Below are 46,403 nucleotides of genomic sequence, written 5' to 3'. Positions count from 1 at the left end.
GTTTTCTAATCTTTAATCAAACCACAACGGTTCATAATTTGGATGGTCTTTGTCTAGTAATATCGTGTTTTCTAATCTTTAATCAAACCACAACGGAAAATCTGTTCATAAAAAATCATAAGATTTTCCGTTGTGGTTTGAGATGTTTAAGACTTTGAAAATCTTATGTCAATGAACTTTTAAACAAAACTACACAAAACCTAATCTCTTTTTAAATTCTAACAATATTTCCTCTCTAGTTTGCTTTTTAGCATAACCACTTTTTGAAGCCCTATCTAATTTTGCTTGATTTTTTTCTATTTGATCTTTTGTTAATTTTGATTGATTCATAATTTATTTAATCTTTTATCTAATTTGAACATTTATTAATGGCTTCGAGAAGTTAAAAAATCTTTACTATAGTTGATGTCTAATTTACCTAACGCATTTAATTTAGCAGGAATTATTCTTAAAGTTGACGGACTTCTTCTTAAAACTACTTGCGAAATGTCAGTCAAATCGTTTTCTGATTTAATTGGTGAAGCATAGCCAACATTTCCTCCAGCAAAATTATGTCTTACTAAAACAATAATTCCGTTTTCATCGAACTTTACTATTTTAAACAATCTATTTTGTAAATCTTGAATATTTTTCCAATCAATTTCATCATTTGGATTAATATTAAAAACTAAAAACATATCGTCTTGGTGTAATTGTAAAATTGAACTGCTTTCCTCTTTTTCAAAAATATTCTTAACAATATTATGATGATTAATAACTTTATATTCTCTGTTTATAAACTTCCCTTTTTCATTTGGTATTAAATCTCCATAGATTCTTGCTTCATAATTAGTGTATGAATCCTTATTAAAATAAAAGTCAAATTTATGACCAAATTTCAACTTACCATCTTTATCTTTAGCCTGATTTCTGTCCAATTTTCTAATCTCTTTATAATCTTTAAGGTTCGATTTTGACGATTTTAATCTCAATCTTTTAATTATCATTTCACTAATATCTTTACCTTTTTCATCATCATAATATTTTGGAAGAATCATATAACCCGTTTTATTACTTTCTTTAACAAATGCTTCTAAACCAACTTCTTTTGCAAAATTTAAAATACGCTTTTTGATGCCTTCATCAATTATATTTTCTTCAACGTCTTTAACTGTTAAATTTGCTATCTTTTCTCTTTGTGCAAAAATCAACTCACCATCTTTCTTAATATGTGCATAAGGATTTTGGCTATTGAGTCTTCCTCTTAAGTTTAATTTTTTAGCATTTTCTTTTTGAGCTTTTATTAATAATGGTTTTATTCTATCAGTTTGTTTATGGAAAACCAAAACTTCTTTGTGCAAATTTTTCATTCGCACTACAAAGTTTTCCATCGGTTCTTTTGCACTAATTCTTGGGTTAGAATTACCTCTGAAATAATCATTTTCATATTTGTGATATAACTCAGAACCCCTATTTGCTGTTCCTTTTTCTACACAAGCAACAACAATTGCATCAATGCAATGATGGATATGATTACTTCTATCTTTTACATCTTCATCTCCTTGCAAACCCCAAATTTTTCGTAAAGTATCTGTTATCTTTCCATTAACAACATTCACCTTGTTGAAGTATGAATTCAAATAAGCTCGTGCATATTTTGTAATTATTCGAGTGTCAACTAGATTGGCATTTGTAAATTGATTATTTATTTCTTCTATTTCAAAATTTCTATATTTTTCACGCAAATAATCTAATTTCATTTTTGTGTAATGAGCTTTTGTCATCACTTCGTCATGAGCCGTTGCATCTGTAATTGCTTTTGCTGCATTTTTGAATTTTTTGTATTCAAATTTTAAATCACTCAATGAAACATTCCACACAATATTCATATTAGGTTTTTTACCTACAAATGAATACGATTTTAAATGCTTATCTCTATTAAGTAAAATAATTTCTTTGTTAATCTGATTTCCATTGAAATTTACATTTAGTAAACCGGGCAGAATAGCTTTTTTATAATTTCTATTAAAATCATAACTAGCTAATGTTTTATTTTTTAAAGAATTGTCATTGTTTTTACTTCTGGGAATTGTATGCTCAATATCATAGATGGTTTGTTTGTTCAAGAAATTTCTTGGAGTTATTGTTTCAGAGGTATATAAACATCTTCCGTTTTGTTCACTATATAAAATAAACTTTGAAATTTCCGTTTCGGTAGGTATTTTATTATCGCTAAATTCTTTTGTGTAACAATCAATAATTTTTTCTTTTGCCCAAGTTCTTATTTCTTCTTGCTCTTTTTGCCATTGAGATAATGCTCTTCTATAACTTGCACTATTGATTTCTCCTGCTACTTCAAGATTAACTTCAGTTTCTTTATCAACCAATCCTTTTCTGATTAATTCATTACACAATCTTTTTACTTGGTGCATTGCTCTATCAAAAACAGGATTTTTTATTGATGTAATTTCTGGATTACCAAGGTTTTTATCCGCTTTAGGGTATGCCTCAATTGCTGAAGGATGATATAATTTTGAAACGTCAATTTTGTCATCAGGAAAAAATATATGTAATCCTTCGTAAATGAATTCAGGAATCGTTTTAGTTGATTGATAGTTTACATCTTTTGGTAATCTATCACACGCAACTTCATAAAACAATTCCCAACAAGTTTCAGTAATTTCTAAAACTTCTTCTTTTTTCATCGCTGCCAATTGAATTTCGCCAATCCAATTAGCAATTTCATAATCTAACTCTTTTTTATGTACTTCAATACTAAATTGATTATTACCCAAAGAATTCTCTTTGTCTGATTTAAATTTACTGATATAATTATTTACAATTCCTTTATTTTGTTTTTCTAACCTAAAATTCTCTAATGCAACTTTAATTATTTCTCCTATTTGCTTTTGTTCGTTATCTGAAATTTTACGCCCTAAAACTTCAGTAACATTAGCCAGGAAAACTGCATTTGTATAAATTTCTCCTTTTTCTAAAAACGGAATTATTTTTTTGATGGCTGATTTACTTAAACTGCCATATCCTTTTACTAACTTTAATTTTACAAAGTTTTCAATTCCTTTTTCATCAAGTAGTAAATGCTTTTTTGCAAATTCTTGTCTAACAGTTTTCTTGTCTTTTGAACCAAAAGAATCTAACTGTAAACAATGCCAAACATCTTCAATACTTAACTGTTTCTTTCCTTTTTCATCTTTATAACCAGAATTTAAAAGTTGCATAGCATTGTAATTCTCATTACCAATTATTTTCTTCAAAGATGAAGTTGTTGGACAAGCAGAAAACTTCTTATCCATTGGAAAATTGAAACTAATAACTGCTTTTGTTTCAAACTCTTTATCGAACTTTCCCTTAATATAAACTTCTTCTGGTCGCTTGATATAATTATACGGAAGGCCATTACTTAATTTATTTGCGATTTTATTAAACTCAAAATCAGTAATCTGTAAAAACTCGTTTTTGATAAGTTCTTTCTCTCCATAATTTAAAAAATCTAATCTATCTTCAAATTCTCTTTTTATTTTAATCCTATTTATAGATTCCCACATTCTGAATTCCTCAAATAATGGATGAGATAATGCAATTCTTTTTCGTTTAGGTTCTAGTGTACATTTTGCAACTAATCCTTTTTGACTTTTTAATGGTCGTTGATAAAAAATGGCATTATGCAATTTATCTTTCAACTCACCTGCAATATTTTGAATTTTACAGATATAATTAAATTCAGCTTCGTAATGTTCTTCTCTATGTGTATATCTACCTCTTATCCTATTGATCAATCCCGAATTTTTATTTACAGTATTATAAATTGAATAAAAATAACATCCCATCGTTGGAAAACCTTTCATTTCCTTAGAAAGTTCTCCAATCCCAGCCATTACTTTTCCTAAATTTTCTGGTTTATCAAACTCAGTTTTAATAAAAGATTTTATGTTTTCTATTAGTTGCTCAATTTTTAATACTTTCGCTATTTTTGAATTCAGTCTTTTAACTTTATCATCTGATTTATATAAATTAAAAATAACTTCATACGGCTCTTTAAAATCACCAGAACCACTACAATTTTCAAGTAGTTTTTTTACATCTGTTTTAAACAAATCAATTTTATCATCTGATTGTTCTTCTTCTGAATTAGATAAATAACCTCTTCTTTGAGATAAATGATAAAAAGCTCTTCCAAGTTGTAATCTGCCTTCTACTGTTTCCATCATTCCAGATGTTGTAGCTGCTAAATACCTCAAATAATAAGGTTGCTTTAATTTCTCTGTTTGACTATTACCATTCTTTTTTCCTGTTCGTTGCCAATCAATAAAATCAACATTTTCGCATGGATAAATTTTCTTATTTTTCCATCGATTTAATTCACCAACTTCAAATTTTGGACACAAACTGAACTCCTCAAGTACTTTCAAGGTTGCAATTTTTCTTAATCTAATTCTATCAATTCTACGTCTTGCACCTCTAAAACCTCTTCGTTCAGAAGCTTTTGAATTTTCATTAGCATCAACACTTTTAGAAAAAATGTAACTCCCTTTTGACGGAATTAAATCTCCTTTTTCATCTTCAATCTTTAAAAAATCATAAACTCCATTTGTCTTTTCTAAAACAGTCCAACCAATGCTATTCGTACCTAAATCTAAACCAAGTTTTATTTTACTCATTTTTATTTTTTTTTCAATTAATTGATTACATTTGCCCTAATCAAATCACAATAAGGTCCTTGTTTTTCAAGTGAACCGTGGGATTGAACCGAAAGGTGACCTAATTAGAGCCTCCAATTTATTTGGAGGTTCGTTGTTTATAAATAAAAAACCTAGGTCATAAAACTACTGAAAAAGTATTTTATTTCATATTTTTTTTACAAAAAATCTTTAATCTTATCACAATAAGGCTATATGCCGTAGATGAAAATCTTTAGTCCCGCTTCGGTGGGACTTTTTCTTTCTCTTCCATTTTCTACCTCAAATATTTTACAAAAATTACTGTATATTTACTATCAACCAAACCGTTGATTATGAATAAACCACTTTTTTGCAGTCTGTTTTTATTAATTGCCTTTTTTTTAAATGCACAAACAAAATCGTCCTATCAATCTTTAGATCCAAAAAATCCAATTACTTTTACAGGGAAAACCATCAGTTATCAGGGAAAAACCATCACATTAGGACCAAAAGCCTTTTTTATAGATGCTCAATTCAGTAAAGAACAACTTGCTAAATATCCTTATGTATTTAACTCTATCAATGATGCGGTAAAACAACTTAGCAACGGAACGGAAACAGCACCTATGAGTTTGTACATTGCTCCAAATGTCTATTGGATTGACAATCCTGATGACCCCGAAATTAGAAAACCGGAAGGAAATGGAACTGTACCTTATGCCTTAAATATTAAATGCGATTGGTTGCGCTTTTTTGGTTTAACCAACAATCCCGAAAACGTAGTCATTGCGGCTAATCGCGGGCAAACTATAGGCGCTGTGGGTAATTTTACGCTTTTTAAAATATCTGGCGAAGGAACTAATGCCGAAAATATCACTTTTGGAAATTATTGTAATGTAGATTTAAACTTTCCTTTAAAACCTGAACTTAACAGAGTAAAAAGAGCAACGGCAATTGTACAGGCACAGCTCATCCATTGCGATGGCGACAAAATTCTGGCCAGGAACTGCCGATTTATCAGCCGGCTGAATCTTTGTCCTTTTACGGGAGGCAAAAGGGTTCTTTTTGACCGCTGCCACTTTGAATCAACTGATGATGCGCTTTGCGGAACAGCTGTTTATCTCAATTCTACCTTAGACTTTTACAATTCCAAACCATTTTATTGGACAAAAGGTACTGGTGCTGCTTTTTTAAATTGTAAAATACATTCCTTTACCAAAGGGAATCAATTTTTCACTAAAGCAAATGGACAACTGGCAGTTATAGATACAAAATTCACTGGCGAAAATCCGATTTATTTGGGCTGGAATGATAATCTACCACTCACAACCCGCAATTATCAATATTGGGTTAGTTTAAATAACAATCCTGTGTTAATTGAAAACAAAAATCCCGAATCGACTATCGATATGAGCAATTTGGAAGTTTTAAATGCTTATCGGTTCAATTTTAAAGGAAAAACTATTTACAACACCTACAATCTTTTAGCCGGAAATGACGATTGGGATCCGATGAATATCAAAAATATCGTTTTAGCCGCTGAAAAAGAACAACAGCAAAAATTCCGTTTTTTACCCACACAATTATTAATTGAAACCTCTCTAAAAACTTTAGAAACCCAAAAAGACAAAGCTTTGTTAAAAGCCTCAGCCTTTCGTTTTGGAAATTATGAAGTACAACCCGAAAAAATAAACTGGTCAGTAGCCGCTCAGGACAAAGCTATTATTGAATTAAAACCTTCTGCAAACAGCAATGAGTGCGAAATCATTCCGAATCTTTTAAACGGAGACTCCAGAAATGTTATCATTACAGCCAAAACCGCATCAGGCTTAGAAGCGGCTGTAGTAATTAAAATTAGTCCGCCAAAATTAGAAAGTCCGGTTTTTACAGAAGCTCCTCATTTTGCAAAAATCAACAACGGAATTCTTAACGTTCAGTATAAAATAAATACCGATTTCAAAGACCAAACAATCATAAACTACTACCGATGCACCGATAACAAAGGCGGAAATCCGATTGAAATTGCGGTTTCAAGAGATAATATCCCTTTAACAGAATATCCCTTAACCATCGCCGATTCGTCTTATTACATTATGGCGACGCTTGCCCCAAAAAACAATCGTAGTGATGCCGGAAAAACTATAAAAATAGTGACTCAAAAAGCTATTTCAGCCAAAGAAATTACAGCAAACAAAAATACCCTGATAACTAATTTCAAAAACAGTTCAACCAAAGATCAATTGGAAATTATTCCCGGATTCTGGACTTTTTCTCCTTTTGACAAAGAAGATATCAATAATTCAAACCTAAAAGACGCCTGGTATTTTGGCGAAGGATTTGATGGTGCTGCCAACCAGTTTGGCCTTTTACCTACAGGCCGAAGTGCCCGCCTGCTCTACACTCCCGTAAAAGGAAATTACACCGACATAACATTTAATCTTCAGCTAACTCCATTTAAAACTGCCGGTCAGGGATTTAGTGTTGCACATATGTACATGGACATCCTCATTAAATGGGATGCCAAAACTAATTCAGGCTATGCTTTACGCCTTATCCGAACCACTAAACACCATGATGCTGTAGATTGTATTTTATTGGAATACCAAAACGGAATTTCAAGCGAAATCAGCAATGCCGTAACTACCCACGCTTTTAACGGTCGCTGCAATATCAGTCTGGAAGTAAAAAACAATCATTTGACAGCAGCTTTGAGCAACAAACCGACAGATTCACTTACTGCAAACAATCAACAGGAAACAATTCTTAGTGCTCTTATCAAACCTTCAATTTGGGGCGGTTTTGGAATTTTTTATAATGGAGGTTCGCAAACTATGCTAAACGAAATTCAAACGAGTTGGAAATAAAAAACAGAATTATAAAGCACAAAAAAAGCCTCTTCTTTCGAAGAGGCTTTTGATTTTTGGGTGGATGATGGGGTTCGAACCCACGACCCTCGGCACCACAAACCGATGCTCTAACCAGCTGAGCTACAACCACCATTTATTGTTTGCTTGTTTGCGGTGGCAAAGATACAACAGAAATCGAGTTCTCCAAACATTTTTTTAATAAAAATTAAAAAAAATTATCGCAAATCTGCTAAACTATTGACCGCCAATAATCTTTCAACGGTAAATCCTTCCGCAAATTCCAAACCTACCAAGCGCCCAAGGTCTCTGGAACGATAATTTAAGCTCTCAAAAAAGTTTTTGGAGGTAATTGGCGACTCCGGTTCATTAGAATTCGGGTCATAAAATTGTGAACGATAAGCCAAAATAGCTTCTATTTTTTTTTCGGTGAATCCGGTGATGTCCACTACAAAATCAGGTTCGATATTTTTCCACTGAATATAATGGTACACCACTTTGGGACGCCAGGCTTTTTGAGACTCCCCTCCTGACTCCGTTTCTATTTTCATCAATCCGGATAAAAAACAGGCATCGGAAACTAACTTGCTTCCTTTTCCGTGATCAATGTGACGATCGTCAATAGCGTTGCACAACACAATTTCAGGCTGATATTTACGAATCATTTTGATGATTTCCAGTTGGTGTTTTTCATCATTCATAAAAAAACCATCCCGCATATTCAAATTTTCCCTTACCGAAACGCCTAATATTTTAGCCGCTGCGGCTGCTTCCTCATCTCTGATTTCAGCTGATCCGCGGGTTCCTAATTCGCCACGGGTCAAATCAATAATTCCAACTTTTTTCCCTAAAGAAACTTCTTTTAAAATAGTCCCCGCACATCCTAATTCTACATCATCCGGATGCGCTCCAAACGCTAATATATCTAATTTCATTATTTTGTTTCTCTTTTCTCTTTTTTCTGCTTTCTGTTTTCTGTCTTCTAACTTCAAAGCACACTTTTCATCGTCATCGATTTATTCACACTTTCACTCCATTCTTTCTCCGGAATACTTTCTTTGGTAATTCCGCATCCGATGTACAAATGTGCCTGCCTGGACTTAATTTGCATACAACGCAAATTCACATACAAGTCGGATTTTTGTTTTTTCTCGGCAAAATCTTTTTTATTCAATTCGCCTAAAAATCCCGTATAATATTCCCGATTGTAATCTTCATTTTCCAAAATAAATGCCTTTGCCGCTTCTTTCGGTAAACCACAAATGGCAGGTGTAGGATGCAAAACCGAAACCACCTGATTTAACCTGGATTCTTTATTAATAACCCCTTCAATATCGGTTTTAATATGCAACACATTTCCCGCCTGCACAGTGTACGGACTGGAAATTGCCACCTCAGAAGTTAAGCCCTTGAGATTTTCCAAAATATAATCGGTGACATATTGTTGTTCTTCGACTTCTTTTTGTTCCCAAATCACATCGGTTTTTCCTTCAAAATTTTGTGTTCCGGCTAAGGCCATCGTACAAAACTTTTTCTTACTCGCTTTTAACAAACGCTCCGGCGTGGCTCCCATCCACAAACCTATTTTTGGATGGTACCAGCAATAGCAAAATGCCGTTGGAAAACGTTGAATTAATTTGGTAAAAACAGTAACCAAGTCAAAATCCGGAACCTCCAGAATTTCTTTTCGGGAAAGCACCACCTTAGTCAATTCGCCATTTTTAATCGTTGTAATTGCTTTTTGAATCAAATTTTCAAAATGAGATTTCTCCTCAATATATTCCTCTGAAACGTAAATATGCGAATGATTTTCATCAAATGTAACAATATCTGATTCCCAAATTACCGACTGATTTTTTGGAATCAATATCATCTGATTGCCATCAAAAGGAGCAAAGACAAAACCGGTTTCATCTAAGGTTTCGGCAAAATACAAATGATCATTTTTTTGAAAAAAACCTCTCACTTCTGTTTTGTAAGGTTTACTGTAAATCACAAAAGGAAGTTTTTGGGCTTCCTGCTGCTTCACTTTTATAAAAAAATCAATCATATATTGTTTTATTAAAAGTTAGTTGTATAGTGTTTAGTGTGTTTTCTTTCTTTTAGGCAAAACCATATTGGTGAGTTTGCACAAGGAAACCAAATTATTCCTTTCATCCACAACCTTTATTTCCCACAAATGAATGCTGGCACCCTGATGAATAATTTTAGCCGTGGCCGTAACCATTCCTTCTCTTTTGGATTTTAAATGATTGGCCGAAATTTCTATTCCGCGCACTTCGCTTACTTCTGGATTAATAAAAATAAAAGAGGCTGCGCTTCCTACACTCTCGGCTAAAGCTACTGTAGCACCTCCGTGCAACAGCCCCATCGGTTGATGAACACTCGGATTAACAGGCATTGTAGCAGTTAAAAAACCTTCACCTGCATCTACATATTGAATATTTAAGGTTTCCATTAAGGTATTTTTTGAAATACGATTACAGTATTCCAGAATTTTTTCTTTATCGAATGTCATGCTTTTAATTTAATTGCTTGTAAAAATAAAGAAAAGAATAAATATTCCGCTCGAAAATAGCTGCTATATTCACTTCAAACCGATTAAATAAAGTGTCAACGAATGAGTTTTTTTCTATTTTTACAAAAAAACAAAACACATGCGTCCTTTTTCGCTACTTTTTATTTTCGGAATTCTCCTTACTATTTGTTCCTGCCGAACAGATTTTTCGACTGTTCCCAGCAACGGGAAATTAGTTTTTTCGAGAGATACCGTTTTTTTAGACACTGTTTTTTCAACAATTAGTTCGAGTACTTATCTTTTAAAAGTGTACAACCACAGCAAGAAAGATATTAGTATTCCAACCATAAAATTAGGCAAAGGACTTGCTTCGAAATACCGCATAACCGTTGATGGCATGCAGGGACAAAACAACAAAATTTTCTCAGACGTCGTTTTATTAGCCAAAGACAGTCTTTATATTTTTATCGAAACTACGCCGACCATCGCTGATGCCAATCCGGATGATTTTTTATATACCGACGAAATTGAATTTGACAACGGTAATAATTTGCAAAAAGTAAAACTGCTCACATTAGTCAAAGATGCTGTATTTTTATACCCAAAAAGAGTAAACAATAACACTACCGAAACCGTCACTTTTGACGATACCGAATTTAATGGTTTTTATTTAGATGAAAATGACCCGACTAATGGAAACGAATTACATTTTACCAATCAAAAAGCTTATGTAATTTACGGTTACGCCACCGTTCCCGAAGGAAAAACAGTCGTTTTTGACGCCGGAGCACGGGTTTATTTTCATACTAATTCCGGTTTAATTGTACCGCAATCGGCTTCTTTGCAATGTAACGGAACGGTTTCTGAAACGAGCCAATCAGAAAACGAAATCATTTTTGAAAGCGACCGCCTGGAAGCTGATTACTCCAATATTCCCGGACAATGGGCAACGGTTTGGCTTCGTGACGGAAGCACTAATCACAACATCAATCATCTTACGATAAAAAATGCAACAATTGGTTTACGAATTGACAGTCAGGACAACACCACAATTAGTATTAAAAACAGCCAAATTTACAATTCGTCCAACTATGGAATTTTAGCTCAAAACGCCAAAATTACCGGCGAAAATCTGGTCATTAATACTGCCGGAATAGCCACTTTAGGCTGCATCTATGGCGGAAATTATCAATTTACGCATTGCACCATTAACAACTATTGGAACGGTTCGCAACAAAAGGCTTTACTTTTAAACAATTACAAAACAAACAAAACGCCAACAGCTAAAGATTTAACCCAGGCCACTTTTAACAATTGCATTATTTACGGAGCCTATGCTGACGAATTGTTTTTGGATAAAAATGAGGCTGCTCTTTTTGAATTCCAATTCAACAATTGCTTATTAAAATCCGAATCCAACAATTCCAGTTCTTTATACAATTTCAAAGACAACAGTCATTACAACAATGTTATTTTGAATCAAAATCCGCGATTTTTAGACATTGCCAATAACAAACTCAACATCAACAATACTTCTGCCGCTTTCGCAAAAGGAAATCCTGCTTATTTAATTCCACTGGACATTAACGGAAAAAGCCGAACTTTACCGCCCGATTTAGGTGCTTACCAAAGCGTTCCTTTTGCAAACTAAAAAAACAGTTTTCGACTAAAAAAACAACCCTGATGATTTCATACAACCCAAAAGACTGGCTTACTTTTATTTTTCGTTTTCACAAAGCCGACACTTTCCGACAATTATTTCCTTTAATCATCTTAATTGGAATTTACTCCACAGCAGTTGCTTATTTAGAACTGGAATATTGGGATTTGCCGGATGAGAGCCATGTAAAAAACATTTCGATGATGCATGGAATGCTGGGATTTGTGATTTCGCTTTTGCTTGTTTTCAGAACCAACACCGCTTATGATCGCTGGTGGGAAGGTCGAAAAATGTGGGGTGCATTGGTAAACAACAGCCGAAATCTGGCCATTAAACTAAACGCTATCATTGAAGACGAAAAAGACCGGGCATTTTTTAGAAAAATTATTCCCGTTTACGCTTCTATCCTGAATAAACATCTCAAAGACGAAGAAACAGCCAAACAACTCGCTGAAGATATTATATTGTACGACCACCATTCACATCGCCCGAATCAGGTAGCTAAAATGTTATTTCTGAAGGTAAATGAGCTGTACAAAAGTCAAAAAATCACAGGAGACCAACTGATTATTTTAAATAGTGAAATCCAGTCTTTAACCGATATTTGTGGCGCCTGCGAACGTATTAAAAATACTCCTATCCCCTATTCTTATAGTGCTTTTTTGAAAAAATTCATCTTCTTCTATGTCATGACACTTCCTTTTGGTTATGTTTTTAACCTCGGTTATTTTGTAATTCCTGTGGTTATTTTTATTTTCTATGTCTTGGCAAGTTTAGAATTAATTGCTGAAGAAATTGAAGAACCTTTTGGACATGACGACAACGATTTACCAACTTCAAAAATTGCCGAAAACATCAAAAAACACATTGAAGAAATCATCTGACTTTTGTTTCGAAACATTAATTATACTTCAGCAAAAAATATTATTAATAATAAACAGAAAACAAAGTTTAATCCCTTTGAAGCTCGGTTGACAATCCTTATATTTGCAACCTTATTAAAATATTCAAATGAAAATATCTTACAACTGGTTAAAACAATTCATTAAAACCGATTGGAATTCAGAACAAACAGCAGCTTTACTGACTGATTTAGGACTTGAAGTAGAGGTTGTTGAAAAATATCAATCTGTGAAAGGAGGATTAGAAGGTATTGTAGTTGGCCATGTACTTACATGTGAAAAACATCCCGATGCCGACAAATTAAAAGTAACTACCGTTGATTTAGGAAATGGAGCACCAATACAAGTTGTTTGTGGTGCAAGCAATGTTGCCGCAGGACAAAAAGTACCTGTAGCGACTATTGGAACCGTTTTATACGATAAAGAAGGAAATTCATTTACCATAAAAAAAGGAAAAATCCGCGGACAGGAAAGTCACGGAATGATTTGCGCCGAAGACGAATTAGGTCTTGGAGAAAGTCATGACGGAATTATGGTCCTGGATAACGATTTAGCTCCTGGAACTCCAGCTGCTAAAGTTTTCAAAATAGAAAATGACGAAGTTTTCGAAATTGGCTTAACGCCAAACCGTGCCGATGCAATGAGTCACTTGGGGACTGCCCGTGATTTAAGAGCTGGTTTACTTCAAAACGGAGTTAGCGTTGAATTGATTACGCCATCTGTGAGTAATTTCAGAGTGGATATGCGCACTTTAAAAATTGATGTCAATGTCGAAGCACCACTTTTGGCTCCACGTTATTGCGGAGTTACTATTTCGGGAGTTACTGTAAAACCATCTCCGGCCTGGTTACAAGACCGTTTGAAAGCTATTGGAATCAATCCTAAAAACAATATTGTGGATGTAACGAATTATGTTTTACATGATTTAGGACAACCATTACATGCTTTTGATGCTGCTAAAATCAACGGTAAAATCCATGTAAAAACAGTGGAAGCCGGAACTAAATTTACTACTCTGGACGAAGTAGAAAGAACTTTACACGAAGAAGACTTAATGATTTGTGATGAAAAAGGATCTTTGTGTATTGCCGGAGTTTTAGGCGGACAACATTCCGGAGTAAGCAATCACACTACTGCTATTTTCTTAGAAAGCGCTTATTTTAATCCGGTTAGCGTTAGAAAAACAGCTAAAAGACATCAAATCAGTACCGATGCTTCTTTTAGATTTGAAAGAGGAATTGACCCATCCATTACAGCTTATGCTTTAAAACGTGCCGCTTTATTAATTCAGGAAGTAGCCGGCGGAAATATCACTTCGGAAATTGTTGACATCAACACCAAGAAAATCGAAGATTTCTCAGTGTTTTTGAATTTTGATAAGGTAACTAAAATCATTGGACAAAAAATCCCAAAAGATACTATCAAACAAATTTTAGTTTCTTTAGACATCAAAGTAAACAGTGTTTCAGAAGCAGGATTAGGTTTGACTATTCCGGCTTATCGTGTGGATGTACAAAGAGAAATTGATGTTATTGAAGAAATCCTTAGAGTCTATGGATATAACAAAATTGATTTTTCGAATAAGTTAAACGCGACTGTATTTAACGCCCCAAGAAACGAAGATTACAAGTTGCAAAACATCGTTGGAAACCAATTGAATTCACAAGGATTCCACGAAATGATGGCCAATTCCTTAACAACATCTTCTTATGTTCAGCTTTCAGAAATGCTAAAAGAAGAACACAATGTAACGATGTTGAATCCATTGAGTAACGATTTGGCAACTATGCGTCAATCTTTATTGTTTTCAGGATTAGAAGCCATTGCTTACAATATCAATCGTAAAAATGCCGATTTAAAATTATTTGAATTTGGTAAAACCTACCATAAATTCCTTTCAGGATACGAAGAACACAAACATTTAAGTTTGTTTTTAACGGGGAACAAAAATCAGGAAAACTGGACTAATCCTCAAAAACCTTCCGATTTCTTTTTATTCAAAGGTTATATTGAAGGAATTTTATCCAGATTAGGAATTCAAAAAACACTAAATTCACCTGCAAAATCAGATGTGTTTTCTGAAGGGATTACCATCGGAACAGGGCACAATGTTTTGGTAGAATTTGGTGTGGTAAAAAAATCAATTCTAAAACATTTCGGAATCAAACAGGAAGTTTTCTTTGCCGATTTCAACTGGGAAAATGTAATAAAATCAATTCCTAACAAAATTAAATTCACCGAAATTAATAAATACCCGGAAGTTAGAAGAGATTTAGCCTTATTGCTTGATCAAAATGTGAGTTACGACAGTATTTATAGCATCGCCAGACAAACAGAGAAAAGCTTATTGAAAAACATCAATCTTTTTGATGTTTACGAAGGAAAAAATCTTCCGGAAGGTAAAAAATCTTATGCTTTGAGTTTTATTTTACAAGACGATTCTAAAACGCTTACCGATGCTCAAATTGACAAAATTATGAGCAAACTGCAAAAGAATTTTGAAACCGAACTTGGAGCTACTTTGAGATAATATTTCAAAAAAAATACGTAAAACAAAACCCATCCCGTTCTAGAAAAAACAGGATGGGTTTTTCATTTGTAACAAATTACAAAACCAACAAACAACTATGATTTTGGCAATAAAACCGTATCCACTACGTGAATTACACCATTCGATTGATTAACATCAGCAATCGTAACTTCAGACATTCCTCCTTTTTCATCTGTGATGTATATTTTTTTTCCTTTCATCCAGGCAGTTAAAGTACCGCCACTAACTGTTTTTAATGTCGCTTTACCTTTTCCTGCCTTAATTGCTTTAGCGATATCAGAGGCATTCATTTTTCCTGCCACCACATGATACGTAAGGATAGTTTGCAACATTTTTAGATTTTCAGGTTTTAACAATGTCTCCTCAGTTCCTTTTGGTAATTTGTCAAAAGCAGCATTAGTTGGGGCAAAAACGGTGAACGGTCCTTTTCCTTGTAACGTTTCCACTAAGCCGGCAGCTTTTACAGTAGCTACTAAAGTGGTGTGATCTTTAGAATTAACCGCATTTTCAATAATGTTTTTAGTAGGATACATTGGAGCATCGCCTACCATTACCGTTTTTTGAGCAAAAGAGTTTACTCCGAATACTAATGCAAAAAATGCTACTGATAAAATTTTTCTAGCTTTCATAATGATACTTTTTTTAAGTTATATAAAAGCATTTACGACAATCGTTATTCTTTGGTTTTAAAAAAAACAAAAAAAGTGAGACATTAAAAACATCTCACTTTTATTATCTTTCCCGTATTTATTTTTGGAAAACAAAAACTTTGTAAAGCTTACAAATTCTTTATCACAAATTCACTTCTTCGGTTTAACTCATGTTGTTCTTCCGAGCAGGATTCGCTAGGTTCACATTTTACGATTTGTACCGTTTCGCCATAGCCTTTGGCAAAAATTCGTTTGGCAGAAATTCCCTGACTAATAAAATAATCGCGGGTAGAATTGGCTCTTTTCGTTGAAAGCTCCAGATTATATTTTAAATTTCCGCGATTATCGGTGTGTGAACCAACCTCAACCACCATATCCGGATATTTTTTCATCAAATCAATTACCTTATTCAAAATAGGTTTCGATTCTTTACGAATGTACCATAAGTCATAATCAAAATAAATTGGATCGGTTTTAATAAGCAATCGGTCTTTGTCTTTCACAATATCTTTCTCAGCTGCCACAATCGTTTCCATCTTTTCCTTCTTCTTGGCTTCGGCTTCCGCAATGGCTTTTTTAGCAGCCAATTCTTTTTCAACTTTAGCTTTTTCAGCAAGGATTTGGGCTTCTTTCTTTTGTTTGGCAACAAGCAAAGCCGCTTCTTTTTTCTTTTGTTCTATGGCAGCTAATTCTTCTCTCTTAATCGCTTCTTTCGATTTTAAAGCCATCGAAGCATCATTGACTTTCTTTCTGTCTTTATACAACTTCAGGAATTTTGAAGCTTCGGTATATTGCTCTTTTGAAACCGAAACGGTATAACTTTTTTCGCAATCAACCGAAAAAGAAAAACGTCCGTCAGTAGTTGTCAATGCTGTTTCAATTTGTTTTTTATTAGCATCCTGCAAAATTACTTTTGCACTGCTCAAAGGAAGTTTGGTATCAATATCCGTTATAATACCGGCAATGTACTGCATACAGTTTTCTACTACCAAAGGCTGAATTTCGTTGATTTCATAAATATCATCCGAGCCTTTTCCGCCTTTTCTGTTCGAAGCAAAATAACCGTGTTTGGTTTCGGAATCGATTACAAAAGAAAAATCGTCATAACCGGAATTAATTGGCAAACCAACATTCAAAGGTGTTGAAAATTCGCCATTTTTAATTTCAGAAACAAAAACATCCAACATTCCGTAGCCTTCATGTCCATTGGAAGAAAAATATAATTTGTTCTCTTTTGAAACAAACGGAAATTGTTCTTTTTTATCAGTGTTAATTGTTGGACCTAAATTCTTAGGCGTTCCATAATCCGAACCTAAAATTGTCACACTGTAAATATCAAAAGAACCTAAAGAACCCGGCATATCAGAAGCGAAATATAGAGTCTTTTCATCCGGACCCAAAGCTGGATGTTCTACTGAATAATTATCGCTATTGAACGGCAAAGCGGTTATATTGCGCCATTTTCCATCAATCAATTCGGCTTTATAAATTTTAAGCGTAGAAATTTTATGGTCGTTTTTAGCTCTCACGCCGTCGTTAGAATTATTGCGGGTAAAATAAACTGTTTTCCCGTTTTTAGTAAAAACAGCATTCGCATCGTGTAACGGAGAATCTAATTCGACAGCAAACTTTTTAATAGAATCCAGTTTTGGGTTTTTAAGCGAAACCGCCATTAAATCCAAATAACTTTCGTTATTCCATTTGTACATTTTTTCAAAAGCATAAGGCTTTATTTTTACAGCCGAAAAAACTAATTTTTGTTTGTACGGAACCGCTCCAAACTCTGAATTTGGTGTATTAACAGGCATATTTTTAATATCGTAACGATTGCCTAAAGCCGAGATATTTTCTAAAACCAAATTGTCTTTTTCCAACTTTTCAATTGCTTTTTGATTATTGGTTTTCAAAAAATATTCGCGCATTACTTTATTTGCTACATCATAATTCCCCGAAGCTTTTAAAGTTTGTGCATATTTAAAATAATAATCTCCGTCAACATTTTCCGGAAAACGGGTGATTAAAAAGCGATAGTTTCTTTGTGCATTTGCATAATCATTGGTAAAATAATAACTGTCCGACAGATTTTTTACAACTTCAAAAGAGCGGTTGTTATCCATAATCGATTCATACAACGGAATCGCTTCGCTATAATACGTTCGGTCAAATAAACGTTTGGCTCTTTGTAAATCCTGAGTTTGTGCCTTTGCAAATTGAAACGCCAACACAATTAAAATGAGAGATATTCTTTTCATCGTTATCATATTAAAAGAATCTTGGTGATTTATCAAAACCTTTACCTAATAAATCTAAATTAAACAGCATAAAAACTTCGTGTGTTCCCGAATTGAATTGTCCAAAATTTGAAGTCGTATAGTCGTAAGCGTAACCAACACTTATACTTGGAGAAACTTTGATATTCATCAAGGCACTCACCGAATCATCAATGCGGTAAGAAGCTCCCAATTCAAATTTTTCATGAAACAATACATTAGCCGAAACATCCAAAGAAGCTGCCGAACCGGGAACAATTCGGCTCATAAAAGCTGGTTTCAGCTTAAAAGAATCCGACAAATTAAACACATAACCTCCGGTGAAAAACATATGTACTTTCTCGGAACCAAAAGCATTAATTCCGGAACGTTCTTCGATGTGTTTGGACGAAAGTAAATTAGGTGCCGAAAATCCTAAATAGTAATTATCGGTAAAGAAATAAGCTCCTGCACCAATATTTGGAAAAACATGATTTATATTTTCCTGAAAAGCGGCATCTGTTGAAGCATCTCCACTTTCAAAAACAAAGCCGTTAAAATTAGTTTTAAACGAGGTGAATCCTGCTTTTAATCCCAAAGATAATTTAGCCCGACTGCCCATATCCAAAACATAGGCGAAATCAGCATAGAAATTATCTTCTTTTTTAGCTCCGTCACCAATGTCATCAGAAATAATAGAAACTCCCATTTCAACTTTTTTATTCAATGGTATGTGCCCAAAAAAGTTAAACGTTTTAGGAGCTCCAACTGCTCCCGCCCACTGCGAACGATACAAAATTCCTAAGTCCAGCATGGCTTGCGTTCCGGTGGCATAAGCCGGATTGACCACATTCATATTATACATATAATGCGTATATTCCGGATCTTGCTGGGCCGTTACTTTTAGTAAAAACAATAAAAAACTGATACTGAATATTATTTTTTTCATTCGAAATCTTATTTAATAATAATGAATCCCTCTAGCGGTTTAAGTATAATCTTCCCTGAATTGGTTTTTTATTTCCTTTGTTCAAATGAAGCACATAAAAATAAACTCCGTTTGGTGCTATACCGTCTATACCAACTTTGTAATCAGAATTTCTACCATCCCAGGCCGGCTTACTTTTATTTCCTTTGAAAAGCAAATTGCCGTAGCGGTTGTATATTTCTAAAGTAAAATCAGGGTAAATAAATTCGATTGTTGGAATTCTAAAAGTATCATTCACCGTATCTCCATTAGGAGAAAAACCGTCCGGAATAAAGAAATCCGGAGTTTCTTCGCAATTAGAAAGCACCACTGTTACCTCTAAAGCATCTGAGTAACAATTGGTCGAATTGGAAAAATTAAATCCATAATAGGTTTTTCCGTTCGTTAAAAGCGAACTTGCGTTTAACTGATTACCATTTTCAGCAGCATCAAACCAAACCAAAGTATCATCGGCAGTAGTTTTATCACTTAAATCCTGAATGGTTGGATTGTCTAATCCGCAGAAATTTTGTCCGTCTGTAGCAAGAACCGGAGTATCTGATTCGTTAATAGTTACCGTTACTGCTATTCTTCCGGATTCACATCCGGTGGTTGCATTTACTTCTTTTACATAATAAGTTCCCGTAACTAATAATGTAGAAGTATTTAAAACAGTAGTACTTGAAACCGAATCAAACCATTGGTATTGTGGTCCGCTGGGCGTCAAATTAGCAATGCTTGCCAAATCATTTTTACAACTAACAAAACTGCTTCCGGGCGGAGTAACCGGAACTGTATTTACCACAAACGCTTTGGTTTTATTCAAAGCCACCACACTACATCCGTTCCCATTATCAAGAACAGAATTTAAAGTAAACGTGGTATTTCCAGAATTAGCAAGTGCTGAAGCCGGAATTATAAAACTGGTATTTCCTGAAGCAACGTTAAGCGTAACATTTTGATTAGTTACAACATTTGAATCACTTAAAGAATAATCAATCGTGATATTAGCCAACGTTCCCAATCCTGTAAGTTGAACCGTAGCGGTCTGTCCTAAACAAATATTATTGATACTTAAAGCCGCCGCAGATACATTTGGTAAAGGCTTCACTGTAATTAATTTGGCCAAAGCTACCGAATTGCTACAACCTGTAGTTAAGTTTACAATATTCGTAACGGTAAACACTGTATTTACGCCTACATTCGGAATTAAATTAGCCGGAATAGCAAAATTAGCCACACCACTGGCAACCGTAAAATCCAATTGTTGATTTGCCGCTGTGTTATCGCCGGATAAATTATAAGTTATTCGGTAATTTCCGTCTGTCAAATTAGTATTTCCTGATAATTGAACCTGAGCATCCATTCCTTTACAAACCGGATCTATAACGACTGTTGCATTGTTAATTCTTGGCAAAGGATTAATACTCAAAACATCTGTAATGCTGCCTAAGGTATTAGTACAAGCACCATAATAAGAAGTATTTTTGATACTGGTTATCGTAAAAGTGTAATCTCCTACTGTTTGTAAATAACTTTTATCTATTGAAAAATTAAAAATTCCATTTGTAAAATTTCCATTTACAGTAAAAGGATAATTTGTAATTCCGTTGTTAATCGAGTAAGCAACATCATAATTCCCATTTGGCACTGGCTGTGGCCCTTTGGTTAATGTAGCTGAATAAGTGGCTACAGGGATTTGGTCTTCACAAATATCAGAGTTTACCATCAAGGTACTTCCTGTAAAATCTATTGGGTCTTCAATAATTATTTTTACATCTGTATATGAATCGGTACAAATTGGATTGTTTGATGTTACCGTATATCTAAAACTGTAAACTCCGGCTCCGAAGTTATTATAAATTGCCTGAACATCAACCTTATTATCAATAGAACTTGTGATTTGACCTGTAGCAGTTAATTCTGTCCATTTTCCACCCGCATCTTCTCCAACCAGTAAATTATTTAAATTCAAATTATTATAAGCTGCCAAATTTACGTTGCTACAAAGAAGTAAATCCATAGGGTCTCCTGGAACAGGTTTTCTAAAAACAGAAACAGAGATTGATGCTGATTGCTCCGGACAACTATCTAAAGCAGGAATTGTATAAGTATAAGAATAATTTCCTTCTCCCAAAAGCTTAGGATTAATTGTATTCCCTGATAAAGTAACCGAAGTAGTATTACCTGTCCATGTACCGTTTTGTAGAGGAGCTAATTGAGTTCCGTCGAAAGCTAAAAACAAATTAAAAGAAGTTACATCATCACAAACAGAAACATTTGGACTGGGAACGCCGGTATAAGGACCTATTTTAACCGTAACAGTAGCTTCATTATCGGAACAAACAGAAGGATCCTGAACATAAGTATAGGTGTAAACATCACTATTACGTAGTAATTGTGCATTTAAAATCCCATCAAAAATTGCAACTTCAAGTGGTTTCGAATTGTCAATCCACTCTCCATCGAGAGAAGGAGTTCCCCCTAATAAGTCAAAAAGATTGATAGTCTTACTACTATCTTTTATTAAATCATCAGCACAAATGGTGAGTGAAGCATCTTCTCCTGCACATTGCGAGTAACTATTTGAGGATAAAAAAATTAAAAAAAAGAACGATACTGTTACAAAATATTTTTCAATAAAATAAAGTAGTTTTTCTATCATACTTGGATTTTTTTGATGACACTTCAGCTAATTTATTGCTAATGTAAGAAATAAAGTATCAAGAATATCAAAAAAAATCGACAAAATACATCATACAAACACCATAAAAAAAAGCCCCGCAATTTGCGGGGCTTTCAAAATTATAAAAACAGAGAATTATTTTTTCTCAGATTTTTCCATTTTAGCTTTCAAAGCAGCTAACACATCATTGTTATCTCCTAAAGTTGCAGCAGGTGCATTAGTAGAAGCAGCAGCAGTGTTTTCAGAAGCAGCTTTCACGTTTTTCTCTTCTTCTTCACGGAAGATAGCAGTGTGAGAAGCAACTACTCTTTTGAATTCTTTGTTGAATTCAATTACTTTGAAATCAGCAGATTCACCTTTTTTCAATTTCTTTCCGTCTTCTTTTTCTAAGTGACGAGTAGGAATGAAAGCAACGATATCTTCACCAAATTCTACAGTAGCTCCTTTGTCAACGATTTCAGAAATTTCACCGTTGTGGATAGTTCCCACAGCGAAAGCTTCTTCATATTTATCCCAAGGATTAGCAGTAGTTTGTTTGTGACCTAAAGATAATTTACGTCCTTCAACATCTAATTCTAATACAATAACATCTAATTTCTCACCTACGTTTACGAATTCAGATGGGTGTTTGATTTTCTTAGTCCAAGATAAATCAGAGATATAGATTAATCCGTCGATTCCTTCTTCTAATTCTACGAAAATTCCAAAGTTTGTAAAGTTTCTAACGATACCTGTGTGTTTAGAACCTACCGGGTATTTAGAAGTGATATCAGTCCAAGGATCCTGAGTTAATTGTTTGATACCTAAAGACATTTTACGATCGTCTCTGTCAAGAGTTAAAATAACTGCTTCAACTTCATCACCTACTTTTACGAAATCCTGAGCAGAACGTAAGTGAGTAGACCATGACATTTCAGAAACGTGGATTAAACCTTCAACACCTTCAGCAACTTCGATAAATGCACCGTAATCAGCGATTACAACTACTTTACCTTTTACTTTATCACCTACAGTTAAGTTAGCATCTAATGCATCCCATGGGTGAGCGTTTAATTGTTTCAATCCTAATTGAATTCTTGTTTTCTCATCATCGAAATCAAGAATTACAACGTTTAATTTTTGATCTAATTCAAGAACTTCAGATGGGTGGTTGATTCTTGACCAAGATAAGTCAGTGATGTGGATTAATCCGTCAACACCTCCTAAGTCAATAAACACACCGTAAGAAGTAATGTTTTTAACAACACCTTCTAATACTTGTCCTTTTTGTAATTGACCGATGATTTCTTTTTTCTGTACTTCAATATCAGCTTCGATAAGCGCTTTGTGAGATACTACAACGTTTTTGAATTCGTGGTTGATTTTTACCACTTTGAATTCCATAGTTTTGTTTACGTAAACATCGTAATCTCTAATTGGTTTAACATCAATTTGAGATCCTGGCAAGAACGCTTCGATTCCGAATACGTCTACGATCATACCACCTTTAGTTCTGCATTTAACGAAACCATTAACGATTTCTCCAGTTTCATTAGCAGCGATAACTCTATCCCATGATTTGATTGTACGTGCTTTTCTGTGAGACAATACTAATTGACCTGTTTTATCCTCACGGATGTCGATTAATACTTCTACTTTATCTCCAACTTTTAAGTTAGGGTTGTAACGAAATTCGTTTAAAGAGATAACACCTTCAGATTTAGCATTGATATCAACGATTACGTCTCTATCAGTAATTCTTACAACAACTCCTTCTACTACTTCTTCCTGATCAGTAGAAATGAAAGTTTTAGATACTAATTCTTCGAATTCTTGTAAGTTTTTCTCATCAACTGCATCAATACCTTCTTCGAAATTGTGCCAGTTAAAATTTGCTAAAAACTCTTCTTGTGATTTAATTTGTTCAGACATGCTGATTAAAAATTTGTATTCTGTGTTCGCTTGAGCTTCTTCATGTGATAGAAAACTACAGAAGTGTTTATATAAATAGTTGACACCTAAAGGAAACTCTTATTCACCAAAAGGTGCGCAAAATTACAACATTTATTTGTAACCACAAAACAAATCACACTGATAATCACTAGCTAAACCAAATAATAACCTAAACCATGATTTTTATTGGTTTTTGGAGCAGAAAGTATTGATTTTCAAAACTACTTCCCTCCTGCTGTCCGTTCTATCTCTTGTCTCGTTTCAAAAGACGAGACAAGAGGATGCCACTTCCATCAGGGCTATTTAGGACGTTTTGCTTTCAGAAGATATTTTGTAAAAATATTTTGATATATTTGAAAAGAAATAAAACAACCGGTCACACATATCTACCTTTTTCAGGCGGCTTTATATGATTTTATCATACATACACGTTAGTTGTACTTAATTCACAAAAACATCCTACAACAACTTTAAAAACATAAATATGAACGATTTAAATATTCTAGACAAGCCTAAGATTCACTCAGAAATCGAAAAAAAATCTAAAGAAATTGGATTTACAATGCCTTCTGACCTTTACATCGGAACTTTATTAAAAACATTGACAACATCTAAACCAAAATCAAATATTCTGGAATTAGGAACAGGCATTGGATTGTCTCTATCCTGGATGATAGATGGAATGGATTCTGAATCCAAATTAATTAGTATCGACAATAACCCGAAACTGATTGAGATAGTTGAAAATTATTTTGGGAAAGATAAAAGAGTGAAAATAATATATGCGGACGGAACAGAATGGATTAAAAGTTATAAAGGAGAAAAATTTGATTTAGTTTTTGCAGATGCCTGGCCAGGAAAATATAGTGAAGTTGATGAAATTCTTGATTTAATAAAAATTGGTGGCCTATACATTATTGATGATATGTTGGCTCAACCTAATTGGCCTGAAGGACATCAAGAAAATGTTGATAAACTAATAGAATATTTAGAAAACCGAAAAGATTTCAATCTGACTAAAATGAATTGGTCAACTGGAATTATAATAGCAACAAAAAAGTACTAAGTATAACAAAAGCTATAATCCCACGCTGCCGCACGAATCCTTTCGTGTGGCAATTAAACATAATTATTAAAACTTAATGAGATCCTTCCTTCTTCAGGATGACAAGTTTGCGATTAAAAAAAAAACTTAGCAACACCAATTTTATAAAAAATAAAATATGAAAAAGACAATTTTAGTTTTATTATCAATGATTACTCTCGTTAATCTTATATTTTTAATAATAGCATTTACTAACGACTATTTATCTTTAACTAAATACAAATTTTTAATTGGCATTTCTTTTCTAACTTTCGGAGGCTTTTTAAGAAAACACATTTTAAGTTACAACAAAAAAAGAGTTAGCGAAAACTAACTCTTTTTTTTTATACCCGATTGCTCGGATACACACCAAAACGTTATCGCAGAATTACATTCTGCACACAAAGAAGAGCAACTTTGTGGCATTTCTTGATGAGATCCTTCCTTCGTCAGGATGACAAGTTTGTGGTAAAAAAACAACCATCCCAAAACTGAAAAATTGACATTTCTTTCTTAAAAATTATTAAAATTTTCAGAAACAAAACACATTAAAATACGAAACAACTAACTTATTGTCAGTTTATTACAGCTGGCATTTTATTTGAAGTTAACTAATAACGAAGATTGTTTAACTTAAAAATTTATTATTATGACAATTGTTAGATATCAAAATCAATGGCCTGGTTTATTTGACAGATTTTTTAATAATGATTTTGAAGGTTGGAATAGAAATAATTTTTCAATGACCAACACAACTTTGCCTTCTTTGAATATCAAAGAAAATAAAGACTTCTTTTTTGTAGAAGTAGCTGCTCCGGGATTTGAAAAATCAGATTTCAAAATTGAACTGAATAATGATTTATTAACCGTTTCTTCTGAAAAAAAACTAAACAATGAAGTTAAAGACGGTGAACGAATTACCAAACAGGAATTCAGCTACCAGTCTTTTAGTCGCTCCTTCACACTTCCGGAATTAATCGATGAAGAAAAAATATCCGCTAAATATGAAAATGGAATTTTAGCTATCAATATCCCTAAAAAGGAAGCTGCAAAACCAAAATCTCCAAAACTTATCAGCATTAAATAAACTGTTGGCTACAACAAAAAAATGAAACTGTCCAAAAATTACTTTTCGGGCAGTTTTTTTGTTTTCAAGCGTCCCAAAGCTAACGAAACCTTATACAAACTAACTTTTATTCACTTTTTTTCAGTCAAATAAACTACTAACAATCAAACAGCTATAAAATAAATCAATTTTATAGCTGTTTTTTATTTGTATTTATTCTAAATAAAAATAACTTTGTGTCACAAAACTTATAATTTTTAACCATGAAAACAACATATATTCTACTATTGTTAGCTCTTACAACGCTAGTTAAAGCACAAAACAATTCAATCAAAGGAAGAATAACCACAGAAAATCTAACCGAATATTTATTTGCTAATGTGTACGTAAAAGAAAAAAACAAACAAGTAGATGCCGATAAAAAAGGGAATTATGAAATTCGCAATCTGGCAGCAGGAACTTATACTTTAGTATTTTCAGCTCTTGGGTACAGCAATCAAATAAAAACTGTTTTTGTAAAAGAAAATGAAAATCTAACAGTCAACATCGTCTTAAAAGAAAATATAAATGCTTTACAAACGGTGGAAATTATAGGACGAAAAGAAAAATCATATAAAAATACCCGATCTTTTATTGGTGCAAAAACTGAAATTGCCTTAAAAGACCTTCCACAATCGGTTTCTTATGCTACAAAAGAATTAATTGCCGACCAGGGAACGATGCGTGTGGGAGAATTGGTCAAAAATTTTAGTGGTGTAACACAATTCACCTTTTACGACGATATTTCCATCAGAGGATTCAGAATTAACGGTCAAAGCAATACCCAATTATTAAACGGATTACGTACTTCTACCGGTTTCTGGAAACAACCCTTAACAAATTACTTAGAGCGAGTAGAGGTTTTGAAAGGACCTTCTTCTGCCCTTTTCGGAAACGCTTCTCCGGGTGGTGTGGTGAACAGAGTTACCAAAAAACCTTTGGAACAAGCCGCTAATAGTATTAGTTTTTCTACAGGAAGTTTTAACACACTAAGAGCTTTAGGAGATTTTACGGGACCTCTTAATGAAGACAAAACACTTTTATACCGTTTGAATATTGGATATGAAAATGCCAATTCGTTTCGTGATTTACAATTTGACAAAAACATCGTTATTGCGCCTTCTTTTTCATTCTTGCCTAATGACAAAACGCGTGTGAACTTTGATTTAATTTACAATAGTTCCAAAAGCATTCTGGACAGAGGACAATCAACCTATGAAAATGATTTGTACTCTACCAATATTAGACAATCTCTAAACGCTTCAAACGATTACCTTAATGAAGAGACCTATATTCTTACCACTTCATTAAACCATCAATTTAGTGACAAACTTTCCTTTTCTGCTTCCTATATAAGAACAGGATACAATGAAGATTTACTGGAACACCGAGGAGCCAATAAATATGCTGTTAACGGCGACGGAGTTTCTATCCCAACTGCTATTGAAATGCAGGTTTTTATGAGAAAACGCAAAAGATATATCGATAATATTTCTAACTTTTTTGTTTATAAAACTAAAACCGGAATACTTGATCATAACTTAGTTTTTGGATATGACTATGCTCAGGAAAAACTTCCTGCAGGAGGTTCTCAATTAGAAGCTAAAGGATATAGAAATGCAGCCAATACCGGTGTCATCAACACCTATAATCCTAATAATAAAAGTGCTTATTTATTAGATTCAAATGGAAATCCTGTTCCCAATGTAGCACATTTTGATTTATCAAATCCTTACAGTTCTCAGCAACTAAAAGACATGAGTAAATATTTTTATACTAACAGAGCCTTTGACCCAACGTTTTATTCTACCTATGGAATCTATTTGCAGGATCAAATAAAACTAGGTCCATTGAAAGCACTACTTGGAGTGCGTTATGACGAATATATTGATAGGGAAAATTATACCAAAGACAACGAAAACAAAGTAAAACAACATTCATTTTTACCACGTTTAGGACTTACCTATACTTTGACACCAAATGTTAATCTATACAGTACTTATGTAAAAGGATATAACCCTCAAACGGCTTCTGTACTTTCTAACCCTAATGCCGGAGGACCTTTTGATCCATTGGAAAGTAATATGATTGAATTTGGCGGAAAATCATCTTGGTTTAACGAAAATTTATATGTGACCATAGCTTTTTATAAAATCAAAGAAAAAAATAGTCTATATAGTGCCAATGATTCCAGTAATGTTGATTTAATGAGAGCTATTGGTGAACAGGAATCCAAAGGAATTGAAATTGATCTTAATGGTCGAATTACCAATCAATGGAGTATTTCGGCAGCCTACTCTTTCAATGAAGCCAGTATTACCGATAGTCCGGTAGCTAGTGAAATAGGCCGACAAAAACCAAACACACCTAAACACCAGGGAAATATTTGGACAAGATATAATTTTACTGAAGGAGCTTTGAAAGATTTTGGATTGGCTTTTGGTTCTAATTTTGTTACCAGACGTAACCTGAGTATTAGTGCTACTCAAACGATTCCTGGTTATACCATAATGAATGCTGCTTTGTATTACACTATTAATAAATTCAAAATCCAGTTGAATGCCAATAATATAGCTAATAAAACCTATTGGGTAGGTGGTTACGATTATATTCGTTTATTCCCAGGAGCACCTAAAAACTGGCTGCTAACCTTAGGTTATTCTTTTTAAATCGCTTTTATTTGCAATCCCAAAAAAATAATTATTCAACAAAATTTGTATGAATAAACAAATCAAGAAAAGCATTGGAAAAATACATTTATGGCTCGGACTTTCGTCCGGGCTTGTTGTATTTATTGTAGCTCTTACAGGAAGTATTTTAGTTTTCGAAGAAGAAATCAACACACTCATTCACCCAGAATTTTACAAAGTTAAAACCGTTGAAAAATCGAGAATACCAATTGATTGTGCTGTAAAAACATTAAAAAAAGAATACGCGACAGACAGTATCATCCGTATTTACACCTTTAACGATCCGAAACGAACGGTTCTTATAATGGGTAAAAACACCAATGGAAACATACTCTTTTTTGCTATAAATCCCTATACGGGAAAAATCATCAGTAGTATTGAACAAAAAAAACATTTTTTTTCGATTACCAATAAATTGCATCGAAGTCTTTTACTAGGAAAAACAGGGAAATTAATTACCGGTTGTTCGTGCTTAATTTTCATTATCATACTATTGAGTGGCCTGTTTTTATGGTGGCCAAAAAAACTCAAAAACTTAAAACAACGACTGACAATTAAATGGGATGCTTCTTTTAAAAGAGTTAATTGGGACATCCATTCTGTTCTTGGTTTTTACAGTTTTCTATTTTTATTAATCATTGCGCTTACAGGACTCACTTGGTCTTTTAAATGGTTTGAAAACAGTCTTTATTATCTAACGGATGGCATTGCCAAAAAACCATCCATTAAAGTAGCTAATCCTCCTAAAACAGAATTACTGTCTCAAAAAACATTTTTCTATCAAAGCATTATGGATCAAACAAATAAAATCTATTCGTATCAAGGTAACGTTCAAATAAGAATGCCAAACGAAACGGTTAATAGCATTTTAGTCACCAAAGAAAATATAGAAAAAGTAATCCCTAATCAATCCGGTATTGCCTATTTTGATAGATATACGGCTAAAATAATTCAAACAAAACCTTATGAATCCTTTACAAAAGGAGACAAATTAAGACGAATTATTTACCCCATACATACAGGAAGTATCTATGGGTTGCCTACCAAGATTATTGCTTTTTTAGTATGCCTTTTTGCAGCTAGTGCACCAATTACAGGTTTTTTAATTTGGTGGAGACGAAAAAAAAAAAATCATTAAAACTCAAAGAAACTTATTATTAATTTCTTTGAGATTAAATCATTTGAAGAATTAACTGATTTTTTGTTTTACTAAATCTAAAACCAGTTCAAATTGTTCTTCCCTGTTCAGATTAGAATTATCTATTTCGATAGCATCATCCGCTTTGATTAAAGGCGAATTACTGCGATGCGTATCAATATAGTCACGTTCCTCAACATTTTTGAGCACTTCTTCAAAAGTTACCTGATCCCCTTTTTGGATTAATTCATCATAACGTCTTTGAGCACGGGTTTGCGCACTGGCGGTCATATAAATTTTAAGTTCGGCATCCGGAAAAACAACCGTCCCAATATCTCTGCCATCCATTACAATACCTTTGTTTTTACCCATTTGCTGTTGCTGTTCTACTAATTTAGCTCGAACCTCAGGAATTTCAGCTACCTTACTCACAAAACTGGAAACTTCAATGGTACGGATTTGCTTTTCAACATTTTCGCCATTCAAATACATTTCAGCAAAACCCAATTCAACATTAAAGTGAAACTGCAATTGGATATTTGGCAAACTTACAATCAAGGATTCTTTATCTAAATAATCGGTTTTTATATAACCTTTTTGCATCGAAAAATAAGCAATCGCACGATACATGGCTCCTGTATCCACATATACGTATCCCAAAACCTTAGCCAGTTGTTTAGCTAAAGTACTTTTCCCGGTTGAAGAAAATCCGTCGATTGCAATGGTAATCTTTTTATCCAAAATTGTAGTTTCTAAGTTTATTCAAAAAAGCAATAAAAGTACATTTTTTTAATCTTAGCAAACAAAAAAGGCTATTGAAATTTTCAACAGCCTTTCTTTATAAATTAAAATCTAAAATTATTTATCTTTTGTAAAAGGAATAATTCTATCTGCTCCAACAATCATATCGAAACCAGATTTATCATCTTTAAATTTAAATTTCAAACCAGCTCGTTTGGATTCAAACTCGTCTTTTCCAATGGATTCAACCGAAAAATCGGAATAATCAGGAATATCAACATTTAACAAAGTATTCTTTTCTGAAATGGTAATTTTAAAAGGTAATCTGGAATTAGAATAAACACCAAAATAAGCATCATAAATCATATCTTTTTCTACTAAACCATTCGCTGCAGTCCAGGTATTATTCGCCTCATTACTATCCGGAAAAACATGTTCCGGATCTAAAACAATACTTTCAATTTCTTCAACAGAGTTATGTTTAAATGTCCATTGTGTATTTTTTTGCCAAACTTCAACAGGCAATTTTACTCTGTCGGTTTTTCCGCTTTTAAGTTTAATATCCATTACCACAGGCATAGGCATTTTTTCAAAGTTTTCTATCGTGATATATACTCCTTTTGCCGGGTCATTTTTTACATATTTAATAGCATTCACACCCTGATCAAAACGCCAGTTGTATTGAAACCATCCTCTCCAAAACCAACTTAAATCTTCTCCTCCTACGTTTTCCATTGTTCTGAAAAAATCATCCGGCTGCGGATGTTTGAAAGCCCAACGCTCCATATAGGTTTTGAAAGCCAAATCGAAACGTTCTTTTCCTAAAATTTGTTCTCTCAGAATCACTAATCCTGCACTTGGCTTAGCATAACATAATTTACCAATATTTGCTTCTTTCATATTATCCGGCGAACTCATCATCGTTTCTAATTTCGGATCAGTATATAAAAAGCTGCTCTCATGCATATCTTCTTTTTCGCCTTTAAACTCTCCGTTATTAAAATCAACATCACTCAGCGTATTAATAAAAGTATTAAAGCCTTCATCCATCCATGCAAATAATCGCTCATTTGACCCAACAATCATTGGAAACCAGTTATGCCCAAATTCGTGATCCGTAACTCCCCACAAACTTTTTCCTTTAGACTTCCATCCGCAAAAAACAATTCCCGGATATTCCATTCCTCCTTCATTTCCTGCCACATTAGTCGCCACCGGATAAGTATATTCTATCCATCTTTTAGAATAATTTTCTATCGAATGCTTTACAAATTCTGTTGAACGCCCCCAGGCATCGTTACCGGCACTTTCCTCAGGATAAACCGAAAGCGCCAATGCTTTTTTACCACTTGGTAAATTGATTCTGGCTCCATCCAAAATAAATGCAGCCGAAGACGCCCAGGAAACATCTCTTGCATTATTTAATTTAAAATGCCAGGTTTTAGAATTCCCCGAAGCATTTTTGACCACCAAAACATCATTTAAAGAATGAATCATCACCGTATTGTCACTGTTTTTGGCTTCATTATATTTTTTAAATTCTCCAGCAGAAAAAACCTCTTTTGGATTGGTCAATTCTCCGGAACAAACCACAACATGATTCGATGGTGCTGTAATTGATATATCAAAATCTCCATATTCCAAATAAAACTCAGATGCTCCCAAGTACGGATTCACATTCCACCCTCTTACATCATCATACACACACATACGAGGATACCATTGTGCGATGGTAAAAATCTTCCCGTTTTTAGTTTCCAAAACTCCGGTTCTGTCCGAACCTTCATTTGGAGAAATATAAGAAAACTCGATTTTGAATTCCACTTTTCCTCCTTTGGATTTTAACTCTTTCGGAAGAAACAACTGCATTCTGGTATCATTGATAAGATACTTAGCCTCCACATCAGCTACTTTCTTATTATCTATTTTTATAATTTTTACCGATTTGATTTTATGACCTCCGTCAAAAACCTGTCCCTGACGCCCATTTCTACTTCCGGTAATCGGTACAATAGCTTCACCACGGGAATCTCCACTGAATAAATTTTGATCCAGATTCAACCACAAAAACGACATTGTATCGGCACTATTATTGGTATAAGTAATAATATCTGTAGCCGAAATTTCATTTGTTTTTTCGTTTAAAACAGCTGTTAACTTATAATCAGCTCTGTTTTGCCAATATTCCGATCCGGGCTGACCACTGGCCGAACGGGTCACTGTTCCGTTTTTGGTATAAAAATTCGGGCTGAAAGCATCATGATAATCATAATTAGAAACCTGTTTGATAACTGATGTTTCCTGTGCTGCCAAAGAAGCGCCTCCTAGTAATATTGCTATTTGAAAAATAGCGACCGACTTATTTATTTTCATATTCTTTTCTATTTAAAAACAAATTAATAAAAAAAATTACAGATTTCTTCTATAATAATGGTGCTTTAATTTAATTTTATGAAATATCTTTACCTCATAAAATTCTTAATTTTGACAACAAGCATTTCAAACAACTTTCTTTCAGCAAAAATTAACGCTAAAGGAGCTGAATTATTTTCTTTAAAAACAAATAACCAGGAATACATCTGGGAAGGAAATCCTGATTTTTGGGGTAAACATGCACCTGTTTTATTTCCAATAGTAGGCACATTAAAAAATAACAGCTATCAAATTAACGAGAAAAATTATAAGCTGTCCCGTCATGGATTTGCACGGGATATGACTTTTGAATTAATTGAGAAAACCGAAAACAGCGCTACTTTTTCTATTCAGTCTTCTGAAGAAACCCTAAAAGTTTATCCATTCGAATTTGAATTGCAAATCCAATATTCACTTGAGGAAAAAAAATTAAACACCAGCTATAAAGTCATTAATAAGTCACAATCTCAAATGCCTTTTTCCATCGGAGCGCATCCGGCATTTGCATTAAACGGAAATTTTGAAGATTTTGAAATTCAATTCGAAAAAGACGAACCACTTGTCTGTTCTTTATTAGAAAATGATTTGATTTCTAATCAGACAAAGACACTCGAAAAACAAAATGGTGTTGTTTCTCTAAATTACAAACTCTTTGAAAATGACGCTTTGATTTTTAAAGATCTAACTTCCAAAAGTTTAAGCATCCTGAAAAACCAAACTCCGCTGTTAAAAGTAGATTTTCAGGGATTTCCTCATCTGGGTATCTGGACTAAAAAAGATGCCCCTTTTCTTTGTATCGAACCTTGGTATGGTTATTCAGACACCAATGAATCAACCGGAAATTTTTTTAAAAAAGAAGGCATTCAGGTTTTAGATACTAATGAAATTTTTCAATCAAATTTTACAATCGAAATAGCTTAAATTTTCACTCAACAAAAACGCTTACAGCAAAATTCTAATGAAAAAAACATTCTTTTTAAGCTTACTTTTACTTGCAACCTTTGTTACAAATGCCCAAACTTACATAAAAATCAATGGTTTATCAGCTCTGGTAGCTGTTCCACAAGTTGGTATTGAAACCAGTATTGGATCAAAATCAACTTTTAGTGTTGATGTTTTTGCTTCATTTTGGAAATCTTTTGACGGAAAACCAATGCAAGCAGTAATGCTAACACCTGAATACCGCTATCATTTTAAAGAAAAATACAATGGGTTTTATGCAGGAGCACATGCCGGACCTGACATTTACAAAATTCAAAAATGGAATTATTGGGGAACTAATAAATACGAAGAAGGGCTTGGTTATCGCATTGGTGCCACCATTGGATATCAAAAAAAAATAAATAACCAGTTTGTTTTAGATGCTTTTTTTGGTGGTGGTTGGCATCAGGGATTTTACAAAGGCTATTATACCGATGGAACTCCCGGAAGATATGAAAAAGCTAAAAATTATAATAAAAGCGGTGAATGGCTCCCATACAGAGGAGGAATTATGATTTCTTATCAACTAAATTAATCAAATCTGGGCATTGACCTAACATACAATTCCTCGACTTTTTTTCTTGCCCAATCAGTTTTTCTTAAAAAAGTTAAACTCGATTTCACCGTTGGATTATGAGAAAAACAACGAATTGGAATTAATTGAGCCAAAGTATCAAATCCATAATACTCAACTAATTTTTCTACAATTACTTTTAACGTTTTTCCGTGAAGCGGATCATTTGATTGTGGTTTTTCCATAAATACAAAAATAAATCAATTTCGTTAAAACTTTGTGGAGATTTACTAATTGTTTCTACATTTGCATTCATGGTAAAGACAGTCAACATACTTAATAAAAGAGCGCGATTTGATTATGAAATAATCGAAAAATACACGGCAGGAATTGTGCTGGCCGGTACCGAAATCAAATCTATCCGATTAGGAAAAGCCAATATCGCTGAAAGTTTTTGTGAATTCAACGAAAAAAACGAACTCTTTGCTATCAATACTTATATTGAAGAATACGCTTTTGGGAACCAATTTAATCACAAATCCCGAAGTGAAAGAAAACTACTTTTAAACAAACGCGAATTAAAAAATCTCGCCCGAAGTGTTCAGGCAAAAGGTTTGACTATTATTCCACTGCGTTTATTTACCAACGAAAAAGGAATTGCCAAACTGGAAATCGGACTTTGTAAGGGTAAGAAAAATTACGACAAACGCGAATCTTTAAAAGAGCAGGACACGAAACGAGATTTGGACAGAATCAAAAAAGCTTTTAATTAACTTTAAAACCTTAATTTTTATCTTCCAACAAAGGAACAAAACGAAATTCGCCTAATTCATGCTTTTCAAATTGGGTTTCATTTTTACGAATGAGCAACGTCATAATTTGAATTTCCTCCCCAAGCGGAATAACCAATCGACCACCAATTTTTAATTGTGCCATCAAGGGTTGCGGAATAATTGGCGCTCCGGCCGTTACAATAATACTGTCAAAAGGGCCGTAAGTTGGTAATCCTTTATAACCATCTCCAAAAGTAAGATGTTTGGGTCTGATTCCTAATTTTGGAAGTAAAACCGAGGTTTGTTTAAACAATTCATTTTGCCTTTCTACACTATAAACCTTTGCCCCCATCATACACAAAACAGCCGTTTGATAACCGGAACCTGTTCCGATTTCCAAAACTTTATGATCTTTTTTAATTTCCAACAGCTGCGTTTGAAAAGCAACGGTATAAGGTTGCGAAATAGTCTGACCTGCTCCAATAGGAAAAGCCTTATCCTGATAAGCATAAGCCTCAAAACTGGAATTCAAAAAAAGGTGTCTCGGGATTTTTTTTATCGCATCAAGAACCCTCAAATCAGTAATCCCCTTTTGTTGCAAAGTGCTTACTAGCTGATTGCGAAGTCCTTGATGTTTGGCTGTATCTTTCAATGTTTAAGGTTTATTTTTTTGTAAAAATAGCAGTAAAAATTCCAAAATGCAAAACCCAAAATCCAATTCAATTATACTATTATATTAAATTGAATTTCCTACTTTTGTTAAAAATACATTATCATGCTTAAAGTAGGAGTTTTAGGTGCCGGACATCTGGGAAAAATTCATTTACGTTTATTACAACAATCTGAAAAATATGAGTTAGTTGGTTTTTATGACGAAAATCAGGAATACGCTCAAAAAATTGCTAAAGAATTTGGTTACACTAACTTTACTACCATTGCTAAATTAATTCATGCCGTAGATGTAATCAATATTGTAACTCCCACTCTTTCACACTACAAATGCGCCAGAGCCGCAATAAAATCAGGCAAACATGTTTTTATCGAAAAACCCATTTCTAATACCGTTGAAGAAGCCGAAGAAATTATTGCTCTGGCCAATGAATACAATGTAAAAGGACAGGTGGGTCACGTAGAACGCTTCAATCCGGCTTTTATTGCTACTAAAAACATGATTGAAAACCCTATGTTTATAGAAACGCATCGTTTGGCAGAATTCAATCCCCGTGGGACTGACGTTCCTGTGGTTTTAGATTTAATGATTCATGATATTGATGTTATTTTAAGCGTTGTTAATTCAAAAGTAAAAAACATCAGCGCCAGCGGAGTTTCGGTAATCAGCGATACTCCTGATATTGCCAATGCCCGAATCGAATTTGAAAATGGCTGTGTAGCCAATTTAACTTCGAGCCGAATTTCTATGAAAAACATGCGTAAAACCCGTTTCTTTCAAAAAGATGCCTACATTTCAGTTGACTTTTTAGAAAAGAAATGTGAGGTGGTTAAAATGAAAGATGCTCCTGAAGTTCCAGGAGATTTTGATATGATTTTGCAAAATGCTGAAGGAGTTAAAAAACAAATCTATTTTTCTAATCCTGAAGTCACGCAAAATAATGCTATTCTTGACGAATTAGAAACATTTGCAGATGCTATCAACAATAATACAAATCCAATTGTAACCTTAGATCAGGCTACAGAAGCTTTAAGAGTAGCTTATCAGATTATCGATTGTTTTAAAAAATAATCTTTAATGGAAAACAAATTAGAAATCAAATTTAAAAATCAAAAACAATCGTTTGAAATTTTAGAGGATGAAATTGTTGTAGATATGCATACAGCAAAGCATAAATTAAAATACAACATTCCATTGGATGATATTAAAAATAATTGGCATATAGTAGAAGGTTCTTTAGATAGAGTTTCGATGGGACTTTCTGCTTCAATCCTTTTTAATGTAATCTTAATAATTTGCCTTGTAGCAATAAGACAAGGTGCTCCACCTTTAGCTATGGAAATTATTTCATATCTCCTTTTTCTTCCATTTATAATGTCCGGAATTCTATATGCAAAAAGACATCAAGAAAAACATATTAGTTCATCAAAACTATTTTATTTTATATACACTGATAAAAACAAAAAAGAAGTTGATGATTTTATTGATTTAGTTTTTAAAAAACAAATCGACTTTTTCAAAAGAAAGTATTTTATTGTTGATCCCATTTTACCTTATCAAACTCAATATGAAAGGTATGTTTGGCTCTATACAAATGAGTATATTACTGATAACGAATTTGAAGATATTAAAGAAGATTTAGATAAATATTTCAATTTCAATCCTAGAATATAAATTATGAAAATAGTAACAGTAATAGGTGCAGGAACTATGGGCAACGGAATTGCGCATACTTTTGCACAAAATGGTTTTACCGTAAAACTGGTTGATGTTTCCGAAGAAGCTTTGGAAAAAGGCATGAACACTATTTTTACCAACCTCGAAAGAATGCAAAACAAAGGAAGCATTTCTGTCGAAGACAAAATGAAAACCCTTTCTAATATTATCTGTTACACCGATATAGAAGACGGCATTGTTGGCGCCGATTTAGTCATTGAAGCCGCTACTGAAAATCTGGATTTAAAACTGCGTATTTTTAGAAAATTAAACGAGTTCTGTTCGCACAACACCATATTTGCCACGAATACTTCTTCGATTTCCATTACCCAAATTGCAGCTGTAGTAGCACATCCGGAACGCGTGATTGGGATGCATTTTATGAATCCGGTTCCTATGATGCCATTGGTGGAAGTGATTCGCGGATATAACACGAGTGATGAAATCACCGAATTTATCATGAATTTGAGTAAAAAATTAGGCAAAACTGCTGTTGAAGTTCATGATTACCCTGGTTTTGTTGCTAATAGAATTTTGATGCCGATGATAAACGAAGCCATTGAAACGCTGTATAACAAAGTGGCCGGTGTAAATGAAATAGACAATGTGATGAAATTGGGTATGGCACATCCAATGGGACCATTGCAATTGGCTGATTTTATTGGTCTTGATGTTTGTCTTTCAATAATGAATGTGCTGTATGATGGTTTTAAAAATCCAAAATATGCTCCTTGCCCACTTTTAGTAAATATGGTGAATGCAAAAAAACTGGGTATAAAATCCGGAGAAGGATTTTATGATTATTCTGAAAGTAAAAAAGCCGAAAAAGTAGCAAAACAATTTCTTTAATCATCCTCTAAATCATTTAAAATGTCCATACAAACTAATTTACAACATATAAAATCAACATTGCCTGAAAACGTAACGCTGGTTGCGGTTTCTAAAACCAAACCTGTTTCGGATTTAATGCAGGCTTACGAAGCAGGACAACGCATTTTTGGAGAAAACAAAATCCAGGAAATGGTTGAAAAATGGGAACAAATGCCTAAGGATATTCAATGGCACATGATTGGTCATGTGCAAACGAATAAAGTCAAATTCATGGCGCCGTTTGTGAGTTTAATTCATGGTGTGGATAGTTTGAAATTATTACAGGAAATCAGCAAACAGGCTCATAAAAACAATCGTGTAATTGACTGTTTATTGCAAGTACACATTGCCGACGAAGAAACTAAATTTGGATTTGACGAAGAAGAACTTGAAATACTTTTAAACTCAACTGAATTTCAGGAAATGAAAAACATTCGTATTTTGGGATTGATGGGAATGGCTACATTTACAGATAATCAAGAGAAAATAAAACAGGAATTCACTCATTTGAAAGCGATTTTTGATAGCATTCAAATGCAGTCAGTTCCAACATTAAACTTTTCTACATTATCCATGGGTATGTCCGGCGATTATAAATTAGCCATCGAATGCGGAAGCAACATGATACGTGTGGGTAGCAGCATTTTTGGAAGTAGATGACAATTTTAAATTAACGATAAACAATAATTTATTTCAGTTTTAAACTGAACACTAAAAACCGAACACTGAACACTATTTTGTACGCAATACTAGACATAGAGACTACCGGAGGACAATACAATGAAGAAGGCATTACCGAAATTGCTATCTATAAGTATGACGGTCACCAAATTGTAGATCAATTCATTAGTTTGGTCAATCCTGAAATTCCTATTCAGCCGTTTGTGGTTAAATTAACCGGAATTAATAACGCGATGTTGCGTTCGGCACCAAAATTTTTTGAAATTGCCAAACGCATTATAGAAATAACCGAAGGTTGCATTTTAGTCGCTCATAATGCCGATTTTGATTATCGAATACTGCGAACAGAATTCCGTCGTTTGGGTTATGATTTTAATACCAAAACCCTTTGCACGGTAGAATTATCTCAAAAATTATTACCGGAACAAACATCGCATAGCCTTGGGAAGTTAGTCCGTGCTCTGGGAATCCCTATGGCCGACAGACACCGTGCCAGTGGAGATGCCATGGCGACGGTAAAATTATTCAAAATGCTTTTGGATAAAGATGTCGAAAAAACCATTATCAGCGGTTTGATTAAATCGGAAATCCAAAAAGGAATTGCGCCTAAATTATTAGATATTATCGACAGCCTGCCTTCAAAAACCGGAGTATATTATATTCACAACGAAGAAGGTAAAATTATTTTTATTGGCAAAAGCCAAAATATTAAAAAAAGAGTCAATCAGCATTTTACCGGAATTACCCGAAGTGCTAAAAAAATTCAAAAAGAAGTTTTTACGGTTACCTACGAAGAAACCGGAAACGAACTCATAGCAATGATTAAAGAACTTCAGGAAATCAAGGTTAACAAACCTGTTTACAACCGTTCTTCCCGAAAAGATCGCTTTTCATGGGCTATTTATTCCGAAAAAGACAACGAAGGTTATCTGCGCTTAAAATTGCAAAAAACCGATGGACGCAAAAAAGAAATTCTTTCCTATGCAAATGCTCTGGACGGAAAAAACGCCTTATTTCGCATAACGGCTAATTATCATTTGTGTCAAAAATTAACCGGATTATACGAAACTAAAACCCATTGTTTCCAGCACACCATCAACGAATGTGACGGCGCTTGTATTGGTAAAATTTCTAGTTCGGAATACAATGAAAGAGTGCTCCAGTTTATTGACAAAAACAGTTTTGAAAACAAAAACTTAATCATTATTGACCGCGGCAGAAATATCAACGAAAGAAGTGCTGTTTTAGTAGAAAATGGTGTTTTTAAAGGTTATGCTTTTTATGATTTGAATTACCAGATTACCAATCCGAATATCCTGAAAAACATTCTGGTTCCTATGGAAAGCAGTCGGGGCATTCAACGTCTGATTCAGGCTTACATTAGAAAAAACAAAGCGATAAAAATCATTCATTTTTAAATTATCATTGTATGAACTTTTTATCAACATATACACTTTTCAGAAAAAAAGTTTACGTAGTAATTTATAAAACTAACACCAAAGCCGGACGTTTATTTGATTTAATATTACTGGGACTCATTCTTTTCAGTATCCTGTTGGTAATGATGGAAACCGTTTCGGAATTTAATTTAAAATACCATTCCTATCTAATAACATTCGAATGGATCATTACGATACTGTTTACCATTGAATATATTTTTCGAATTCTTTCCATCAACAAGCCTGTACGATATATTTTTAGCTTTTATGGCATCATCGATTTACTGGCTATTTTACCAATGTACCTTTCGTTAATAATTACCGGAAGCAATATTTTGACGGTCATCAGAGCGTTACGATTGTTGCGTTTGTTTAAAATTTTAAACAATCCGCAGTTTACCACACAATCTTTAAAACTAAAAAGAGCACTAGAAGCAAGCAAAGGAAAAATTGTCGTTTTTATTTATTTTGTTCTCATCAGCACCATAATTATTGGTTCTGCCATGTATCTGATTGAAGGTAAAGAAAGTGGTTTTACCAGTATTCCTACCAGCATTTATTGGACTATTGTAACCTTGACCACTGTAGGTTATGGCGATATTTCGCCTCAAACTCCTTTGGGTCAATTTATAGCCTCCTTTGTTATGATTATGGGTTATGGCATCATTGCTGTTCCCACCGGAATTGTATCTGCTGAAATCAATAAAATAAATAAAAGTAAAGATATTACGCCTCAAAATCCCTGCATAAATTGTAATAACACCGATTATCCTGGCAATGCAAAATTTTGTCCTCAATGCGGACACTCATTAGAAAACAATTAAAATGAAACACCTCATTACCATAGTCGGGCCAACAGCCATTGGAAAAACAGCTTTGAGTATTCAACTGGCTAATCATTTTAATTGCGAAATTGTTTCCTGCGACAGTCGGCAGTTTTTTAAAGAAATGACTATCGGAACGGCCGTCCCTAATGCTGGTGAATTGGCTGCCGCAACACATCATTTTATCCAAAACAAATCAATTTTTGAAAATTATACCGTAGGCAATTACGAAAAAGAAGCTATTTCTAAAATTGAAAGCTTATTCCAACACAATGATTATGTAATTTTGGTCGGAGGATCTGGCTTGTATGTTAATGCAGTTTTGAAGGGTTTTGATCATTTTCCGGACATTGACAGCGCTATTCGTGAAGAAGTAACCGCTAATTATGAAAAATTGGGACTAAATCATCTACAGGAACAACTTCAAAAATTGGATCCAGACTATTTTGAAAAAATTACCAATGAAAATCCGCAAACCTTACTCAATCCGCAACGCATGATTCGATTTGTGGAAGTTTGTTTGGGCACGGGTAAACCTTATTCATCTTTTCTTAACCAAAAGAAAAACGAGCGTAACTTCACTCCTATTCTCATCGGTTTAGAAGCCGACAGGGAAATGATGTACAACCGCATCAACCTGCGCGTGGACATTATGATGAACGAAGGTTTGCTAAAAGAAGCCGAAAATTTATATCCACACAAAGCATTAAATGCACTTCAAACAGTTGGTTACCGTGAATTATTTGCTTATTTTGACGAAGAATTTACTTTGGAGTTTGCCATTGAAGAAATCAAGAAAAACACCCGTCGTTTTGCAAAACGCCAATTAACCTGGTTCAAACGCGATGAAAATACCAAATGGTTTGATTTTCAAACACCAATAAATAAAATTATTGATTACATTGATTCTCAAACAAAATCATAAATCGTTAATCTGAAATCATAAATTTACATGCCTATTTCTCCTAATTTCACTTCTGTTTTAAGCAAAGATTACGAAATCAACTTTACGCAATGTTTGCCTTCAGGAAGTATAAAATACACCGAATTATGCAACCTTTTGCAACTTACTGCTGCAGAACACGCCGAAATTGGAGGCATTAGCTTTAACGATATGCAGCAATTTGATCAGGCATGGGTTTTAAGCCGAATGCGGGTTGAAATTACCTCTTTACCCAAATGGAAAGATACTGTCACGGTAAAAACCTGGATTAACAGTCTGGAAAATTCCCGTTCGGTTCGTGCCATGGAAATGTATTTGAATGGAGAAAAAATTGTGGGCTGCGAAACTTTTTGGGCTGTTTTTAATACTAAAAGCCGTCGTCCGGAACTTTTAAGTTTGACACACGATCATTTCAAACTTTTTCCGGAAATAAGAGCCACCAAAGAAGGTTTTTCAAAAATTGACATCAATCCCGATAAAGAAGAAGTTTTTGGCAAAACGGTTATTCTGTCTGATTTAGACATTGTCAATCACGTCAATAATGTCAAATATCTGGAATGGTGTATGGATTTGGTTGATGAAAACATCATTTTGAAACAAAAAATTAAAAGTTTTGAAATGAATTTCATGAAGGAACTTTCTCTACGTGATCAGGTAATCATTCATGAAAATGTTGCTGATGACTGCATTGTTTTTAGCATCACTAAAGATGACAAAAACTGTTATGCATTGCAGTTGAATTTGGTATAATTTCAAAAAATATTCCTAATTTTTACTAATAAAAAGTTATAAAGCCAGGCTGAATTTTCATGCTTGGCTTTTTTTGTGTTACTTTAATAAAAAAAGAAATCATCGAAAATCTGTTCCAAAATAGCGACCCTGTTCATTTATTAGCCAATGCGCATTCCCAAGAAGATTATTTTGCTTTGAATTTATCGGTTTCTAATTCGGATTTGAATAAATTCAACTTAAATAATGTTTCGGCGTTTGGAACCTATCTGGAAGAACAACGAAAAAAAACAGTAGGCAAAATCGCTTTTGGCGGCTATCTTGAAAAACGGAATTTGTACCAAAGAAGTTCTAATTTTAAAAATAAAACTACTCAGGAACGCAACATTCATATTGGCATTGACTTATGGTCAGCTGCCGGGACTGCCGTCATTTGTCCGCTTGATGGCTGTGTGCATAGTTTTAAAAACAATGCTTCCACAGGCGATTATGGTCCGACGATTATTTTGAAACATCAAATCAAAAATCAGGAATTTTATACTTTATTCGGACATCTGTCGTTAGAAAGTATAACAAATCTAAAAATCGGGACGCTTTTTAAAAAAGGACAACAACTGGCAACTTTGGGAAAACCGGAATTAAATGGCGATTATGCGCCGCATTTACATTTTCAAATCATCAAAAATATTGGCGATTTTTCAGGTGATTATCCGGGAGTTTGCTGTGAAAGTGATTTGGATTTTTACAAAGAAAATTGTCCCGACCCTAATCTGTTATTAAAAATTAAAAAGTAAAATGAAAAAACTGATTCTTATCTTAAGCCTGATTGCAGTAGTAGGATGTAAATCAAAAAAAGCACATCAAAAAGAACCAAAACCGGATGATATTATAAAATTGGCTTCAAGCCAAATCAATTCAAGTCAGAAAAACAAAGCTTACGAATTAGGCAAACGCGTTTTAATGACCTGTAATACTTCCAAGTTTAAACCGTTTACAAGCAGTGAAGCTACGGCTTCGGTAATTCATAATATTACCATAGATAAACTTTCAAAAACCTGCACGAAATTCAGAATGTGGTATGGCAGTTTTATTGACTTACAACTAGCCGAAGTATATCAAAACAACGAAGATCAAACCATCGTCTATCGATTTAAGGCTTTATATACTAAAAAAGTAGCCAACAAAGAATTGCGAGTTTTTATGAATTCCGAAAATCTGGTTTCAGCCATAAAAACCTCTGATTGGGTTGATTCTTTTACCTATAATAAATAAATCTATATAAAAAAAACGTTGTCTACATTAAAGACAACGTTTTCATATTTATTCAAAACATCATCTTATTTAGTCGTAACAATCAATGCTCCGTCTTTGGCTTTATCGCCATAAATACTCGTGGCTATTTTTGACTTCAAACTGGCAACATCGTCAATTTTATTTTCTTTTGCTAATTTATCTAAAGTTTTAAAATCAGATTCTTTACCATCAATAATGATTAATTTATTAGTCTTTGGATCATCAAAAAACTTATAGGAACCATTAGAAATAAAACCTTCACTTTGTTTGAAAAATTGCTCCATTTGCTTTCTGATTTCATCTACATTCACTCCTTTTGAATTGAAAAAAGAGGAATCAGCATAGTTGTTAAAAAAGGAATTATTGTTTCCAAAAAAATTAAAATCCTGTGCCATTAAAGAATCATTACTAAAACCAAAATTCATTCCGTTACCCGAATGCATGAAGTTCATCAAATTCATTTCGCCATTTCCTTCCGAAATAAACAGTAAACCATCTTTTCGTCCAAAAGTGATTTGCGAAATTGGCAAATTACTGGATATTTCACTTTCCGCATTGCCTCTTTTTCCATCTTCCAAAACAATTTTCAAAGCGGTAAGTTCACCTTCTTTATTTCTTTTTACCTGAGTAAAACTAACTTCTATTCCGTGTTCTTTAAGCATTTTTTTGATTTCCAAAAAACTCTCCTCGGTAGTCTTCTTATCGATAGTTATCTTGACATTATCTTCTTTTGGAATACTAAATTTAGTCGCCGGACGAGCAAAGGTTTCAAAAGAAACAAAACAAAAAGCTCCAAAGAGTATCAAACTCAAAACAATTTTCAACAGGTTTTTTGATTTCATGATTAGTCGTTTTTTAAATTCTTAGCATAAAATTAGAGCATAATTGAATTAGATAAAAAAGTTTAACGATTCTTTAAAACAAAAAGAAAAGCTAATCTTAAAAACCGTAAAAACCACCGCCTTCCCTTTAACAAAAAAACTATTAACCAATAAGTTAATCAAATGTACACAGTATTATTTTTGCCAATTCAATTCACTTATTTCGATAAATTCCAATGCAGGAATAGTATTTTCTAAGCGGTATCTTTTCCCTTTGGAAGCCTGTTTCCAAAAAAAATCCGCGTCAATCGGATAAGGGATTTTTAAGGACAAAATCAGGCTTTTATCAGGTATTGTTTCCGCAATTCCATAAACGTAATTCATGACATCATAAATGGTAAACTGAAGCTGAAATTCAGCTCGGAGTTCTTCGTTATTTGCCAAACAAACAGTGGAAGTTTCCGTTTCTAAATCCTGAAACGGAACTCCCACTATCCTTTCTAAAGTTTCAAAAACAATACTTTTCATAAGCTTTTGAAAAACAATTGTGTTTTTTATCCAATTTGAAAAATTTCGCCAAATGCCAAAGCCGCTTTATGCACTAAAACAGGCCAGTCTTCGGCTGCATTATCATCGGCGCCATCAGAAATATATTTTAGGCATAAAAACGGTATTTTCTCTTTCATCGCAATGGTTGCAATTGCATAAGCTTCCATATCCACAACATCATACTTGGTTTCAGTATGTCCCATTTCAAAATTATCGCCGGTTCCGCAAACTCCGAGTGGGAATTGCTCCATTTGCAATCCATACTGCAAAACAGACGGAATATTAGTATATGGCGTTACATAACGTTCATATCCTAATCCGCTCACATCCATATCACGCTGTACAAATTGAGTGCAACACACCACATCCCCCTTTTTAAAAGCACTACTTCCTGCCGAACCCAAATTAACAATTAAATCCGGTTTTTTTTGATGAATGGCTTTGGTCAATTCATAAGTTGCATTTACTTTTCCTACTCCTACAAACAAGGTGTTTTGTTCGTTAAATACTTCAGCTGCTTCCATTTCTAAAGCAAAGACAAACAGGATGTTTTCTATTTGAAATTGATGGTTTTGATTAATTGTTATCACGTATTTTAATTATTTTATCAGTCTGTTAAATTAAAAATGCAAAATTACAAATTATAAACCGTTCTCCGGAATATTAAAAATTTGAAATAAAAAAAGCCATCAATGAGTAATAGACTGCACCCAAAAGTTTAGACAAATTTATATTAATTTTGATAATAATGAGTTCGATATTTTATCGGACTCATTTTGTTTAAATTTGATTT

At 33.7% G+C, this 46,403-nt stretch carries 38 protein-coding genes and 1 tRNA gene; 21 read left to right on the top strand and 18 right to left on the bottom strand.

All coding sequences use genetic code 11. The features are described from left to right. Positions 1-189: 189 nt before the first annotated feature. Both H599_RS20870 and cas9 read right to left on the bottom strand, forming a co-directional pair. On the bottom strand, positions 190-330 hold the full coding sequence (locus H599_RS20870; RefSeq protein ID WP_155960836.1) for a hypothetical protein: 141 nt from the start codon (positions 328-330) through the stop codon (positions 190-192). A 35-nt stretch (positions 331-365) separates the two neighbouring features. Beyond that, complete coding sequence (gene cas9, locus H599_RS0118660; protein WP_026715502.1) at positions 366-4,658, bottom strand: type II CRISPR RNA-guided endonuclease Cas9; 4,293 nt, start codon at positions 4,656-4,658, stop codon at positions 366-368. Positions 4,659-5,011: 353 nt separating this feature from the next. Here cas9 and H599_RS0118655 point away from each other — a divergent pair, with 353 nt between their 5' ends. Continuing rightward, entirely contained in the window at positions 5,012-7,522 is a 2,511-nt protein-coding gene (locus tag H599_RS0118655) for a PemB family protein (RefSeq protein WP_035141974.1), read from the top strand. 59 nt (positions 7,523-7,581) lie between these two features. Here H599_RS0118655 and H599_RS0118650 read toward each other — a convergent pair. The 4 genes from H599_RS0118650 to H599_RS0118635 form a co-directional block, all read right to left on the bottom strand. Next, a tRNA-His gene (locus H599_RS0118650) sits at positions 7,582-7,655 on the bottom strand. An 85-nt stretch (positions 7,656-7,740) separates the two neighbouring features. Next, positions 7,741-8,457, bottom strand: coding sequence for a bacillithiol biosynthesis deacetylase BshB1 (gene bshB1 / locus H599_RS0118645; RefSeq protein ID WP_026715500.1), 717 nt, complete (start codon positions 8,455-8,457; stop codon positions 7,741-7,743). A 53-nt stretch (positions 8,458-8,510) separates the two neighbouring features. Beyond that, positions 8,511-9,572 carry an isochorismate synthase gene (locus tag H599_RS0118640; RefSeq protein WP_026715499.1) on the bottom strand — a complete coding sequence of 354 codons (1,062 nt, stop codon included), beginning with the start codon at positions 9,570-9,572 and terminating at the stop codon, positions 8,511-8,513. 33 nt (positions 9,573-9,605) lie between these two features. Next, positions 9,606-10,040, bottom strand: coding sequence for a PaaI family thioesterase (locus H599_RS0118635; protein WP_026715498.1), 435 nt, complete (start codon positions 10,038-10,040; stop codon positions 9,606-9,608). 139 nt (positions 10,041-10,179) lie between these two features. On the opposite strand from H599_RS0118635, the gene H599_RS0118630 reads away from it, so the two are divergent. From H599_RS0118630 to pheT, 3 genes are all read left to right on the top strand, one after another. Next, entirely contained in the window at positions 10,180-11,691 is a 1,512-nt protein-coding gene (locus H599_RS0118630; protein WP_026715497.1) for a hypothetical protein, read from the top strand. A 32-nt stretch (positions 11,692-11,723) separates the two neighbouring features. Next, a complete protein-coding gene (locus H599_RS0118625; RefSeq protein WP_026715496.1) occupies positions 11,724-12,584 on the top strand; it encodes a bestrophin family protein in 861 nt (286 codons plus the stop codon). A 127-nt stretch (positions 12,585-12,711) separates the two neighbouring features. Further along, a complete protein-coding gene (pheT, locus tag H599_RS0118620; protein WP_026715495.1) occupies positions 12,712-15,132 on the top strand; it encodes a phenylalanine--tRNA ligase subunit beta in 2,421 nt (806 codons plus the stop codon). A 95-nt stretch (positions 15,133-15,227) separates the two neighbouring features. Here the strand turns inward: pheT and H599_RS0118615 are convergent, their stop codons facing one another. From H599_RS0118615 to rpsA, 5 genes are all read right to left on the bottom strand, one after another. After that, positions 15,228-15,782 (bottom strand): fasciclin domain-containing protein, encoded by a 555-nt coding sequence (locus tag H599_RS0118615; protein WP_026715494.1) that lies wholly within the window; start codon positions 15,780-15,782, stop codon positions 15,228-15,230. A 149-nt stretch (positions 15,783-15,931) separates the two neighbouring features. After that, positions 15,932-18,055, bottom strand: a complete 2,124-nt coding sequence (locus H599_RS0118610; RefSeq protein WP_026715493.1) for an OmpA family protein — start codon at positions 18,053-18,055, stop codon at positions 15,932-15,934. 10 nt (positions 18,056-18,065) lie between these two features. Next, positions 18,066-19,001: a PorP/SprF family type IX secretion system membrane protein gene (locus H599_RS0118605; protein ID WP_026715492.1), complete on the bottom strand. Its 936-nt coding sequence runs from the start codon at positions 18,999-19,001 to the stop codon at positions 18,066-18,068. A 31-nt stretch (positions 19,002-19,032) separates the two neighbouring features. Next, positions 19,033-21,684 carry a gliding motility-associated C-terminal domain-containing protein gene (locus tag H599_RS0118600; protein WP_026715491.1) on the bottom strand — a complete coding sequence of 884 codons (2,652 nt, stop codon included), beginning with the start codon at positions 21,682-21,684 and terminating at the stop codon, positions 19,033-19,035. A 156-nt stretch (positions 21,685-21,840) separates the two neighbouring features. After that, positions 21,841-23,616, bottom strand: a complete 1,776-nt coding sequence (gene rpsA / locus H599_RS0118595; protein ID WP_026715490.1) for a 30S ribosomal protein S1 — start codon at positions 23,614-23,616, stop codon at positions 21,841-21,843. A 505-nt stretch (positions 23,617-24,121) separates the two neighbouring features. Here rpsA and H599_RS0118590 point away from each other — a divergent pair. The 4 genes from H599_RS0118590 (at position 24,122) to H599_RS0118575 (ending at position 29,654) form a co-directional block, all read left to right on the top strand. Continuing rightward, positions 24,122-24,703 (top strand): O-methyltransferase, encoded by a 582-nt coding sequence (locus H599_RS0118590; RefSeq protein ID WP_026715489.1) that lies wholly within the window; start codon positions 24,122-24,124, stop codon positions 24,701-24,703. A 667-nt stretch (positions 24,704-25,370) separates the two neighbouring features. Further along, positions 25,371-25,808, top strand: coding sequence for an Hsp20/alpha crystallin family protein (locus H599_RS0118585; protein WP_026715488.1), 438 nt, complete (start codon positions 25,371-25,373; stop codon positions 25,806-25,808). A gap of 242 nt (positions 25,809-26,050) precedes the next feature. After that, positions 26,051-28,495 carry a TonB-dependent receptor gene (locus H599_RS0118580; protein ID WP_026715487.1) on the top strand — a complete coding sequence of 815 codons (2,445 nt, stop codon included), beginning with the start codon at positions 26,051-26,053 and terminating at the stop codon, positions 28,493-28,495. Between the two features lie 49 nt (positions 28,496-28,544). Beyond that, positions 28,545-29,654 carry a PepSY-associated TM helix domain-containing protein gene (locus H599_RS0118575; RefSeq protein ID WP_026715486.1) on the top strand — a complete coding sequence of 370 codons (1,110 nt, stop codon included), beginning with the start codon at positions 28,545-28,547 and terminating at the stop codon, positions 29,652-29,654. A 51-nt stretch (positions 29,655-29,705) separates the two neighbouring features. Here H599_RS0118575 and cmk read toward each other — a convergent pair whose 3' ends face one another. Together cmk and H599_RS0118565 are read right to left on the bottom strand one after the other, a co-directional pair. Then, positions 29,706-30,395: a (d)CMP kinase gene (gene cmk, locus H599_RS0118570; RefSeq protein ID WP_026715485.1), complete on the bottom strand. Its 690-nt coding sequence runs from the start codon at positions 30,393-30,395 to the stop codon at positions 29,706-29,708. 117 nt (positions 30,396-30,512) lie between these two features. Next, a complete protein-coding gene (locus H599_RS0118565) occupies positions 30,513-32,768 on the bottom strand; it encodes a M1 family metallopeptidase (RefSeq protein ID WP_026715484.1) in 2,256 nt (751 codons plus the stop codon). A gap of 111 nt (positions 32,769-32,879) precedes the next feature. Here H599_RS0118565 and H599_RS0118560 point away from each other — a divergent pair, with 111 nt between their 5' ends. Both H599_RS0118560 and H599_RS0118555 read left to right on the top strand, forming a co-directional pair. Further along, positions 32,880-33,728, top strand: a complete 849-nt coding sequence (locus H599_RS0118560; protein WP_026715483.1) for an aldose 1-epimerase family protein — start codon at positions 32,880-32,882, stop codon at positions 33,726-33,728. 37 nt (positions 33,729-33,765) lie between these two features. Then, positions 33,766-34,323, top strand: a complete 558-nt coding sequence (locus tag H599_RS0118555) for a DUF3575 domain-containing protein (RefSeq protein WP_026715482.1) — start codon at positions 33,766-33,768, stop codon at positions 34,321-34,323. On the opposite strand, the gene H599_RS0118550 is transcribed toward H599_RS0118555, so the two are convergent. Then, positions 34,320-34,547, bottom strand: coding sequence for a VF530 family protein (locus H599_RS0118550; protein ID WP_026715481.1), 228 nt, complete (start codon positions 34,545-34,547; stop codon positions 34,320-34,322). The two genes, H599_RS0118555 and H599_RS0118550, sit on opposite strands and share 4 nt — an antisense overlap. A gap of 69 nt (positions 34,548-34,616) precedes the next feature. Here H599_RS0118550 and smpB point away from each other — a divergent pair, with 69 nt between their 5' ends. Then, entirely contained in the window at positions 34,617-35,075 is a 459-nt protein-coding gene (gene smpB, locus H599_RS0118545) for an SsrA-binding protein SmpB (protein WP_026715480.1), read from the top strand. Positions 35,076-35,085: 10 nt separating this feature from the next. Here the strand turns inward: smpB and H599_RS0118540 are convergent, their stop codons facing one another. Then, on the bottom strand, positions 35,086-35,727 hold the full coding sequence (locus H599_RS0118540) for a protein-L-isoaspartate(D-aspartate) O-methyltransferase (protein ID WP_026715479.1): 642 nt from the start codon (positions 35,725-35,727) through the stop codon (positions 35,086-35,088). Positions 35,728-35,850: 123 nt separating this feature from the next. On the opposite strand from H599_RS0118540, the gene H599_RS0118530 reads away from it, so the two are divergent. The 10 genes from H599_RS0118530 to H599_RS0118485 all read left to right on the top strand — a co-directional run bounded on the left by H599_RS0118530 (position 35,851) and on the right by H599_RS0118485 (position 44,219). Beyond that, positions 35,851-36,816, top strand: coding sequence for a Gfo/Idh/MocA family protein (locus H599_RS0118530; RefSeq protein WP_026715478.1), 966 nt, complete (start codon positions 35,851-35,853; stop codon positions 36,814-36,816). Positions 36,817-36,822: 6 nt separating this feature from the next. Next, on the top strand, positions 36,823-37,419 hold the full coding sequence (locus H599_RS0118525; protein ID WP_026715477.1) for a hypothetical protein: 597 nt from the start codon (positions 36,823-36,825) through the stop codon (positions 37,417-37,419). Positions 37,420-37,422: 3 nt separating this feature from the next. Then, positions 37,423-38,310: a 3-hydroxyacyl-CoA dehydrogenase family protein gene (locus H599_RS0118520; RefSeq protein ID WP_026715476.1), complete on the top strand. Its 888-nt coding sequence runs from the start codon at positions 37,423-37,425 to the stop codon at positions 38,308-38,310. A gap of 21 nt (positions 38,311-38,331) precedes the next feature. Next, positions 38,332-38,991, top strand: a complete 660-nt coding sequence (locus H599_RS0118515) for a YggS family pyridoxal phosphate-dependent enzyme (protein WP_026715475.1) — start codon at positions 38,332-38,334, stop codon at positions 38,989-38,991. A 77-nt stretch (positions 38,992-39,068) separates the two neighbouring features. Next, positions 39,069-40,430, top strand: coding sequence for an exonuclease domain-containing protein (locus H599_RS0118510; protein ID WP_026715474.1), 1,362 nt, complete (start codon positions 39,069-39,071; stop codon positions 40,428-40,430). 11 nt (positions 40,431-40,441) lie between these two features. After that, positions 40,442-41,275, top strand: a complete 834-nt coding sequence (locus H599_RS0118505) for an ion transporter (protein ID WP_026715473.1) — start codon at positions 40,442-40,444, stop codon at positions 41,273-41,275. Between the two features lies 1 nt (position 41,276). Then, a complete protein-coding gene (gene miaA, locus H599_RS0118500) occupies positions 41,277-42,200 on the top strand; it encodes a tRNA (adenosine(37)-N6)-dimethylallyltransferase MiaA (RefSeq protein ID WP_026715472.1) in 924 nt (307 codons plus the stop codon). Positions 42,201-42,227: 27 nt separating this feature from the next. Further along, a complete protein-coding gene (locus H599_RS0118495; RefSeq protein ID WP_026715471.1) occupies positions 42,228-42,968 on the top strand; it encodes an acyl-[acyl-carrier-protein] thioesterase in 741 nt (246 codons plus the stop codon). A 59-nt stretch (positions 42,969-43,027) separates the two neighbouring features. Beyond that, positions 43,028-43,741, top strand: a complete 714-nt coding sequence (locus H599_RS0118490) for a peptidoglycan DD-metalloendopeptidase family protein (protein WP_051590816.1) — start codon at positions 43,028-43,030, stop codon at positions 43,739-43,741. A 1-nt stretch (position 43,742) separates the two neighbouring features. Beyond that, positions 43,743-44,219, top strand: a complete 477-nt coding sequence (locus H599_RS0118485; protein WP_026715469.1) for a hypothetical protein — start codon at positions 43,743-43,745, stop codon at positions 44,217-44,219. Between the two features lie 65 nt (positions 44,220-44,284). On the opposite strand, the gene H599_RS0118480 is transcribed toward H599_RS0118485, so the two are convergent. The 3 genes from H599_RS0118480 to H599_RS0118470 form a co-directional block, all read right to left on the bottom strand. Beyond that, entirely contained in the window at positions 44,285-45,082 is a 798-nt protein-coding gene (locus H599_RS0118480; RefSeq protein WP_026715468.1) for a hypothetical protein, read from the bottom strand. Positions 45,083-45,256: 174 nt separating this feature from the next. Then, on the bottom strand, positions 45,257-45,589 hold the full coding sequence (locus H599_RS0118475) for a hypothetical protein (RefSeq protein WP_026715467.1): 333 nt from the start codon (positions 45,587-45,589) through the stop codon (positions 45,257-45,259). Between the two features lie 26 nt (positions 45,590-45,615). After that, the gene (locus tag H599_RS0118470; protein ID WP_026715466.1) at positions 45,616-46,200 is read right to left on the bottom strand and encodes a 5'-methylthioadenosine/S-adenosylhomocysteine nucleosidase family protein; all 585 of its coding nucleotides are present in this window, start codon (positions 46,198-46,200) and stop codon (positions 45,616-45,618) included. Positions 46,201-46,403 lie beyond the last annotated feature (203 nt).

It is taken from the genome of Flavobacterium daejeonense DSM 17708 (assembly GCF_000425425.1).
Lineage (GTDB): Bacteria > Bacteroidota > Bacteroidia > Flavobacteriales > Flavobacteriaceae > Flavobacterium > Flavobacterium daejeonense.
Note: the sequence above shows the minus strand (reverse complement) of the source record. Positions and strands in the feature narration are given on the sequence as shown.

What these genes read in the sequence shown, in the direction of transcription:
- H599_RS20870 (WP_155960836.1), bottom strand. Translation starts at nt 330, where the DNA reads ATGAATCAATCAAAATTAACAAAAGATCAAATAGAAAAAAATCAAGCA.
- cas9 (WP_026715502.1), bottom strand. Translation starts at nt 4,658, where the DNA reads ATGAGTAAAATAAAACTTGGTTTAGATTTAGGTACGAATAGCATTGGT.
- H599_RS0118655 (WP_035141974.1), top strand. Translation starts at nt 5,012, where the DNA reads ATGAATAAACCACTTTTTTGCAGTCTGTTTTTATTAATTGCCTTTTTT.
- bshB1 (WP_026715500.1), bottom strand. Translation starts at nt 8,457, where the DNA reads ATGAAATTAGATATATTAGCGTTTGGAGCGCATCCGGATGATGTAGAA.
- H599_RS0118640 (WP_026715499.1), bottom strand. Translation starts at nt 9,572, where the DNA reads ATGATTGATTTTTTTATAAAAGTGAAGCAGCAGGAAGCCCAAAAACTT.
- H599_RS0118635 (WP_026715498.1), bottom strand. Translation starts at nt 10,040, where the DNA reads ATGACATTCGATAAAGAAAAAATTCTGGAATACTGTAATCGTATTTCA.
- H599_RS0118630 (WP_026715497.1), top strand. Translation starts at nt 10,180, where the DNA reads ATGCGTCCTTTTTCGCTACTTTTTATTTTCGGAATTCTCCTTACTATT.
- H599_RS0118625 (WP_026715496.1), top strand. Translation starts at nt 11,724, where the DNA reads ATGATTTCATACAACCCAAAAGACTGGCTTACTTTTATTTTTCGTTTT.
- pheT (WP_026715495.1), top strand. Translation starts at nt 12,712, where the DNA reads ATGAAAATATCTTACAACTGGTTAAAACAATTCATTAAAACCGATTGG.
- H599_RS0118615 (WP_026715494.1), bottom strand. Translation starts at nt 15,782, where the DNA reads ATGAAAGCTAGAAAAATTTTATCAGTAGCATTTTTTGCATTAGTATTC.
- H599_RS0118610 (WP_026715493.1), bottom strand. Translation starts at nt 18,055, where the DNA reads ATGAAAAGAATATCTCTCATTTTAATTGTGTTGGCGTTTCAATTTGCA.
- H599_RS0118605 (WP_026715492.1), bottom strand. Translation starts at nt 19,001, where the DNA reads ATGAAAAAAATAATATTCAGTATCAGTTTTTTATTGTTTTTACTAAAA.
- H599_RS0118600 (WP_026715491.1), bottom strand. Translation starts at nt 21,684, where the DNA reads ATGATAGAAAAACTACTTTATTTTATTGAAAAATATTTTGTAACAGTA.
- rpsA (WP_026715490.1), bottom strand. Translation starts at nt 23,616, where the DNA reads ATGTCTGAACAAATTAAATCACAAGAAGAGTTTTTAGCAAATTTTAAC.
- H599_RS0118590 (WP_026715489.1), top strand. Translation starts at nt 24,122, where the DNA reads ATGAACGATTTAAATATTCTAGACAAGCCTAAGATTCACTCAGAAATC.
- H599_RS0118585 (WP_026715488.1), top strand. Translation starts at nt 25,371, where the DNA reads ATGACAATTGTTAGATATCAAAATCAATGGCCTGGTTTATTTGACAGA.
- H599_RS0118580 (WP_026715487.1), top strand. Translation starts at nt 26,051, where the DNA reads ATGAAAACAACATATATTCTACTATTGTTAGCTCTTACAACGCTAGTT.
- H599_RS0118575 (WP_026715486.1), top strand. Translation starts at nt 28,545, where the DNA reads ATGAATAAACAAATCAAGAAAAGCATTGGAAAAATACATTTATGGCTC.
- H599_RS0118565 (WP_026715484.1), bottom strand. Translation starts at nt 32,768, where the DNA reads ATGAAAATAAATAAGTCGGTCGCTATTTTTCAAATAGCAATATTACTA.
- H599_RS0118555 (WP_026715482.1), top strand. Translation starts at nt 33,766, where the DNA reads ATGAAAAAAACATTCTTTTTAAGCTTACTTTTACTTGCAACCTTTGTT.
- H599_RS0118550 (WP_026715481.1), bottom strand. Translation starts at nt 34,547, where the DNA reads ATGGAAAAACCACAATCAAATGATCCGCTTCACGGAAAAACGTTAAAA.
- smpB (WP_026715480.1), top strand. Translation starts at nt 34,617, where the DNA reads ATGGTAAAGACAGTCAACATACTTAATAAAAGAGCGCGATTTGATTAT.
- H599_RS0118530 (WP_026715478.1), top strand. Translation starts at nt 35,851, where the DNA reads ATGCTTAAAGTAGGAGTTTTAGGTGCCGGACATCTGGGAAAAATTCAT.
- H599_RS0118525 (WP_026715477.1), top strand. Translation starts at nt 36,823, where the DNA reads ATGGAAAACAAATTAGAAATCAAATTTAAAAATCAAAAACAATCGTTT.
- H599_RS0118520 (WP_026715476.1), top strand. Translation starts at nt 37,423, where the DNA reads ATGAAAATAGTAACAGTAATAGGTGCAGGAACTATGGGCAACGGAATT.
- H599_RS0118515 (WP_026715475.1), top strand. Translation starts at nt 38,332, where the DNA reads ATGTCCATACAAACTAATTTACAACATATAAAATCAACATTGCCTGAA.
- H599_RS0118505 (WP_026715473.1), top strand. Translation starts at nt 40,442, where the DNA reads ATGAACTTTTTATCAACATATACACTTTTCAGAAAAAAAGTTTACGTA.
- miaA (WP_026715472.1), top strand. Translation starts at nt 41,277, where the DNA reads ATGAAACACCTCATTACCATAGTCGGGCCAACAGCCATTGGAAAAACA.
- H599_RS0118495 (WP_026715471.1), top strand. Translation starts at nt 42,228, where the DNA reads ATGCCTATTTCTCCTAATTTCACTTCTGTTTTAAGCAAAGATTACGAA.
- H599_RS0118490 (WP_051590816.1), top strand. Translation starts at nt 43,028, where the DNA reads ATGCTTGGCTTTTTTTGTGTTACTTTAATAAAAAAAGAAATCATCGAA.
- H599_RS0118485 (WP_026715469.1), top strand. Translation starts at nt 43,743, where the DNA reads ATGAAAAAACTGATTCTTATCTTAAGCCTGATTGCAGTAGTAGGATGT.
- H599_RS0118480 (WP_026715468.1), bottom strand. Translation starts at nt 45,082, where the DNA reads ATGAAATCAAAAAACCTGTTGAAAATTGTTTTGAGTTTGATACTCTTT.
- H599_RS0118475 (WP_026715467.1), bottom strand. Translation starts at nt 45,589, where the DNA reads ATGAAAAGTATTGTTTTTGAAACTTTAGAAAGGATAGTGGGAGTTCCG.